The following is a 44,243-nucleotide window of genomic DNA, read 5'->3' on the forward strand; positions in this document are numbered from 1 at the left end:
AAGGGAGGATGATGATGAACTAAACTTCAATAAAAGTACTGTAGAAATTCGGTTCGTATATTAGGACTTGTGATCTTGGCAAAAGTTCACCAGTTTTCAAATTATTTTAAATAAAGCGATGTACTTGATGTTTATAGGTGGCATTTTGTTCGATAAAACAATTTACGCTGATTGAGCCAATCGCCTAGTTATTTTATTTAACTAGGTTTAACAATGTATCACTCTTTAAGTTGTTTCGTTTGGGACGGCATTATCATGGTATTAGTGATGTTCGCCCAAACAAGATCGTAACGTCTTTTTTGCCGTTTTGGGCTTAAGCCAAGTACAATAATTGTTGCAATAAACCTATAACAGCTAACCATAATAAAATACCGAATTAAAACGGATATTCCCTTACAAACATCACCTTTAAAGATGCTATCTTTAGTGGCAATTAGTCAGATGCTTTTTTATAAAATATGAGCCTAGCGAAAGGATATTAACGTGGCCAAAACAATAGAAACTCAGTGGGATCATCAGCATGATTATCATTCTAGTGCGAATGTTGACTCATTAAAAGTGACTCATTTATCACTCGAGCTTAGAGTCGACTTTGAAGCCAAGCAGTTAATCGGTCACGTACAACTTCAGTTTGAATCAAATAATAATCCCAATAATGTTCAACAACTTATTTTAGATTGCCGTGATTTAACCATTTTCAAGGTAACTGATAAACATGGGGGCGTGCTTGATTTTACTCTTAGCGAGGTTGACGATGTGCTGGGGCAAAAGCTGGTTATTGACATTCATCAATCAATGCGTGAGGTCGTGGTTTATTATGCGACTTCCCCTCAAGCACAAGGTTTGCAATGGTTAACGCCAGAGCAAACACTGGGTAAATTAAAACCTTATTTGTTTAGTCAGTCTCAACCCATTAATGCCCGAAGCTGGATACCGCTGCAAGATACCCCAAAAGCTCGGGTGACTTTTGATGCCGTTATTCATGTAAACAATGGCTTGCGGGCTGTGATGAGTGCATTGAATGACCCGAAAATGCCTGAAAATGGTGTTTTTAACTTCGCTATGGATAAACCTATTCCAACGCATTTACTTGCCTTAGCCGTTGGTGATTTAGCGTTTGAAGCCACTGGGCCTCGAAGCGGTATTTACACTGAACCAGGAATGCTCGCGTGTGCAGTTAAAGAGTTTGAAGATACGGAAGCTATGATTCGTGTTTCAGAGTCGTTATTAGGTCCTTATGCTTGGGGTCGTTACGACATGATAGTGTTGCCGCCCAGTTTTCCATTTGGCGGTATGGAAAACCCTATGTTGGCATTTATGACGCCCACTTTGATCGCTGGAGATAAAAGTCTAGTCTCAACGGTTGCCCATGAACTTGCTCATTCCTGGACTGGTAATTTAGTCAGTAATGCTACCTGGCGTGATTTGTGGCTTAATGAAGGGTTTACGACTTATTTTACTAATCGAATCGTTGAAGCGGTATACGGAAAAGAACAAGCGGATTTAGAATGGGTTAATGAGTACACTCGCTTAGTGTCTGAGATGCATTCATCTGACTTGGCAGAGCAAACTTTGCCCGCCAATGTCCAACGTCAAGATCCAAATTTAGCGTTTAATCGTTTTACTTATGATAAAGCCTCTATGTTTGTGCATGAACTAGAGTGGCGTTTTGGTCGTGAAGCATTTGATGCATTCCTGTTTGACTATGTCAGTCATTTTGCTTTTAAAGCGATTACAACAGAGACATTTATCAGTTATATGCAGCAACACGTCTTGCCTACGTTTTCAGATAAGCTGTCGCTAGATGAACTCAATGAATGGGTTTATGGCCAAGGCTTACCAGAATGGTTTGTTGCTCCAACATCTAATAGCCTAGATAAAGTACACCTTGCATTAGCCGATTTTGAACAGCTTAAATCAGCAAGTTCATTAAATGTGACAGGATGGCGAGTACACCATTGGCAGTATTTTTTAAATCAATTACCGCAAGTTATCACGCAAGAGCAATTACTTGATTTAGATGAATCCTTTAATTTTACCCTCAGCCAAAACTCAGAGATTGCATGTGATTGGTTTAGGGTCGCTATTCGTAATCATTATGATCCTGTGCTAGACGCGTTATCAGGTTTTTTGATGACGGTTGGCCGCGCTAAGTTTGTTAAACCCCTGTATATCGAATTACAAGTTGCAGGATATCACCAAGAGGTGCAACAAATTTATCAGCAAGCTAGGGCAGGCTATCACCCTTCATTACAGGTGCAATTAGATAAGATAATTGTCATAAACTCGGCAGGGTAGTTGTTTGTTTCAATATCGTTTTGACGGAAGGTAAGTGCATGAGCTTAATATCAAATTCGTGGAATAACGTGACTAGAGCAAGAACCAAGTGTGAGGGGCCGTTATTATTTCGGTTTTCATTTAATTGTTCATTACAGGTGCGCAATAGTTAGGTTGAGTTTGACCTAGTTTTGTGGCATCTCAATAAAACAGCGCACAAACAGTAACTCACTAAGATTGACTCATTGCTTGTAAGTTACAAGCAAAAAAAAACCTCAGACAATATCTGAGGTTTTTTATTGCCTTACATAATGATAAGGCTAAAACATACTATTAACGTTTAATAGCTTCATGTTCGCCTGTTACGCCAATTTCTTCGGTCAATGCCGCTTCTTCAGTGTCATTGTGCCCTTCAGCACCGTGCATCCAATCGACTAACTTGTCAGCCATGAAGTATAAAATGATACCTGAAACTGCCGCAGTGATTGCGATGCCTGCGAAGATTGACATTGCATTCGCAAGTTGATCTTCAACACTGCCGCCATGACCGATTAATGAGCCGACTAAACCACCCACTTTGTTAGCAATCGCAATAAACAGGAACCATGCGCCCATCATTAATGATGCGATACGCAGTGGTGCAAGTTTAGTGACCATAGATAGACCAATTGGAGATAAACAAAGCTCACCCATAGTGTGGAAGAAATACGCACCGACTAACCACCACATGCTTGATTTGATTGAAGCGTCACCGTCCATCTGTAAAACAGCACCAATCATAAATAAGAAACCAATGCCAAGTAACACTAGACCAAGGGCAAACTTAACGGGTGAGTTGGGTTCATTTTTACCTAAACGTATCCAAATTGATGCTATAACAGGAGCAAAAACAACAATAAAAATAGCATTAAGTGATTGGAAGTAAGTCGTCGGAACTTCCCAGCTACCAATCATACGGTCGGTAAAGTTATTGGTGAATAGGTTCATTAAGCCACCGGCTTGTTCGAAACCAGCCCAGAAAATGATGGTAAATAAACCCATTACCATGATCACTTTAATACGATCACGTTCAATTTTAGTTAAAGGCTCACTACGCACTTGACCTTTTTGGGCATTTTTCTCTCTTTCAAGTTTTGCCGCAGGGACTGTACCAATATCACCCAATAATCTTTGGGCAAAGATGAACTGAATAATTAAAGAGGCAATCATACCTACACCAGCACAGAAGAAACCTGCCTGCCAGTTGTTTACAAATACTTCCTGACCTTCAATGACTGTGCTGTGACCAAAAGAGGTATAAGCCCAAGCTACGATAAAGCCAGATAACGCCGCACCCACGTTGATACCCATATAGAAAATAGTGAATGCACCGTCACGACGGTGATCGCCTTCTTCGTATAAGTCACCAACCATGGTAGAAATATTGGGTTTGAATAAACCGTTACCAAAAATTAGAGTACCTAAACCAATATAGAATAACGTGGTCTCTAAACCTGGGAACCAGCTATGTGGGGCCGCAAGGGTAAATTGTCCGATAGCCATTAATGCGCCACCGATATAAATAGCTTTTCGCTGACCTAGATATGTATCAGCTAACCAACCACCGATAAGTGGTGTTAAGTAAACAAGACCAGTAAACGTACCATATAAAGAAAGCGCTTCGGCTTGTGTCCAACCTAAGCCACTGCCCCCTTCAGATTGTACTTTATCAACCAAATAAAGTACTAAAATAGCGCGCATTGCGTAGTAACTGAATCGTTCCCACAATTCTGTTGTAAAGAGTAGGAACAATCCCTTTGGATGCCCAAGCATCGTTCCTGGTGCTTTTACTTCACTCATTAAGTTTTCCACCTTAAAGCTTGTGATTGGCTGTGACGCAAGTTGCATCACAGAATAGTTGTTTGCAAAGTTAACCTGAGTATCACAAAGACAGCACAATTCAAGAAAATGAAGTGCAACTTAACCAGGAAATCTTGGCTTATTTATTGTTCATTTTTATAATAAATAGTGTTTATTCGATGCTTAATTTGTTTAAAACATCAAAAAACCCACCTTATATACCCTTTTAAGACCGCTAAAGTCAATGTTTGTGCGGGTATGGGGTGTATATTAAGGGTTGCAAAAATGTTAACGCCGCTCTGTGTTTTATCTCTAGCTAAAACGTTTTTTGAAAGTCATTGAGGTTATTCCTACTGGTAGCCATTATTGCGTCATAATCAAGTTTGCCAACAGTTGGTCGATAAAGAGTGGCTTTATCAAAAAAATTTAGATGACGTTATTTTAAGCAAGTAAAGGGTGGTTTTTAACTTGTTTACAGCAATTAAGTGTTACGTGATTGCAAAAATGTAACTAAAAGTTAAAATGTGAAGAAATTACAGTGCTGCAAAATAATGATTATCCAGAATATGTTGCCTAACCGCATCGAGACAACATGATTGAGGACAATATGCGCTTATTATTAAATGCAATATCGCTATCTATTATTTTGCTGAGCACTGCAGCTTCGGCCTGGATAGATACTGATATGGATGGCGTGCCAGATAAAAAAGACGCTTGTGCTGGTACCGCAAAAGGCACAGTGGTTATGGCGAATGGTTGCCAAGACCCAAGCAATATTGCCATTGAAGAAATTGAAGAAATTGAAGAAATTGAACAAGAGTTTGACCTTGAGTCCCCGGTTGAAATATCGGCTATTGAAGAGCCACCATTAACCCCACAAGAGTTGGTTAATAGATGTGAACAGCAAACAGGCCTCAATGACATCTCAGCGTGTTTACAACAAGCAATACAACCTGTGTATTTTGAATTTGCTAAAGCGGATGTACTATTATCGCAGCGTCCATTTTTAGACAGTATTCATCGATTAACTGTTAAAAATGATAATGTGCAGTTGATGTTAGTTGGTCATGCCGACCTACTGGGCACGGATGAATTAAATCAAGCGCTGTCACTTGCTCGAGCAAACAGTGTAAAACAAATTTTAGTGACCGATTATCATTTTAATCCTGACAACATTTCTGTAAAAGGAATGAGTAACAAACAGCCTGCTGCAGATAACGCCACAGTAGAAGGGCGTCAACGGAATCGGCGAGTAGAATTTATCATTTCGGCAGAATAATCTGCCATTTAAAGGAGTAAAACAATGGAAAACCTTGAAGGTTTAGAAGGGTTAATGCAACAAGCACCTGAGTTTATTATGGCTTATGGTCTTAAAGCATTAGCGGCTTTGGTGATATTTATTATTGGTAAATATTTTGCCGGTGTTGCAAAACGTCTAACTGACAAAGTATTAAGCAGTCGTAAAGTTGATCAAACCGTAGTGTCATTTGTAGCTAATTTAGCGTGGGCAATTGTTTTTGTCTTCACTATCATTGCTACATTGGGCCAGATTGGCGTTCAAACTGCATCGCTTGTTGCCGTGATCGGTGCCGCAGGTCTTGCTGTTGGTTTAGCATTACAAGGCTCATTATCTAACTTCGCTTCTGGTGTGTTGATGGTGTTATTCCGTCCATGTCGTGTAGGCGATTTTGTTGAAGCTGCAGGTGTTGCAGGTGTAGTTGATGAAATTACTATTTTCTCAACTAAGCTACGTACTGGTGATAACAAGCTTATCATCGCACCGAACTCAGCCATTATGAATGGGACTATCACGAATTATTCAGCGCTTGAAAAGCGTCGTATCGATTTGGTGATTGGTGTTAGCTATGCGTCTGATATTGCTAAAACTAAGAAAGTGATTGCAGAAGTATTAGATAACAATGCATTTGTTTTAAAAGATCCTGATTATACCATTGGTCTAGCTGAATTAGCAGATTCTTCTATTAACTTTGTGGTTCGCCCATGGGTAAGTACGGATGATTACTGGCCGGCACGTTTTGAAGTTTTAGAGCAAATCAAAAATGCACTTGATGCTGCTGACATTGAAATTCCATTCCCACAAATGGATTTGCATGTAAAAGAGTTAGCTACAACTAAGTAACCTGAACTCTGGATAACAACTTGCTTTCTAGAGGGTATTTTTACTGATAACTGTGTTAAATTTGTTTGCAATAGGCCAGCTATTGACGCACAAATTTGCCTTGTTCTAAGAAAAAATATCTCTCTAGAATACATGGGTTAGATATATATTATTTAATTTCATATGTTTAGCTAATCTCTTATCCAGAGTTCAGGTTAAGTAATCAATTTATCGATTGAGTACGTATCAAAAAACCAGCCAACGGCTGGTTTTTTTAATGAATTTTTAAACGTATTTATTGGAGCTTACAATGACACTTAAACACGCACTTTTTAATTTAGGTTTTTCCTTAGTATTAATGACTACGCCGTTATTGATAACGTCGGCGATAAGCGCAGAAGTCACTATAGGTGGCCATTCTGTGACATTAAAAGGCAAATTACCGCTCAATAACATCACAGCACCAGAATTTAAAGTTGTCGACGATAAGTTTAATCCGGTACACCTAAGTGACTTCAAAGGTAAAACGGTATTAATCAGCGCAGTACCGAGTCTAGACACAGGTGTTTGTGCGCTGCAAACGAAACGTTTTAATAATGAGTTTGCCCATTTTAATGCTGATGTGGTGATGTTGACGATTAGTACCGATTTACCTTTTGCACAAAAACGTTTTTGCCAAACTGAAAGTGTCGATAAAATTAAAGTGTTATCTGATTCAGTTTGGCGCAACTTTGCAGAGCAATATGGCTTATTAATTGAAGATCGTGGTTTGTTAGCCCGTGCGATTTTTATCATAGATCCCGAGGGGAAATTGCAGTATCAAGAACTGGTTAAAGAGGTGAGCCAGCATCCTAACTACGACGCGGCGCTTTCAGCCTTGACAAAAATTGCTGCAGTAAAATCTTAATCCGTTACACTGTCGATTATCGATTGAGATTGAATAGATAATAGAAATGATGATTGATTTTAGAAGCGATACTGTTACTCAGCCAACAGCGGCAATGCGCCGCGCCATGGCAGAGGCTCCTGTTGGTGATGATGTTTATGGCGATGATCCTACCGTTAATCACTTACAGGATATGGCCGCTGAAATGTTCGGTTTTGATGGCGCATTGTTTGTTAGTTCTGGCACACAAGCTAACTTATTAGCATTGATGTCGCATTGTGATCGAGGCGACGAGTATTTATGTGGGCAACAAGCGCATAATTATAAATTTGAAGGCGGCGGAGCTGCGGTATTAGGCAGTATTCAACCTCAGCCGCTCAATAATCAGCTAGATGGCAGTATTTTATTAGCTGACGTTGAAGCCGCCATTAAACCCGACGATATACATTTTGCCCGCACTCGTTTACTCAGCCTTGAAAATACTATTGGCGGCAAAGTTTTACCTCAAGAGTATTTATCACAGGCGCAGGCTTTAGCGTTTAACCGCGGGCTAAAAATCCATTTGGATGGTGCCCGAGTTGCAAATGCTGCAGTCGCTCAAAATATCGATATTGCCGACATTACCCAGTATTTTGATTCAGTTTCAATATGCTTATCTAAAGGCTTATGTGCCCCAATAGGTTCTATTTTGTTAGGGGATGAACGATTAATTGCTAAGGCCACTCGATGGCGAAAAATGTTAGGTGGTGGTATGCGCCAAGCAGGTATTATTGCCGCCGCAGCTAAATTAGCATTAACGGAGCAGGTAGACCGCTTAGCTGAAGATCATCACCATGCAAAACTGCTTGCTGAAGCCTTATACCAATTTGACGAATTTGAAGTAGACATTAAAGCGGTACAAACCAATATGGTTTTTGCACGTCTGTCTAGTCACATCGATCCTCATTATTTATCACAGGCATTACTGCAAAAAGGCATTAAGATTAGCCCTAGTCAGCAACTGCGCCTTGTGACCCATGCGGATATTACCAGCGAAGATATTACGGCTTTCTTAGCATCCTTAAAGCAGGTGTTATCGGCTTAACTTAGAGAGTGCTTATCTGAAACCCCATGAAATATTTAACGCCATTTATGACATGAATGGCGTTAAATAGTGCAAATGTAATTCCGTTATGGGGCAATTTTTATTATTCAAACCTTTAAGTGTTTGATTAATAATATAACTACAATTGGCTTAATCATTGCTACCTCTTTAGTAATACACATGTTTGTTGTAAACAACTAAAGGGGTTTATATGAAATATCTTAGCCGTCATCTTATTTTACCAATTCATCTAAATAACAGTCAGGCGCTTTGCTGTGGACAGCTACTGAGTTGGATTAATGAACAAGCGACAATTTTTGCCAGTTGTCAGATGAAGAGTCAGTGTCATGTCGCCAAACTTATTTCTGAAATCAATTTTATGACACCTGCAGTAGCGGGCGATATGCTTGAATTTGGTTTTGAATGTGTAAGTTTAGGGCAAAGTTCAGTTACCATTCGTTGCAAGGTGCGTAATAAAGTGACTCAATCGCCTATCGCGAGTATTGATAAAATGGTGTTTGTAAACATAAATGCCAATGGCTTGCCTATTCCTCATGGAATGCGAGCCAATGCAGCTTAAAAACAGTATAGATAGGTAAGTCATGCGCGTAACTGACTTACCGATGCTTTTAGTAATCTAATTCAAGGGCAAAACACAAATAGGCCATCAGACTGGTCGTGTGTTGTAATTCCTTTTGGCAGTATTCTACAAAATCTGTCTGGCAAGCCTGTTTTTGCGAAATAGGTTTTATGGCGATAAAGTCTTTTCGTTTGAGTTCATCAAATAAAGGGTGATCTTGAGAAAACCCTCTTGGCGGTCTTATTAGTTGATCCCCTTCCATGTTAAAACCAGCTTTATTTAATCCCTGTATGGTCTTTTGATAGCCATTGGGGTTTTCATCTATGCATTGTCTTATTGCATTGAGACTTTTTGATTCCGGATGCCATATACCTGCAGCGATAAAGCATTCATCGTTAGCCAGATGAATATAAAAACCGGGAGCATGTACATCTTTCCCTTGAAAATGCCGAAATTGGATGCCCACGTTGGTTTTGTAGGGCGCTTTGTTGTGACTGAATCGACTATCTCGTTGAGGACGCATTAAGCTGCCACCGACTTTTTTGGCGACAGCAGTAAAGCGCGGTGAAAGGGCCAATACAGGTCCTTGCATGGCTTCAATAAACTGCAGAGCTGGGCCACGGACGAGCGCTTCATAACGGGGTTGGTTTTGTTTAAACCAATCGCGGTCATTATTTTGAGAGAGTTCCGTTAAAAAACCAAAAGTTTGTGGACTGAACATTGGCATGGCCCCGTATTTAATTCTTTTAATATTAACTGGTTAGTAGTAGTGTGATTGTGAAGATTTACTTAACAATTTATGCGAATTACCTTAACGTAAAAATAGATTTTAAAAAAATATATTTTATTGAAGATGCAGTGTATATTGCGCCGAAATTAGCTGAGACACGCTATGCTTAACAGCTGAGTTAATGAACAGTAATTTTGTTAAATGAGCCATTAACTTGTTTGGCTGTGATTATTTTCAAAAGGTAAGACTTTATTTCCTATTAATCTTAAGGACTGACCATGACGCAACAAACCCTCGATATAGTGGGCTGGAGAGAATGGGGCACGTTTCCTGAAATTGGCAATGAAAAAGTCAAAATTAAGGTGGATACAGGAGCTAAGACCTCTTGTTTACATGCTTTTAAAATTAAACCGTTCCAAAAAGAAAAACAGAAGTGGGTGCGTGTATGGTTGCATCCTGAACAAGAATCTGAACGTGAAGTTATCTGTGAATTCCCCATTTTTGATCGCCGTAATGTTAGCGATTCTGGTGGACACGTGACTAAACGGTATGTAATTAAAACACCAATCATTATCGGTAGAAAGCAGTTCGATATTGAACTGACCTTAACCAATAGAGATAACATGAAATTTCGTATGTTGTTAGGTCGCAGAGCACTGGAAGGACGATTTTTGGTGGATTCAGCAGCATCTTATATCACTGGAGAGTAGAATGCACATTGCAATTATGTCACGGAATAAGAATCTTTATTCCACCAATCGTTTAAAAGAAGCCGCCGAAGCTCGTGGGCATGAAGTTAAAGTTATCGACCCATTAAAGTGTTATATGAACATCAACATGACCTCTCCAAGCATCCACATGAAAGGCGAAGATCTGCCTAAGTTTGATGCCGTCATTCCACGTATTGGTGCATCAGTAACCTTTTACGGAACAGCAGTATTACGTCAGTTCGAAATGATGGGAGTTCACCCATTAAATGAGTCGGTAGCGATTACCCGTTCACGTGACAAGTTGCGTTCATTACAGTTACTCTCTCGTAAAAATATTGGCTTGCCTGTGACTGGTTTTGCAAACAAACCTGCGGATATACCAGACTTATTAGACATGGTTGGTGGCGCACCGTGTGTGATTAAGTTACTTGAAGGTACTCAAGGTATTGGTGTTGTACTTGCCGAGACGCGTAAAGCAGCTGAGTCTGTTATTGAAGCCTTTATGGGCCTTAAAGCCAATATTATGGTGCAGGAATATATCGCTGAAGCGGGTGGGGCTGACATTCGCTGTTTCGTGATTGGCGATAAAGTGATCGCGGCGATGAGGCGTCAAGCATTGCCAGGTGAATTCCGTTCTAACTTACACCGCGGCGGTTCTGCTACCATAGTTAAGTTAACACCTGAAGAGCGCTCAACCGCGCTTCGCGCAGCTAAGACCATGGGTCTTAACGTTGCTGGTGTGGATATTTTACGCTCTAAACATGGTCCATTAGTCATGGAAGTGAACTCATCACCAGGTCTTGAAGGCATTGAAAAAGCTACCGGTATTGATGTCGCTGATAAAATAATTCAGTTCATCGAGAAAAACCTTAAAAAAGGCAGCGCTAAGACCAAAGGTAATGGCTAATGGCTAAAAAACGCGAATCTTTTACTTTAGGTGAAGTGAGCGTTAAAGCTGGCACGCAACAAAGCGTTAAGCTTCCTGCGGCAAGACTTTATAACGACACACCAATGGAACTTCATGTTGAAGTGTTCCATGGTACAAAAGCGGGTCCAACCTTGTTGGTGTGTGCCGCCATTCATGGTGATGAATTAAACGGCATTGAAATTTGTCGACGTTTATTAAGTAAAATAAACGCTAAGTCTTTAGTGGGCACAGTATTAGTTGTGCCCATTATTAACGTATTTGGCTTTATTCAACAATCTCGTTATTTACCTGACCGTCGCGATTTAAACCGTTGTTTTCCAGGTTCTTCAAAAGGCGCTTTGGCGAGTCGTTTAGCTCATCTGGTTTCGCATCAGTTGGTTGACCGTTCAACCCATATTATCGATTTACATACCGGGGCGATTCATCGTGATAATTTGCCTCAGATCCGTTGTGATACCGATGATGAAGTGATGTTTGGGATGGCGAATGCGTTTGGTGCACCGGTTATCATGACATCGAAAAATGTCGTTGGTTCTATGCGAGGTTATGCCAATAGCAAAGGGATTCCGTGTATTTTGTATGAAGCTGGTGAAGCATTACGCTTTAGCGAAATGTCGATAAAATCAGGTCTTAACGGTGTGATGAATGTGATGCGCCATTTAGAAATGATTAAAGGTCGTATTCGCATAAAAGGCAATAGTGTTAACGCTAGCCGCAGTTATTGGGTTCGTAGTGAAGCCGATGGTTTGATTAACATTAAGCTTAAGCTAGGTGAGAGGGTTAATAAAGGTAATATCTTAGCCTATATTGTTAACCCACACGGCGGTGAAACTATCGCACTACGCGCGCCAACAGACGGTATTATTATCGGTAATAGTAATATTCCTGTCACTAATGAAGGTGAAGCATTATTTCATATTGCTCAATTTGAGGGTGATGAAATTGAGATTGTTAATGATAGCCTAGACGATTTCATGGCTGAATACGCATAATTATGTTTGTCAGTTAAAATGCCGCTGAATTCAGCGGCATTTTTGTTTTATCAACCTTCGGTTTGTTAACTAAGGCTTAAAAGTCTGATTCTTCGAATGCAACAATATACTCACTACTGGTTTCTATTTGTTTGCGTAAACTGCGGGTTTGGCTAACCCAGTAACTCATATAAAAGGTACCCGTTTTTAGTTTTGCTTGATAGAAGCTGACTTCATCTGTGCCTTTTTCAAGCGCCGCTAATGAGGTTGCGGCAATACGTGCCCACATCCAAGCTAATGCACTGATACCAAATAACTGCATATAAGCCATAGAAGCGGCCCCTACGATATCGGGGTTAGTCGCTGCGTGTTTGGCAATGTAACCTGTTGCGCGCTCAAGATCGCCTGCGGCGTCCATCAACCCAGCAATAAAAGGCTGCATTTGTTCATTAGCTGAGTGTTGGCCAATAAATTGCTTCACCATTTCGGACCATACTTGTAAGGTTGCACCTTTATCGGCCAGTAATTTACGACCCACTAAATCCAGTGCTTGTACACCGTTTGTACCTTCATAAATCATCGCAATACGAATATCACGAACAAATTGCTCCATACCCCATTCATTGATATAACCATGACCGCCGTATACTTGCTGGGCATCCACGCATGCTTTAAAGCCTTGGTCAGTAACAAATCCTTTCACAATAGGCGTAAACAATGCGGCTAATGCTGAAGCCTGTTTTGCTTTAACGGGGTCCGCTTCACGTTCTGCTTGGTCTAGCCACAAAGCTTGTTGCCCCATCAATGCGCGAGTGCCTTCATTAAATGATTTTTGCGACAGTAACATGCGGCGAACATCGCCATGAACCAAAATTGAATCCGCAGCTTTTTCGGCTTGTTTTACGCCACTTAGTGCACGGCCTTGAATACGATCTTTGGCGTAAACTAATGCATTTTGGTAGGCAATATCTGATACCCCTAAACCTTGAATCCCTACGCCTAAACGAGCCTGATTCATCATAGTGAACATTGCACGTAAACCTTGGTGAGGTGCGCCGACAAGCTCACCGACGGCATTGTCAAATAACATCACACAGGTGGAGTTTCCGTGAATCCCCATTTTATGCTCAAGACCTGTCGCCGCCAGGGTATTCGCTTCGCCAAGGCTACCATCGATATTCACTAAAAATTTAGGCACTGCAAACAGTGAAATGCCTTTTACGCCTTCAGGGGCATCAGGCAGACGTGCTAATACAAGGTGGATGATATTTTCCGCTAGGTCATGATCGCCAGAAGAAATAAAGATTTTTTCACCGCTAATTGCAAATGTATCGTCACCTAAAGGCTTTGCTTTTGTACGTAATAGGGCTAAATCGGTACCCGCATGTGACTCTGTTAGGTTCATGGTGCCAGTCCATTCCCCGCTCACTAGTTTCGAGAGATATTTTTGTTTTAGCGCATCACTGCCGTGTACATGAATGGCTGAATAAGCGCCATGTGTTAGCCCAGGATACATAGCAAATGCCATATTAGTTGCTGTTTTCATTTCAGTGGCAAAGGTACCCACGACTTCAGGTAAGCCTTGCCCGCCATATTCAGGGTCGCAGGTTAATGTTGCCCAGCCATTCTCAACATATTGTTTATAAGCATCTTTAAAGCCATCAGGAGTAATAACTTTACCATCAACTAATTTACAGCCCTGATGGTCGCCGACGCTATTTAAGGGCAGCATTATATCGGTCGTAAAATCGGCAACGCCTTGCAAGATGGCATCAACGAGCTCGGGATCGACTTCTTCAAATCCAGCTAATTCTTGATATTGATAAATGTTCAGTAGTTCAGAAAGAATGAATTGATAATCACGGATAGGTGCTTGATAAATAGGCATAAGAGGTCGTTCCTTGTTGATGCTTGTTATTGAACAATTTATCTCGCGGTATTTTCATCTGTAGGGACGAGGTACGCGATTCATTGTGCATTATGGTTATCTTTTCTACATTAACGTAATTTGAGTAAAAACTCAGTATTTTTATTGGATAAAAACTCAGCAATTTACCTGCTATTTTTACTCATAAAGCCAAGATGTTTTAGATTCTTTTATTGTTCTGCATCGGCGGGCGGAATTATTTTATGTTGTCGCCAAAAATTCACGCAATGCACTAAAACGGCATGCGGATTTTCTATTTGAGGGTAATGCCCTGTTTCAAGTAATGCGATTGTGTCAGCCTGTTCAATAAGTTGTTCGAATCGCATCAGTGTGTCTTGGCCTGAAACCGGGTCACAAATACCATTAATTAACCTGAGTGGTTGCGGGTATTGCTGTAATGCATTTACCCAGCGCTGACGACTTACTTGGCGCTCACGAATATATTGAATGACTTTGTGAATAACATCCACACCCTGATTATGCTGGATAAGTTGCCAATGAATCACAAGATCTGCCACTGGCACTTTTTGATAGCAAATGTGATTAAAGTTGGCGATAAACTTTTTGAATGAGAAAAATTTGGCCACTAAAAAACCAACAGGACTAAGCAATATTTTTTGGGTAAGAATAGGGCGGGTGGTTTCAGGAAATAAACCGCCATTAAGTAAAATGGTACTTTTTATATCAAAGTCGTCATTATTGTTAGGTTGGCCATGGCGAGCCAAAAGTTCCTGAGCAACGGTATCACCATAATCATGCGCCAATATATGAAATTCTTTAATTCCCTGATGCTTCAATACATCTTCAATGATGTCAGCTTGTAAACCAAAAGTGTATGTTACATTGCTGGGTTTATCAGATAACCCATAGCCGAGTAAATCTAGCGTGATTAAATGAAAATGCTTAGCTAATGTTAGCCACAGTGGTTTCCAGTCGTAGCAACTTGTGGGGAATCCGTGAATCAACAACAAGCAAGGTTTGTTACTTTTGACATGGTTAATGTATACCTGACGAGTAATACCATCATGGATATATTGATGGAAAAAACCACTTTGGTGCCATGGCGTCGGCCATATTTGAGAACAAGCATCACTTGAATGGTTGATAAGCATAGCTTCCTTTTTTGCTTCATTATCTGAATAGGCAAATCAAAATAGATATTAGAACATTTATGCTGCAATTATTATTTGTTTTTCTCATTCTACAGGGTAATCAAATCACCTTAGTGTGACCATTATGTTTTAGTTTACGGATAGTTTTGCGAGCAAGATCCCTTTTTGATGTTAAACATACTATTTTTTTAATCTATCGTGTTAAATTAAGAATTATCAGTTTTGAAAATAAGTCAATCTAGGGGTGTTTATGCAACATCGATTTCAAATTGCGATATCAGCAGGTCTTTTAGCCGCATTATGGGCTGGAGTCGCTGACGTATTTCAGTTAGTCACCTGGATTGGATTTCTAGGTTGCAGTACTTTTTTTGCCCAAACTGAAAATGGTTTTAAAGGCATGCTGATGGCAATGACCACTAACTTATCTGGTGTGTTTTGGGGGTGGCTAATTATTGCCGGCAGTACTTTTTTGGGTTCACCGATTATCAGTTATGCGATAACAGGTATCGTGACTTCAATTATGTGTTTACAAGCTAGCCATAAACGACTTGCCTTTATTCCCGGTGCTTTTATTGGTTGTTGCATTACTTTTGCGATGAACGCTGATATTGCAGCGATAGTGCCTCCATTAGTTATTGGTGCCTTGCTGGGTTACAGTATGAGCTTGCTAACGGATCAGTTGATTACATTGACAAAAAACAGACAAAACCTTTCGTCTCAGGTGACCAGTGTCAGTGACAATGCAGCAAAAGAGCTGTAGTCATAGCAAGCGTAATAAATGCAGTCAAACCTTAATTTGGCTGCATTTTACTCGGTAATAAAATGGTAATTTTTAGCATTGAGGTTAGCTAGCGTATAAATCGATTTAATACTCATTCAATTCCTATCGCTTTCCTTGTTCAAAATGAACGATTAAAACCGCTTTCATATTTTTGTTTTCTCAAAATTTTACGTACTGTTGTTTTTTAAGGCGTTCTCTAGGTTGCAGCGAGCCAAGAATTTTCGTCTATACTCTAAGAAAATAACTTGCTTTAGGCGCTAGCTGTTTTGGTGACCTTAAGATAATGTTGCATAAATCATCTAATAAAAATTATAAAGGATGCTTTATGAAGTATAGGAATGCACTTCAAGACTCTACAAAGCTACCTCGAAATGCGTCAATTGCGTTTCATATTGCCGCAATAATCACGTTTCTTGTTTATGGTTTGTATCGGTTACTCCATGATGATGTGTTTTTGTTTATGGTCTTTTTGTTAGCGATACTTCCTTTGTCTATATCTCTTTTATTAGAAATTAAGCACCTTGGAAAAGTGCAGCATAAGCAGTTCACTTTAATCCTAGTTTGTATGGCCATTGCCATTTCAAGCTATTACTTAGGTTATAAATCGCTAATCTATGTATTTCCTACCATCTTTATTTTTTTCTTTATTTTTAATCTGCAACATGCGTCTATTCTGAGTAGTTTTTATGCATTAATTTGCTTAGTCACGGCACTTAAAATTGAAAGCTTTGCCTTAGTTTGGCGCTTTGGTGTGGCAACTTTCGACTGTATTATTTTTGCGGCTATATTTGCTTATATCATTGCAAAACAAAAGGACGCGCTTATATATTTGGCAACCACAGATGAACTCACTGGCGCATTGAATCGAAAAAACTTAGCCGCTAGTTTAAGTCTCAGTATTGAATCGTTTCGGCATACCGGTACAGATTCTAGTCTGTTGTTAATCGACATAGACCATTTTAAAACGGTCAATGACACCTATGGTCATTTAGCGGGTGATAAGCTATTGACACAGTTCAGTGAAGTGATAAAGCAATTGCTACCAGCAGAAGCTAAACTGTTTCGTTTTGGCGGCGAAGAATTTTTAGTTCAATATGAAAATTGTGGTTTGGAAAAAGCCCTTGATATGGCGCACAAATTAAAGCATGCGGTTAATCAAACTCGTTTTGATGGCGTCCCTGTGACAGTGTCATGCAGTATTGGAGTGGCTGAATTACGTGTGAAAGATTCGTTAGAGGAATGGCTAAAACAAAGTGATATTGCACTTTATGCTGCTAAAAAATCAGGTCGAAATCGCGTGGTGTCGCGACTGGATAAATAGCGTTAAGCAATCAGATTGGAGGTAATTTGTCAGCTATTAAAGCAATGCTACAGTACTTTTAAATTATTCTATGCTATTGTATTAAAATGAAAATATAAGTTTATTTCAACAAATCTAAGTCAGGTCAATGATGAATCTTTTGACTACTTGCGAACCGCTTTGTATTGCTGAGTCGAAAACTCCACCATTAGAAACAATTGCCCGTTCGGAGGCTATATTATCTTGATAACAATGAATATGTAGTGGATTGTTACCCATTGAATGGAGCTTCTCAATCGAGCGCTTCATTAACAGAATACCTAAGCCTGTGCCTCTTTTCGATGGTCGAATACTTAAACCAATATGACCGCCACAATGCTTAATTTGATCGTTCAAATAATGCCGTAAATTAGTCACGCCCACGATTTCATTGTGATGAATTAGCCAGAATGTACTGCTAGGTACATAGCCATTGGGCAGGTTTATGCCTTGTGAAAAATCTTTGACTTTAGTTAAATAGGTATCGAAATCTTGATAGTCAAAATCTAATACGAATGGATACCGTTCCTCATTACCCAATTCATTGATATAACTATGATAACTGTACTGATATTCAATGCTAGGTAATACTAAATTCATATCGATATGATGCTCTAAACATTAAATATATTGAGAATACAAATAAAAATGCGCACTTGTGTATCAGTGCGCTGTTAAGTGGGGGATGTCTATCTTACAGACTAAAACACCATTTCAGGCACATGTTCAGGCACAATTAATTTACCCGCAGTTTTAGCGATAATTTCTTCAACCGAAACCCCTGGAGCACGCTCCAGTAAATGGAATGCACCGTCTTTAATTTCAATAAAAGCTAAATCGGTCATCACACGTTTAATGCAACCATAACCTGTTAAAGGTAGCTCACATAAAGGTAATAATTTTGAATTACCATATTTATCGGCATGCATCATGGTAACAATAATGTTATCTGCTCCAGCCACTAAATCCATTGCGCCGCCCATGCCTTTAATGAGCTTCCCGGGGATCATCCAAGAGGCAATTGAGCCATTAACGTCAACTTCAAACGCGCCTAAAACGGTTAAATCAACATGACCACCACGGATCATGGCAAAGCTTTCAGCAGATGAGAAAAATGATGCACCGGCAACGGCTGTAACGGTTTGTTTGCCTGCATTGATTAAATCTGCATCGATAGCATCTTCTGTTGGGAACTCACCCATACCCAATAGACCATTCTCAGATTGCAGCATTACCTGCATTCCATCGGGAATATAGTTTGCCACCAATGTAGGAATACCAATCCCCAGGTTAACATAAAAGCCGTCTTGCATTTCTTTTGCTACGCGTTGAGCAAGTTGTTCTCTTGATAAAGCCATGTGCTTGCTCTCCTTATTTTGCCGCTTTTACGGTGCGTTGTTCGATGCGCTTTTCAAAGCTTGCTTGGATAACGCGATCAACGTAAATGCCAGGGGTATGAATATGGTTAGGGTCTAATTCACCTGGTTGAACAATTTCTTCGGCTTCTACTACGGTAATTTTACCGGCAGTTGCCATCATAGGGTTGAAGTTGGCCGCTGTTTTACGGAACACTAAATTGCCCATAGTGTCGGCTTTCCAGGCTCGCACTAAGGCAAAGTCTGCGGTCAGAGATTCTTCAAGCACATAATGACGGCCTTTGATTTCGCGGGTTTCTTTACCATCGGCAATCGGTGTGCCGTAACCCGTTGCAGTAAAGAACGCTGGAATACCGGCGCCACCTGCACGAATTTTTTCAGCCAGTGTGCCTTGAGGCGTTAAAATGACGTTTAATTCGCCAGATAACATTTGCTGTTCAAATGTTGCATTTTCACCGACATAAGAGGCGATCATGGTGGAGATTTGACGTTGCTTGAGTAATAAGCCTAATCCAAAATCATCCACCCCAGCGTTATTTGAAATTGCGGTTAAACCTGTTACGCCCAATTTAACCATATGGTTGATTAGGCCTTCAGGAATACCACATAAACCGAAACCACCAACCATCAAGGTCATGTTATCTGTTAGTCCAGCCAGCGCTTCATCATAGCTGTGAACGACTTTATTAAAACCTGCCATTGTGCTGTCCTTTTCTCGTTTTTATGTTTAATAGATGCTGATTGTTTTTTGGTTCAGCAGCTTAAAATCAGTTTGTTGCCAGTCTACATTAGGCTAAGGCATTAGCCACTTTAGACGCACTTTTGCGGCCGATAATTTGGCTAATATTATTACCCGCTGTAGCCAGCTTATTTAGGTCAATCCCAGTTTCAATACCCATACCATGGAGCATATAAACTAAATCTTCAGTTGCTAAATTACCTGATGCACCTTTGGCATAAGGACAACCACCCAACCCAGCTACTGAGGCATCAAATGTGGCAATGCCCATATCTAAGCAAGCAAAAATATTGGCTAGAGCTTGTCCGTAGGTATCGTGAAAGTGTAGTGCAAGCTTTTCTACGGGCACAACTTTTGCCACAGCTTCAACCATTCTACGGGCATTTACAGGCGTGCCAACACCTATGGTGTCACCGAGAGAAATCTCATAACAGCCCATTTTGTAAAGAATTTCAGACACACGAGCTACCTCATTGACCTCAATATGACCTTCATAGGGGCAGCCAAGGACACAGGATACGTATCCTCTGACCGGAATACTGTGCTGTTTTGCTATTTGCATCAATGGGATAAAGCGTTCGATAGATTCATCGATTGAGCAATTAATATTTTTTTGACTGAAGCTTTCTGACGCGGCGCCAAATATTGCCACTTCATCAGCACCCGACGCTAACGCCAACTCAAAACCTTTTAGATTTGGGGTTAACGCACTATAGGTTACCCCTTTGACGCGAGGCATTTGGGTAAAAATATCGGCGGAGTCAGCCATTTGTGGCACCCATTTAGGTGATACAAAGCTACCCGCTTCAATACGAGTTAATCCTGATGCGGCCAAATCAGCAATTAACTGAAGTTTAGCCTGAGTAGTCACGGCAACTTCATTTTGTAAGCCATCGCGAGCGCCGACTTCAAAAATACTGACTGTTGTGGGCATCATACGCTGGCTTCCTTTTGTGCTTCTTGTGGGGTTTCTTCCACATGTAAAAGCTGTACGCCATCGGTGACCAACTCACCACTTTGGAAGTAAAACTCGGTTACGACACCGTCAAATGGGGCTTCGATGGTGTATTCCATTTTCATGGCTTCCATAACCAGCAGACCTTGGCCTGCTTTCACATGGGTGCCCACTTCAACTAAATGGGTGACCACAGTGCCATTCATCGGCGCTTTTAATTTGTCTGCGCTGTTAACGGTTTCTTCAGCAACTTGTGCTAATACCGCGGTAAAATGATAACTGCCGCTGGGTAAAAATAAGGTAAAGTCGTCAGCCTCGCGGCTAACAGGGACTTTACTTTTGTGGCCATTAATTTCAGCAAACAACACATCATCTTTAATTTGCCCTGCCAGCTTTAATGCTTGGCCGTTTAAACCTAAATGCAAAGCGCCACCAAGATCGGTCATTATCAGATTTTGCAGTTCATGCTTTTCATCTAAAAGGGCGACATGATGAATGCTGGCACTGTTTAGTCTAAAGCCACTGACTTGTCCCCAAGGTGAATAAGGGTCATTGCTGTTTACTGCGTTGGCTTGTGCTTGTTGTTGGCGTAATAACACCTGATACAAACCTGCTAGTGCGATAGCCGTATCTGATTCGCTGTTCGCGTCACCGATCAAAGTATTGCCGTAACGTTCGATAAAGTCGGTACAGAAATCCGCTTTAGCAAATGCGGGGTGTTCTGCAATGTTAGCTAAAAACTCAATATTATGTTTCAAACCACTGATTTGATAGGATTCTAGTGCATGAATTAGGCGCTGCAGGGCTCTAGGGCGCGTTTCGTCCCAAACAATTAACTTGGCGATCATCGGGTCGTAAAAGTTACTGATCACGTCATTTTCACGTATACCAGAATCTATCCGTACATAGCGGTTCTGTTCCGGTTCTCGCAAGAAATTCAGTTTACCGCTGGCGGGTAAAAATTCATTTTGCGGATCTTCTGCGTAAATGCGAACTTCGAATGAATGTCCATGAATGCGCACTTCGTCTTGTTTTAGCGGTAACTCGCCGCCACTGGCAACCACAAGTTGCCATTTTACTAAGTCTTGACCGGTAACCATTTCGGTAACCGGATGTTCGACTTGTAAGCGAGTGTTCATTTCCATGAAGTAAAAACTGTTGTCGGTATCTAACAAAAACTCTACGGTTCCGGCACCCACATAATCAATGGCCTTTGCTGCAGCAACTGCGGCTTCACCCATTTGGATACGTAATTCATCAGACAAACCTGGCGCGGGTGCTTCTTCAACCACTTTTTGATGACGACGTTGAATAGAGCAATCACGATCAGAGAGGTAAATCGCATTACCATGGCTGTCTGCAAATACCTGAACTTCAACATGGCGAGGTTGACGTAAATAGCGTTCCATCAATAATTTATCATTACCAAATGATGAAGTGGCTTCACGACGAGCTGAGCGAATGGCTTCTAAAATTTCACCGTCATTTTCAACGATGCGCATCCCTTTACCGCCGCCACCATATGCTGCTTTTATTAGCAGTGGGAAGCCCACCTGTTTGGCTTGTGCTACTAAATTGGCGTCGGCTTGATCGTCACCGTGATAACCTGGTACTAAAGGCACGTTTGCTTTGCCCATGATCTCTTTAGCGGCACTTTTACTGCCCATAGCATCAATTGCATCACTGCCAGGGCCCACAAATGCAATGCCATTTTGTTCACACTTACGCGCAAACTCGGCATTTTCGGATAAGAATCCGTATCCTGGGTGGATGGCTTCTGCGCCAGAACGTTTGGCGATATCAATGATCAAATCTGCTTTAAGGTATGAGTCTGCTGGGGCGCTGCCACCTAAATGGAAAGATTCATCGGCCATGGCAACATGACGGGCATCTTTATCGGCATCAGAGTACAAAGCAATGGTACGAACGCCCATTGCTTGGGCAGTTTTAATAATACGACAGGCAATTTCACCGCGGTTGGCTATCAGTAATTTGGTAATCATTATTTGGCTCCTTTAGGGTCCGTGGCATTTTGCCAAGCCGGAGAGCGTTTTTCGAAAAAGGCATTTAGGCCTTCCTGACCTTCATCAGAAACACGAATACGAGCAATTTTTTCACTGGTATAAGCTAACGTGGCATCGTCTATCACGCCATCTTCTAAATGAGACACTAAGGTTTTAACCCAGGCCATGCCCTGAGGGCTATTGGCGTTAAATGCCGAAATAAAAGGCATGGCAGCGGCGTCTAAATCATTATTAATCGCGTGGATCACTTGATGTTGTAGTGCTTCATCTGCGCTAAAACGCTCAGCGGTTAACATGAATCGTCTCGCTTGACGATTTCCCATAGCACGCACCACATATGGGCTTATCACGGCGGGAATTAATCCAAGCTTCACTTCACTTAAACAAAAACTAGCACCTTCATTAGCGATAGCAATATCGCAGCAACAAATCAGTCCTAACGCACCACCGAAAGCGGCTCCATTGACCAATGCGATAGTGGGTTTTGGGAATTTATCTAATACATGCATTAGCTTGGCAAGCTCATGGGCATCAGTCAGATTTTGTTCAAAGTCCATTTGGGCTTGTTTGCGCATCCAATTAAGGTCTGCTCCGGCACTGAAGTTTTTACCCTTAGCCCGCAAAATCAGCATCTTGCATTCGGCTGAATCGGCAAACAGTGCTATTGCTGAAATCATTTCACTGATCATGACTTCATCAAAGGCATTGTGCTTTTCTGCGCGATCTAATATTAACTCTCCAACGCCTTGATTAAGCTGACATTGGATGTGTTGAAAATCATTTTTAAACATGTTTAATGCTCCTATTGATTGAACGCAATTACATGCGGAACACACCAAACTTGGTGTCTTCAATAGGGGCATTTAATGCCGCGGATAATGCTAAACCAACCACATCACGGGTTTGCGCAGGATCAATAATGCCATCGTCCCATAAGCGGGCGCTAGCATGATAAGGATGACCTTCTTTGTCATACTGCTCGACAATCGGTTTTCTAAATGCTTGTTCTTCTTCAGCGGTCCATTCAACGCCTTTACGGGCTAAACCATCGCGACGCACTGTTGCTAGCACACCAGCAGCTTGTTCGCCGCCCATCACCGAAATACGCGCATTGGGCCACATCCACATCATGGTCGGTTCAAATGCTCGGCCACACATGCCATAGTTGCCTGCGCCATAGCTACCGCCAATAATGACCGTGAACTTAGGGACTGTGGCACAAGATACTGCGGTAACCATTTTGGCTCCGTGTTTTGCGATGCCTTCGTGCTCGTATTTTTTACCCACCATGAAGCCAGTAATGTTTTGTAAAAACAGTAAAGGGATTTTTCGTTGGCAACACAGTTCAATAAAATGCGCGCCTTTTTGTGCCGATTCAGAAAACAAAATGCCATTGTTAGCCACAATACCGACAGGGTATCCATGGATGCGGGCAAATCCACAGACTAATGTGGCACCATAATTGGCTTTAAACTCATCAAAATCAGAATCATCGACGATACGGGCAATGACTTCTTTTACATCGAATGGTTTTTTAAGGTCAGTACCGACAATGCCGTAAAGCTCGTGAATATCATATTTAGGTGGTTTAACCGGACTGAGTAAGCTGGCGATGTTTTTTTGATGATTTAGACGTGATACAGCGCGACGAGCAAGCTCAAGCGCATGATCATCATTTTGAGCTAAATGATCGGCAACCCCGGAAATTTTTGTATGTACTTCAGCGCCGCCAAGCTCTTCTGCGGATACTTCTTCACCTGTTGCGGCTTTTACTAATGGCGGCCCTGCTAGAAAGATGGTGCCCTGTTCTTTAACTATGATTGATTCGTCGGCCATGGCTGGAACATAAGCACCACCTGCGGTACATAACCCCATTACCACGGCGATTTGCGGAATGCCTAAAGCAGACATTTGCGCTTGGTTATAGAAGATACGTCCGAAGTGGTCTCGATCTGGAAAGACTTCATCCTGACGGGGTAAATTTGCTCCGCCTGAATCGACGAGGTAAATACAAGGTAAATGACAACGTTTAGCGATGTCCTGAGCGCGCAGATGCTTTTTGACGGTAATAGGGTAGTAGGTTCCGCCTTTTACCGTTGCATCGTTAGCAATGATCATGCATTCAATACCGCTGACTCGGCCTATGCCTGCAATCACCCCCGCAGCTGGAATATCTTCATCATACACTTCATAGGCCGCAAATTGAGCTATTTCTAGAAAAGGTGATCCTGGGTCCAGCAGTTTTTCTACTCGCTGGCGGGGTAATAACTTGCCACGAGATAAATGACGCTCACAGGCCACAGGTCCGCCGCCTTGTTCAATTTTTATGAGCTTTTTTTGAAGGTCATCGACTAACAAAGCCATATCATCAAATTTGGCTTTAAATTCATCGCTACGAGGATTTATCTTGCTGCTCAGGTGCGTCATGTCAATATCCTTTATTGAGCACAAATTAGAGTATCAAGGGGGAGGGCACAGAGGCCTATTAAGCGTACCCCTCGACAGAAACTCACTTGCCTTGCACTAATGATATTAAGCCTAAGACAAGTGTTATTGCGATTATTTAGATTCGTTAAAGAGTTCGCGGCCAATTAGCATACGGCGAATTTCTGAAGTGCCAGCACCAATCTCATATAACTTAGCATCACGTAATAATCGGCCGGTGGCGTATTCATTAACATAGCCGTTACCGCCTAATAATTGAATCGCATCTAATGCCATTTTTGTCGCAAGCTCTGCGCTATAAAGAATCGCTCCAGCGGCATCTTTACGAGTGGTTTCTCCGCGGTCGCAAGATTTTGCAACGTTATAAACATATGATCTTGCCGCATTCATTCCTGTGTACATGTCGGCAATTTTGCCTTGAACAAGTTGGAATTCACCGATTGATTTTCCAAATTGAACACGTTCATGGACATAAGGGACGACTATATCCATACAAGCAGCCATAATGCCTAGTGGGCCGCCAGATAACACCACGCGTTCATAGTCTAGACCACTCATTAACACTTTTACGCCATTATTTAGGCCACCTAAGATGTTTTCTTCTGGAACTTCACAATCTTCAAAAACCAGCTCGCAGGTGTTCGACCCGCGCATGCCTAGCTTGTCGAGTTTCTGTGCCTGGCTAAATCCTTTAAAGCCGCGTTCTACGATGAAAGCGGTAATTCCATGGGCACCTTTTTCTAAATCAGTTTTGGCATAAATCACATAAGTGTGAGCATCTGGACCATTGGTGATCCACATTTTATTACCATTAAGAATATAGCGGTCGCCGTCTTTACGTGCATGCAGCTTCATTGAAACCACATCTGAGCCCGCATTCGGTTCACTCATTGCTAACGCGCCTATATGCTCACCGCTAACGAGTTTTGGTAGGTATTTAGCACGTTGAGCGTCATTACCGTTACGGTTGATTTGATTTACACACAGATTTGAATGGGCGCCATAGCTAAGGCCAATCGATGCCGATGCACGGGAAACTTCTTCCATTGCAACAACATGGGCCAAATAACCCATGTTTGCACCGCCAAACTCTTCCGGTACGGTGACGCCAAGTAATCCCATATCACCTAACTGAGTCCACATATGGTTTGGAAACTCATTATCGTGATCTACTTGGGCGGCGATAGGGGCTATTTCGTTGCTAGCAAAACTGCGAACCGCGTCGCGTAACATATCAATATCTTCGCCTAAACCGAAATTAAGGCTGCTGTATAAATCGCTCATGGCTTGTGTCCTGTTGAATTATTATTTTTAGACTCCACGCTATGTTGCGTTTAGGAGTCGTTTGCTTGTCTTTTAAAACTGCTATTACAGCAGTTATGTAAGTACTCTGACCGATTATTCGGCTCTTTATTGCTGTGCTTACTGGTTGTAAAAATTACAAAAATGCATGAGATGAGAGTCAATCAATCTTGTTTACGCTTTATTGCTTTCTAACGCGGCTTTGCATTGCTGCTCTGCTGAGTTGAGTTCCATTAACACCACTTTAATGTCATCCATTTGTTGCTGCAGTGCCGCTTTCTTGTCGTTAACTAATTCAAGCATGGTATTTAATTGTGATGTGCTTGACTTGTCCGCATCGTAAAGTTCGAACAACCGACGAGTTTCAGCTAATGAAAATCCTAAGCGTTTGCCTCTAAGTATCAGTTTGAGTCTGACACGGTCTTTTAGGCTGTAAATGCGAGTTTGACCGCGACGCTTAGGTTTAATTAAGCCCTGGTCTTCGTAAAAACGAATACTGCGGGTGGTGATATCAAATTCTTTTGATAAGTCACTGATGGAATATGTAGATTGGGTGCTGACTGTAGCGTTCATCATCTCACCAAATAGGTTTCTTTTGTTGCAAGATATATGAAGTTTACGTAAAGGTAAAGTTTGCGGTAAAAATTCTATTTGGCGACTGTTAATTTGAGTTGCCATTGAATTACCTGGAGTTGGTTATCTATATGATAAATATGGTTTTGTATTTAGGCTGCATGGTGGAGTCTTGACGCGGATCATTAAATGCGTGCCGTGGCAGTATAGATTCTTATCCGTTTGTCTAATAGGGACATTGAATGAATTCTGCTCATAATCAGGTTGGGAGAGCTAAAGGAGAAATCACATGACGGGTGTAGGAAAGTCATTGCACAACCAATCAATTGCAGATCCAAGGACCTTTTGGGCAAATGCTGCAAAGATGATTACTTGGGACAAAGAACCTGAGAACATCTTAGATGAAACAAACAAGCCATTTTACCAGTGGTTTGCCGACGGCAAGATGAATACTTGCTATAACGCCGTTGACCGGCACGTGGCCGCGGGCAGAGGCGATCGTATCGCCATTAATTACATTAGTCCTGTGACACAAAATCAGTATCAGATAACTTATAACGAGTTGCTTGCTCAAGTGAGTCGTTTGGCCGGATATATGCAATCAATTGGCATTGAAAAAGGCGACAGAGTGGTTATTTATATGCCAATGATCCCTGAAACCGCGTTTGCAATGCTAGCCTGTGCTCGAATAGGCGCTATTCACTCAGTGGTATTTGGTGGCTTTGCTGCGAATGAATTGGCAACCCGCATTAATGATGCCAAACCCAAGTTAATGTTGTCGGCTTCGTGTGGCATAGAACCATCAGGAGTAGTGCCTTATAAGCCGTTATTAGATGATGCTCTTAAGCAAGCCACGCATAAGGTTGATCACTGCTTAATTTTGGCAAGACATCAATACCAAGCAGATTTGACAGTGCCAAGGGATGTTGATTGGCAAAGCGCCCTTCAAGATGCTCCGAGTGTAGCGTGTGTATCCCTGAATGCCACCGATCCACTTTATGTACTTTATACCTCAGGCACCACAGGTAAACCTAAAGGGGTTGTGCGTGATAATGGTGGCCATGCGGTGGCTTTATGCTGGTCAATGAAAAATATTTATGACATCGAGAGTGACGATGTTTTTTGGGCTGCATCAGATGTGGGGTGGGTGGTGGGGCACTCCTATATTGTATATGGACCATTACTCGTCGGCTCCACCACTGTCATGTATGAAGGTAAACCCATAGGCACGCCCGATGCTGCCGCATTTTGGCAAATTATTGCCAATAATAATGTTAAAAGCTTTTTTACCGCACCTACCGCTATTCGCGCCATTAAGCGTGAAGACCCAGAAGGTAAGTTAATCCAAGATTTTGATTTGTCCTGTTTAAAGCAAATGTTTTTAGCCGGTGAGCGCTGCGATCCTGACACCTTAAATTGGAGTCAGACCATGCTAGGTAAACCCGTTATTGACCATTGGTGGCAGACTGAAACGGGTTGGCCTGTTGCATCAAATTTAATGGGTGTTGAGCCTATAGCTATTAAACCAGGATCGCCCGCAAGACCCGTTCCCGGATATCAAGTGGAAGTGTTGGATGCAATGGGTGAGCAAGTTGCAGCAAATGAAAGCGGCAATGTGGTGATTAAACAACCCTTACCGCCAGGCACCTTAACAACCTTGTGGCAAAATGATGATCGTTATGTTGACAGTTATTTATCGATGTATCCAGGATATTACCTAACGGGTGACGCAGGCTACATAGATGAAGATGGATATTTGTATATTATGAGTCGAATTGACGACATCATTAATGTTGCGGGGCATCGTTTATCAACCGGACGTTTTGAAGAGGTGCTGTGTCAACACCCTGCAGTGGCTGAAGCTGCTGTTATAGGTGTACAGGACAAACTAAAAGGTCAAGTTCCCTTAGGTATGGTCGTGCTTAAAAACGGCGTTGAATTAACTGATGAAGAGTTACATAGCCAATTATTAGCCTTAGTTAGGCAAGAAATTGGTCCTGTGGCATCTTTTCGATTAGTGAGCGCTGTGCCTAAATTACCCAAAACGCGCTCGGGTAAAATTTTACGGGCGACGATGCGTAAAATTGCTGATAACCAGGAATACACAGTGCCCGCAACCATTGAAGATCCCCAAACCTTAGACATTGTTCGCAATACGTTAACCCGAATGGGCTATGCCAATGCATTAACTAAAGCCTTAGGTGAGTAATTTTTTTGCCAAATGTAAACGTCAATGTTAGCTAAGTTAACGGTTTTTATACTTGATAACATTGACGTTTTTAAAGACACATCCTTTACAAACGCGGCTTTACGGTAATAGTAAAAACACATTTTGATTACTGTACGCCATAGAATCTAGGTTTTAACTGGTAATTTAGTTACAAAAATCGCTATAATATTTGTCCATATGGGTTCGCGAATCGCGATAAATCTCTGTGACCTTGTGGAATATAAATCTAATGACTCACCACACAAACTTGTCAAACATCGGCGTTATTGGCCTTGGTGTTATGGGCAAAAACCTCGCTTTAAATATTGCTGATAACGGTTACCACGTTGCTGTTTTTGATCTTGACACCGCAAAAGTTAATGCGGCATTAGAACAGGAGCATCAAGAGCGTAAAGCTGGCTTAGCCCCTCGAATGCAAGCCTGTAATAATCTTTCAGAAATGCTTGATAAACTTGTCTCACCTAAGGTGATAGTGTTATCTGTACCTGCAGGTAGTATCGTTGACGGCATTTGTAATACCCTTATTGAAAGTGGTATCAACAGTGAAGACATCGTCATAGATACAGGCAATAGCTTGTGGACGGATACTGTAGAGCGAGAAGCTCACTATCAAGGCAAGTTTAAGTTTTTCAGTTCAGCCGTTTCTGGTGGTGAAGTTGGCGCACGTTTTGGGCCATCTTTAATGCCTAGTGGTGATGAGTCAGCATGGCAATATGTTGCGCCAATTTGGAATGCAATTGCCGCTAAAGTGGACAGTAAAACCGGTTTGCCGATAGAGCGTTTTGAACCGGGTAACCCTGTGACTGAAGGCGAGCCATGTACGACTTACATCGGTCCTGCGGGTTCTGGTCATTATGTTAAAATGGTTCACAATGGTATTGAATATGCTGATATGCAGCTGATTTGCGAAGCTTATCAATTACTGCATGACGGCATTGGCTTATCGACATACGACATTGGTGATATTTTCAAACGCTGGAACCAAGGTAGCTTAAACAGTTACTTAATGGGGATCAGTGCGGAAGTGTTACAGCAAAAAGATCCATTAACCGATAAACCGTTAGTGGAAATGATTTTAGATAAAGCGGGCCAGAAGGGCACTGGGTTATGGACTGCTGTAAGTAGTTTGCAGATTGGTTGTCCAGCACCAACAATTGCTGAAGCGGTATATGCCCGCGCTATCAGCACGCAAAAGTCACTGCGTGTTAGTTTAAGCAACACCCTGATGGGGCCACAAAAAGCCACACTCACAGAGGCTGAAAAAACAGACTTTATTAACGCATTAGAAGATGCGCTTTATTGCGCTAAAGTATGTTGTTATGCTCAGGGTTTTCAACTTATGGCGATGGAAGCCAAAGAGCAAAACTGGACACTAAACTTTGCTGAAATCGCCAAAATTTGGCGTGCAGGCTGTATTATTCGCGCCACGTTTTTACAATCGATTACACAAGCCTATGTTGAAAATCCGCAATTGGCGAATTTGCTTATGGCAGAAAGCTTCAGCAGCGCACTTGCGGCTAAACAATTAAATTGGCGTAAAACCGTTGCAGCATCAGTGATGCAAGGAATACCAGCCCCCTGTATTGCTTCTGCCGTGGCTTATTACGATAGCTATCGTTGCGAAACCCTACCAGCCAACCTGTTGCAAGGTCAGCGTGACTTTTTTGGCGCGCATACCTTTGAACGTACAGATAAGCCAGCTGGTGAGAAGTATCATTTAGATTGGAGTGCCAAGGTTCGTACTTTAGTTAAAATGTAGTTTGTGGTCATTGTTAAAAAAGGCTTCTTATCAGAAGCCTTTTTATTGCTTGAAGCAAGCATCATTGCGATTGTGTATTAATGCAGATGTAATATATGGCTTAGGCTATATCTGACTGAGATTAATCATCAAACCTGCGCTAAACAACACACTGAATATCATTGTCAGTTTAGCGGTTTTACCGAGTATAGGGTTAAGATCTTCGCCTGAATTGTCTCTAAAATCTCGACTCAGCTTTCTGGCTAATATTAAGGATACACCAGCTAATAGCACTGGCCATCCTTCAAGTGCCCCTAATAAAAAACCAGCAATAATGATCCCAAAAGGCAGGTATAAAAAGCTCTGGTAGAGTACCTTTGCTTGCGGTTCACCAATTCTAACTGCAAGGGTGTTTTTGCCCGCTTTGGTATCTGTTGTGATGTCACGGGTGTTATTCACTAACATAATTGCGGCGTTGAAAAAACCAATTGCGCAGCCCAATAACCAGGCTGTTAATGTTGTCTCTCCTGCCTGTAAATAATAACTTCCCACAACAGCGACAAGGCCAAAAAACACGAATGCGGCAACTTCGCCCAAGCCATGAGATGCCAAAGGGTAAGGGCCGCCACTGTAACAAATTGCCCCTAGAATAGAAGCTGCAGCTAATATCGCGATAGGCCAGCCACCGTGCCAAATTAGGTATGAGCCAACCAGTAATGCGGCTAACAAGCATGCTATCATTGCATTACGCACTGTGGTGGGGGCGATCATGCCACTTTGGGTGACGCGAACCGGTCCCAGTCTTTCTTCAGTATCTATGCCATTTTTATAGTCAAAATAGTCATTGGCTAGATTGACCGAAATTTGCAGTAAAATAGCACATAGCATTGAAATTACAGCAATTAACCAACTGAATTGCATAAGTTCGATTGCCAACATATTGCCAATGAGTAAAGGGCCAATAGCCGCTGGCAGTGTTCTTGGGCGTATCGCCAAAATCCAAGATTGCATAAACACCAAAATAACAAGATTAGTAATCTTGATAGTTTATCAAACATTACTGACTACTGCTGTTGATATTGTTTGCAGCAAATCACTAATTTAGTAATTTTGTATTCAAAAACGGTGTTTAACAACTAAACCCCTAAAAAGACACTAGCCCTTGTTGAAGATTATAGGTTAGGCTAAATGATATTTTTGTGGTTTCTGAGAGTGTTAAATGAGTCAGGTGTTAAACGATTTATTATCATTATTGTCCTTAGAGCAAATAGAACTCGGGTTGTTTAGAGGGCAAAGTCAAGATTTAGGCTTTGGCCATGTTTTTGGTGGTCAGGTGATGGGGCAGGCTTTGAGCGCAGCAAAACAAACCGTGAGTGAAGACCGTCACGCTCACTCTTTGCATTCTTATTTCTTGCGAGCTGGCGATGAGAAATTACCAATCGTTTATGATGTAGAAAGCATGCGTGATGGTGGCAGTTTTAGCGCCAGACGGGTAAAAGCGATTCAAAAAGGTCGACCGATTTTTTATATGACTTGCTCATTTCAAACCCATGAAGAAGGTTATGAGCATCAAGCGACAATGCCGGTTGTTCCGGGGCCTGAAGGTTTGATGAACCAGCAAGAGCTTGCTATGACCATGCGTGATAAAGTGCCTGCCAAAATGCTTGAAAAATTTATGGCCGATGCGCCGATTGAAATGCGTCTGGTCGATCCTTTTAATCCACTAGCGCCATTGACCAGAGAGCCCGTTCGTCATGTGTGGTTAAGGGCTAATGGTGATATTCCCAATGATCATAGTATTCAAGAGTATCTGTTGGCGTATGCGTCAGATTTTAACTTTTTAGTGACAGCCGCTCAGCCCCATGGCGTCTCATTTTTAACCCCCGGCATACGCATGGCGACCATAGACCACTCAATGTGGTTTCATCGCAGTTTTGATATGAGCCAATGGATTTTATACAGCATCGAGAGCCCAAATGCTGGTGGCGGACGTGGTTTTGTTAAGGGGCAGTTTTTTGATCAACAAGGGCGTTTAGTGGCATCTGCAACCCAAGAAGGGTTGTTACGAATGACTAAGCCCTAATGTGTGACGTTTAGTTGTTAAACATTATTACCAGCAAAGGATGAATAGGTTGAGCAGTATGCGTAAATTAAAGAGTATTTGGGTCAGTTTTTTTGCAGGGTTATTGTTGCTTACAGGCTGCGTCACCGTTGTGCCAGATGCGCCGGTTGTCGTGAACGGATATGCAGGGTACCTTGAAAAAATAGCCTTACCGCAGGGGAGTAAAATTTACATCGCGATAATTGACATCAATACGCCCGGAGCGATTATTTCGCAAAAGTCTTTTGATATCGCGCGAGCGCCCGTGCCGTTTAAGTTTATTTTCCCCGCAGAGGCTATCGATAAGAGTGTGGATTATGGTGTCGTTGCGATGATCACCTATCAAGGTAAGGTGATTTTTCAAACTTACGATAAATTCGAGGTGATTAATAATGATAAATTCACCACTGAAGTACTCATGAAACAAGTCAACTAAGCTTTTAAAAGCCAATTAAGTCACCCAGTTCACATTCCACTGCGTTCGCCATTGATTTATCTTAATGGCGAACGATAATGTTTTTTCGTTGTCATCATTCTTTGGCCATGTTGTGATCCACAAAGACGTATCTGTGACCCATTCTGGGCGAATATCAGACCATGAAATAATACCGCCAGAATACGGAAAGCAAAGCCGATTAATTTGGGCGCTTTGCCTTGCATCAGTGGTTATTTATATCAATCTTTATACGGTTCAGGGCATGTTGCCGCTGATTGCCGAGCACTTTGATGTTACTGGCGCACATTCCACTCTTGTGTTATCAGTTACCAGTTTCACACTCGCTTTTTCACTCCTTTTTTATGCGGTGATTTCCGATCGCGTTGGCCGCTTAAAGCCGATTGTGATCAGCTTGTGGTTATTAGCATGCTCTAATTTATTACTGATTTTTGTCACTGATTTCGACTCATTGGTATGGGTAAGGCTGTTGCAGGGCGTACTGTTAGCAGCAGTGCCTGCCATTGCCATGGCCTATTTTAAAGAACAACTTGCCCCTGAGTTTATGCTAAAAGCGGCGGCAACTTATATTACCGCTAATAGCCTAGGTGGGATTTTTGGACGATTATTTGGTGGCTTAATGTCACAGCATTTATCGTGGCAACAATCAATGGGCTTAGTGTTTATCGTTACGCTAATTGGGGTAGCAATAGTCACTTTTCTATTGCCTCGGCGTGAAATTAAGCCACACCTAGTAAATTTATCTGTTAAACCAGCAAAACTCGCAAAACTACAACAGGATTTACAAGGCTTTTGGGGGCACATCACCGACCGAAAAATGAGTTTAGTGTTCATCATCGGCGGGCTGGCATTTATGATGATGGTAAATCAATTTAGTTTTATTCAGCTGCATTTAATGGCATTACCGTATGAGCTGAGTCGATTCAATGCCACGCTAATCTTTTTGTGTTATCTCAGCGGCACCTTTGCCTCATATTTATCGGCGAAGTGGATTGTACGCTTTGGGTCGATAATCTTATTTAAAGCGGCTTTTTTGTTGATGGTTCTAGGGACCTTGCTGACCTTAGTCGATACCTTATGGGCCATTGTATTGGGCTTTTTGATCACCGCGAGTGGGTTCTTCTTGACCCACAGTTGCTGTAACTCGTTTGTGGCTATTCGGGCGGTAAATCATAGAGCTAAAGCGACGTCTTTATACCTGTGTTGTTATTACTTAGGCGCGGCGTTAGGCGGACCCTATTTAATGGTCTTTTGGCAACATTCACTGTGGCAGGGGGTTGTGGTCGGTTCGCTAACCTTGTTAGCGATGTTGGCGCTAGCAATATGCTTATTGAGCAGAGGGCCGCTAGAAAAGCCGGCCTAATTTAAGTGAGTGTATTATTAGATTCGAGTCTAATTATCCGTAAATTGCTTGCGGTCTATGCCAAATTTTTTCATTTTGTCATATAAGGTTTTACGGGGCAGTTCAAGTTGCTCCATAGTGAGCTTGATACTGCCTTTATTATAATTTAGTGACTCTTCGATAAGTAAGCGTTCAAAAAAATCGACGCGTTGTTGTAATGACATATTGGAGTGCATAGTTGGGTGGTTATCCATATTACCCGCTGCAAACGCAGCTTCAGCACCCAATAGCACGTACCGTTCTGCTAAATTGCGTAACTCACGTACATTTCCTGGCCAATCATGGGATGTCAGCATTGCTTGTTGTTCAGGATTTAATGCGATAAGCGCCTTGTGATAGCGTGTTGAGGCTATCCTGGCAAAATGCAGGAAGAGTAAAGGGATATCTTCTCTTCGCTCCCTCAGCGCAGGGATAGGCACTGTCACTAAATTCAGGCGATAGAGTAAATCCTGACGAAACTCACCGGTTTCACATAATTGTTGTAAATTCACTTTTGTGGCTGCAATTACCCGAATATCAAGGTCAATTGATTGGTTTGAACCTAAGCGTTCTACTTTCCGGTCTTCTAAGACCCTTAAGAGTTTGACCTGCAAACTCAGTGGTGTGCTTTCAATTTCATCTAAAAATAACGTACCTTGATTAGCGTATTCAAACTTACCAATTCGAGTTTTATCGTTGCCTGTATAGGCACCAGCCTGAGCTCCAAATAGCTCACTTTCGATGAGGTTTTCTGGAATTGCACCACAGTTAATAGCAACAAAATTGTGTTTACTGCGATGACTATGATCATGAAGGTATCGGGCGACTAATTCTTTACCTGTACCTGTTTCACCTTCAATCATAATGTCGGCAGGGGCGTTTATCACCTGGTTGAGGATATTACGCATTTTGACTATGCCAGGGCTGTGACCAAGTATTCTTGGCCCAGGGGCAATATGTGATTCTAACTCTTTTTTTAATTTACGGTTTTCCAGGGTTAATTGACGCTTTTCTAAGGCACGTTTTGCTACATCAACGACATGCTCATTGTTAAACGGTTTTTCAAGAAAATCGTAAGCGCCTTTTTTTACCGCATCAACAGCCATGGCGATATCACCAAATCCCGTGATCAGCACAACCGGTAAATCTGGGTCTTTTTGCATTAATTGCTGCAATAAACTAAGGCCATCCAGTTGGGGCATATTAACATCAGAAAATACCACGCCAGGCCAATCTCGATGGATTTGTTCTGCAACCAGCGCTGGTTGGGTGGTTGATGCCGCTGCGATGCCTTCTAGTTTAAATAACTGACTAAGAACACTGCCGATATGGGGTTCATCATCGACAATAATGACTTGTAGCGGGTTAATATCACCTAGTGGACTCAAGTTCGGGCATCCTCATATAAATAAATGGGTAAATGAATTTTAAAAATAGCGCCACCTTCAACATCATTTTCAACGGTTATTTTACCTTGCATTGATTCAATAATTCGCTGTGAAATAGATAACCCTAAGCCTAATCCTTGTCGTTCATTGGTCGTGAAGTAGGGCTCAAATATTTTGCTCATTTGGCCTTCTCTGACTCCGGGACCAGTATCTTGGATGCTAATGATTAGCTTATTACTGGTTGTGGCTTTGCTTGCCGTAATATTGAGTCTTTTCATTGGACTTTGCTGCATTGCTACAATCGCATTACTTATTACATTTACCAATACTTGCTGTAATCTAACGGTATCGCCCCAAATCTGGCACTTACCTTTAAGCATTGTTTTACAGAGTTTTACCCCTTGTTTGTCTATTTCAGGTTGAACGATAGTCAGCGCTTGTTCGATAGCTTGCTCGATTTCTATTGCGTTGTCTTTACCTTGCGATTTACGGGTAAAACTTTTGAACTGAGCAATAATGTCGGCTAATCTGTCGGTCAATTCAATCATGATTTTTAAGTTATTTTTGGCATCGTCAAACATATTTCTTCCCAGAAATGTTTGGGTATTTTGCGCATAACTTCTTAGCGCTGCCAAAGGCTGATTCAGTTCATGATTAATACTGGCGGATAAGCTGCCTATGACGGTCAACTTAGCCGCTTGTATCAATTCATCTTGGGTATCCTTTAGTTTAGTGTTGGCTTGTTCAAGCTCAAGGGTACGCTCTTTCACTCTTTGTTCGAGTAAATTATGAGCATGTAACATACGGCGTAAATTTTTACGCCGTTCAATGGCATAAAGAATCAGTAATACCAGCAATAGATATAAACTTGCCGTTAATAACATGATGGTAGGCAACGACTTATATAAAGGCTTCAGTGGCGCTAATACATGCAGCGTCCAATTAGCCTTTGGCATCAATTTATTTTTTTCTAAAAAAGTTTCACTGCCATTGGCTGAAGTGATTTGGTATGTATGTAGTTCTGCTTCAGCTAAAGCATTATAGGGTGGCTTTATGGCTAATTCGCTGATAGGGCGGGTTGCATAGCGCTTGGATGTATTCAAGGCAAAGCGTTTAGCCTGTGATAAAGGCGCCAAAGAGCGAAAGCGCCAATGGTTTATGCTGGATAAAAAGATAATGTCATCGGGGTCGCTAATCATGAACTCATATTGCCCTGCGATGGCAATACCTGTGCTTTGTTGTTCAATAACGCCAATATCCACTTTCACTACAATGACACCTAATACTACGCCATTATGCAATACCGGATTAGAAAAATAGAAGCCGCGTTTATCGGATGATGTACCTACAGCATAGTAGCGCCCAGCACGGCCTGATAACGCTTCAATAAAATATGGACGAAATGAATAATCTTGATTGATAAAAGTATTAGGTTGCTGCCAATTACTGGCAGCAATAGCGACTCCAAGAGCGTCGGTTAAATAAATATCTGATGACTCTGTCACTTCTTGTAGCTCGGATAAATAGGCATTTAATTGGGCAATTTTTTGAGGATCTTTTTGGGCTAATAAGCCTTCTTGTAAAATGGGATTAGTGGCAATAACTTCTGGAATAATTTCAAATTGTGCCAGTTGTTGATCAATGAACAGCACGAGTTCATTGATCTGTTTTTCAGATTGAGCAGCGATGTCATTTTTGCCCTTATTAAGCCAATACCATTGGCTGGTAAATAGGGTAAGTAACAGTCCAGCGATAAGAATGATACTTAATAAAATTTTGTATTGTATTTTTGTGGTAGCAATAACCATATTTACTCTTAATTGGACATTAAAAAAGTGACAAAACAAATGAGAAAATATCCGTTGTCAGTTAGATTAACAACGGATATTCAATTTTAAGGCTCGTTCATTTTGTTCAATAAATCAAGTTAATAGCCATTCAACTTATCAATGTATTCAGGCAAAAACAGTGATATTTGTGGAATATAAGTAATTAACATTAAGAAACCAAGTAATAAGACTAACCAAGGTAAACATGATTGGATCACCCAGCCCATGCTTTTACCGGTAATTCCCGCGGTAACAAATAAATTGAGCCCCACCGGTGGTGTTAGCATACCGATCTCCATGTTGACAACCATGATAATCCCTAAGTGGATAGGGTCGATGCCTAATTGCGTGGCGATAGGAAACAAAATAGGCGCCATAATCAACAGAATAGCGGAGGGCTCCATAAAGTTACCCGCTGCTAGCAACAACAAATTGACTATGATTAAGAAGCCCCAAGCGGGCAAACCAAAGCCCACAATCGTTTCCGCAATAATATGTGGGATACGTTCAGTGGTAAGAACATGGGCAAAAAGCATAGCATTGGCAATAATGAATAACAGCATGATACTGACTTTTGCGCCATCGCGAACCACATGACGAATCTCTTTATCTGTGGGGGTTTTTATCACCGCCAGCAACATTTGCAGAATATTACGTATTCCAGCACCAACAATAGATTCCTGCTGATTACGCCAAGCCACATTTTTCAATGGACCAATATCACGATAACCAAAGACCGCAATAAAATAGGCATAAACACAGGCTACTGCCGCTGCTTCGGTAGGACTTGCTACGCCGCCATAAATAGAACCCAGCACAATAATAATTAAGGCAAGACCACCCAAAGCTTTCGCGCTTGAAATGGATAGGGCTTTAACCCCAGGGAAGGGACGTGATGGTAAGTTTTTGATTCTGGCTACAATGTAAATTGCCAGCATCAAGATAAAACCCATCATTAAGCCTGGGATTAACCCTGCCATAAACATTCTAGCAGCCGACACTTCAGTTGCGGCAGCATAAACTAGCATCACTATCGATGGCGGGATTAAGATACCTAAGGTGCCGGATGTGGTAATCACCCCTGCAGCGAATTTTTCAGGGTAGCCTGCGCGCACCATACCAACGATAACAATTGATCCGATAGCTGCAACTGTGGCAGGTGACGAACCTGATACCGCAGCGAATAGCATACATGCCATTACCGAGGCCATGGCTAAACCACCGCGAATATGGCCGACACTGTCCATTGCGAAATCAATAATTCTGCGAGCCACGCCGCCCGTGGACAAGAATGCCGATGAAAGAATAAAAAACGGAATCGCCAGTAAGGTGTAATGCTCAGAAGTGGATTCATAAAGCTTCAATGCGATTGAAGCAAGAGAGTCGTTTGAAAATAATAAAATAGTTAGAACGCTTGAAAAACCTAACGCAATAGCGATAGGCATACCAATTAACATACAAACAAGAAGTGTGATAAATAAGGTTGCGATAGTCATTATTTTTCGTCCTTATTTTTTTCTGTTGCTGTGGTTGAATTAATCGCACTTGCTAGTGCTGCTTCATCAATTAAATGCATGCTGTCTTTCGCTTCATCTGCTAATGCAAAGCCATCAGCTTTACCAGTCAAAATGGCGATAAACAATTGTACAAACCGCCAAGCCAACATAGAAAAACCTATGATTAAAATACTTTGAGACATCCAAACGGGTACCGCTCCCTCATCTTCAAGATCGATCTTTAATACATCCCATGCAAAATCAGGATCGAGTTGATGAACAAGAAATGCTGGAAAATCGATATCCTCCATTGGCAGTCCAATTTGGTACATTTGGCTTAAATAATCCCAGCTACCTTTAAGAAATAAACCACAATAGATAACGCATAACGAACAGGCTAATAGCGCAACCCACTTTTTAGGTGCGGGTGATAGTTTACTGACAAAGGCATCAACACCAATGTGCGCGCCGACCTTGACGCCATAAGACATGCCGAATAATACAAACCATCCACACAGAGTCAGGGTCAGTTCTTGTATCCACAGAAAACCGGTATTAAAGAAAAAACGTGCGATAACTTCGCCAAAAACCAATAAGGTCATCAGTGATATCAATAGGTTTAAAAACCCTTCTTCGAATTTATTGAGCAGATTTGAAATCACTTTGTTCTCCTAAATGTTAATGAAAAGAGGGTTGTTATCCTGTTATGACTTTCGATAACAACCCAAGAGAACCCTATTGCGTGTTTGCGGCTTGTGCGGCGTCAATAACGTCTTTACCAATTTGAGACTCAAATTTAGTCCACACAGGTTTCATCGAATCAACCCATTGTTGGCGTTGTACTGCGGTTAATGAAACTAATTCAGAACGTTTTGAATCTAAAATCGCCTGTCTATCTTCACCTTCTTTAGCGGCAGCAATTTGATTGCCTAATACAATGGCTTCATCGAGAGATTTTTTGATAATTTCACGCTTGTCTTTAGGTAGGCTTTTCCAGAAAGTGTTTGACGTTACTAGCATGTAATCTAATACACCGTGGTTACTTTCTGTAATGTGGCTTTGCACCTCATAAAACTTCATTGAATAAATATTTGACCAAGTATTTTCTTGACCATCAATGGCGCGAGTTTGCAAAAGGGTGAACACTTCGGAGAAAGGTTTTTTAACTGGAATTGCTTTTACTGCATCAAATTGAGCGGCAATAACATCAGACGCCATAATACGGAATTTTTTACCGCTGGCATCAGCCGGTGTTGAAAGTGGCGCATGGGCTGAAAATTGTTTCATACCATTATGCAAATAACCTAAACCGACAATGCCTTTGCGATTCATCGAGTTTAACAGCTTTTGACCTTCCTCAGATTGCTGAAAACGGTCAACTGCTGCCATGTCTTCAAATAAGAATGGTAAATCGAATACCTGCAGTTTTTTGGTGTATCGTTCGAATTTTGACAAAGAGGGAGCAACAATTTGTACATCGTTCAAAAGCAATGCCGCTAGCTCATTGTTGTCGCCGAATAGTTGTGAGCTTGGGAAGACACTTACCGTGTATTCACCAGGTAAACGTTGTTCAACTAATTCTTTAAACTTTAATGCCATTTGTCCTTTAGGGGTATTTTCAGCCACAACATGTGAAAACTTAATTTCAACAGGCTCTGCAAACGCGCTAAAACTTGAAACTAACATTGAAGCGATAGCGGTCAGTTTTACCGTTGCTTTGATTGATTTCCACACAGGTTTAATTGCAATAGATGGGTACATGTTTGGGCTTCCTTTCTTGATTATTCATTGTTGTTTTTCCTCTATTTGCACTCGAACAATGCATTTGGGATATTGCTGGGTTCCCTAGAGGGGTACAACATAGGTAGCAAGGTCAGTGCCAACTTGGAAATAATATTTATCTATATGTTTTTTATAGCTAAATATTTACTATTTAATGATGTGTAGCTTATTCTTGGGTCAGAAGAGGAACAGAAGATAAGCTGCTATGGGTGGGAAGTCACACATTGATAACATTCGATCATATTATTAACAAAATGCCATTTTCTAAGGCCATTTTTGAAAGAAATATTCATAAATTGAATGTGCTTAAAAAATAGAGGAGGGCGAAACGGTTATTTTTGTGGTTAACAGAGACTGTTATGCAGTAGATTATCAAAAACCAATGAAAGATTTAGAATGTTTTATTGCCGAATAAGACAAAAATGTGATGTTTAGGATTTTAGTACGTTTTAGAAGAGTTTATGGTGGTCGCTACTGGGCTCGAACCAGTGACCCCCTCCTTGTAAGGGAGGTGCTCTCCCAGCTGAGCTAAGCGACCTGGGATAAAGTAAAGCTTGATGAAGATATGGTGGTCGCTACTGGGCTCGAACCAGTGACCCCCTCCTTGTAAGGGAGGTGCTCTCCCAGCTGAGCTAAGCGACCTGGGATATCTTGCTACATTTGGTACATTATGGTGGTCGCTACTGGGCTCGAACCAGTGACCCCCTCCTTGTAAGGGAGGTGCTCTCCCAGCTGAGCTAAGCGACCTGGGATAATGTAGCTAATGTTAAAACGATGAGTCCAAATAAATGGTGGTCGCTACTGGGCTCGAACCAGTGACCCCCTCCTTGTAAGGGAGGTGCTCTCCCAGCTGAGCTAAGCGACCTGGGAACTCTACACTTGTTAATTATATGGTGGTCGCTACTGGGCTCGAACCAGTGACCCCCTCCTTGTAAGGGAGGTGCTCTCCCAGCTGAGCTAAGCGACCTGGGAATATAATCAACAACAATTAATAATTTCTTCAATGAAATTATGGTGGTCGCTACTGGGCTCGAACCAGTGACCCCCTCCTTGTAAGGGAGGTGCTCTCCCAGCTGAGCTAAGCGACCTCATGCTGTGTGGGTCGGTATTATAGGGAGCAAGGAAAAGCTGTCAACGATTTTTCGCTAAAAATATTACGATAGTGCTATTTTTGTGCCGTTTGGCGTTTTGTTAAACAGACTGGTTTTTATTTTTAACGAAAAACGCAGCATGATTCGGCAATCGCCCATTTCAACCTAGCGCGTTGGCTGTTAGAATATCGGCCACATTTTTATCCTCGTCTGTTTGTGGTTTAGGCCAGCATGCTTATACAGACTTCTTTATATAGGTTAGTGTCCGATTATGACGACTAAGACTCGCTTTGCTCCAAGCCCTACAGGTTTTTTACACGTTGGTGGTGCACGTACAGCACTTTATTCATGGTTACATGCAAAAGCAAACAACGGTGAATTTGTTTTACGTATTGAAGACACTGATATTGAACGTTCAACGCAAGAAGCCTGTGATGCTATTTTAGATGGCATGAACTGGTTAGGCTTAACCTGGAACGAAGGTCCTTATTATCAAACTAAGCGTTTTGATCGTTATAACGAGATCATTGCGCAAATGTTAGAGAAAGGCACTGCATATAAATGTTATTGCTCGCGTGAACGTATAGAGTCTTTACGTGAAGAACAAGCTGCCAACGGTGAACAACAAAAATATGATGGATGTTGTCGTGATTTAGCGCCACGTGACACTGATGAGCCATTTGTTGTGCGTTTTAAAAACCCAACAGAAGGTAGCGTTATTTTTGATGATCATGTACGTGGTCGAATTGAAATTGCTAATAGTATGCTTGATGATTTAATCATTAAACGTACCGATGGTGTACCTACTTATAACTTCTGTGTTGTGGTTGACGATTGGGATATGGGGATCACGTGCGTTGTACGTGGTGAAGACCATATTAACAACACACCTCGTCAAATTAACATTTTGCAAGCATTAGGTGCGCCAATTCCTGAGTATGCACATGTTTCGATGATTTTAGGTGACGACGGTGCTAAATTATCAAAACGTCATGGGGCAGTGGGTGTCATGCAATACCGTGACGATGGCTATTTACCTGAAGCCCTATTGAACTACCTTGTGCGTTTAGGTTGGTCTCATGGTGATCAAGAAGTGTTTTCAATGGATGAAATGATCAGCCTATTTAAATTGGATGATATTAATAAAGCCGCTTCTGCTTTTAATACCGACAAGTTGAATTGGTTAAATCAGCATTATATTAAATCATTAGCGCCAGAATATGTTGCCTCTCATTTAGCATGGCACATGGATGACCAGAAAATTGATACCAGTAATGGGCCTGCACTTACTGAAGTTGTGACTGCACTTTCTGAACGTGCAAAAACATTAAAAGAGCTGGCGGCTTCTAGTCGTTACTTCTTTGAAGATTTTGCTGAGTTTGATGAAGGCCAGGCGAAAAAACACCTTCGTGGTGTTGCCTTAGAGCCATTAACGCTAGTAAAAGCAAAGTTGGAAGCTTTATCTGATTGGACTGTAGAATCATTACATGCAGTTATTGAAGCGACAGCCGCGGAATTAGATGTTGGTATGGGTAAGGTGGGTATGCCGTTACGTGTTGCGGTAACGGGTGCCGGACAATCTCCTGCTTTAGATTTAACCTTGTTTTTGATTGGCAAAGACAGATCTGTTGAAAGAATATCCAAAGCGATTGATTTTGTAGCAGATAGAATAAATTCCTAAAAAACGAGTTGACACATTAAGGTATGCTGCATAGAATGCGCCTCGCAGTTGAGACACAGCTCAGAAATTCTGGCAGCGTATCTAAATTGTTATTTAAGTAAGACGGGGTTATAGCTCAGCTGGGAGAGCGCTTCGCTGGCAGTGAAGAGGTCCACGGTTCGATCCCGTGTAGCTCCACCACTTACTTAATCACTTCTTGATGGAAGTTAGCATTGATGTTTAGTCTACAGGCATCGATGAGTATTCACTCGATACAGAGTATAAGGTATCAACAGTGTCCCATTCGTCTAGAAAGAGCGCTTAGGACACAGCCCACTTTGGTTTATAAAGAGTCGGCGGTAACAGGGGGATAGAATCCTTGTTGTTATGTGGCAA

36 protein-coding genes and 7 tRNA genes are annotated in these 44,243 nt (G+C 41.7%); 18 read left to right on the forward strand and 25 right to left on the reverse strand.

Annotated elements, in window-relative coordinates; translation table 11 throughout:
• The first annotated feature begins 483 nt into the window (after nucleotides 1–483).
• The gene (locus tag NE535_RS16685; protein ID WP_261299732.1) at nucleotides 484–2,298 is read left to right on the forward strand and encodes a M1 family metallopeptidase; all 1,815 of its coding nucleotides are present in this window, start codon (nucleotides 484–486) and stop codon (nucleotides 2,296–2,298) included.
• A gap of 312 nt (nucleotides 2,299–2,610) precedes the next feature.
• Here NE535_RS16685 and NE535_RS16690 read toward each other — a convergent pair whose 3' ends face one another.
• On the reverse strand, nucleotides 2,611–4,116 hold the full coding sequence (locus NE535_RS16690; protein WP_261299733.1) for a peptide MFS transporter: 1,506 nt from the start codon (nucleotides 4,114–4,116) through the stop codon (nucleotides 2,611–2,613).
• Nucleotides 4,117–4,723: 607 nt separating this feature from the next.
• Here NE535_RS16690 and NE535_RS16695 point away from each other — a divergent pair.
• From NE535_RS16695 to NE535_RS16715, 5 genes are all read left to right on the forward strand, one after another.
• Nucleotides 4,724–5,395, forward strand: a complete 672-nt coding sequence (locus tag NE535_RS16695) for an OmpA family protein (RefSeq protein ID WP_261299734.1) — start codon at nucleotides 4,724–4,726, stop codon at nucleotides 5,393–5,395.
• 24 nt (nucleotides 5,396–5,419) lie between these two features.
• On the forward strand, nucleotides 5,420–6,256 hold the full coding sequence (locus NE535_RS16700; protein WP_261299735.1) for a mechanosensitive ion channel family protein: 837 nt from the start codon (nucleotides 5,420–5,422) through the stop codon (nucleotides 6,254–6,256).
• Nucleotides 6,257–6,545: 289 nt separating this feature from the next.
• Nucleotides 6,546–7,142, forward strand: a complete 597-nt coding sequence (gene tpx, locus NE535_RS16705) for a thiol peroxidase (protein WP_261299736.1) — start codon at nucleotides 6,546–6,548, stop codon at nucleotides 7,140–7,142.
• A gap of 49 nt (nucleotides 7,143–7,191) precedes the next feature.
• Nucleotides 7,192–8,205 carry a low-specificity L-threonine aldolase gene (ltaE, locus tag NE535_RS16710; protein ID WP_261299765.1) on the forward strand — a complete coding sequence of 338 codons (1,014 nt, stop codon included), beginning with the start codon at nucleotides 7,192–7,194 and terminating at the stop codon, nucleotides 8,203–8,205.
• Nucleotides 8,206–8,416: 211 nt separating this feature from the next.
• Nucleotides 8,417–8,785 carry an acyl-CoA thioesterase gene (locus NE535_RS16715; protein WP_261299737.1) on the forward strand — a complete coding sequence of 123 codons (369 nt, stop codon included), beginning with the start codon at nucleotides 8,417–8,419 and terminating at the stop codon, nucleotides 8,783–8,785.
• A 49-nt stretch (nucleotides 8,786–8,834) separates the two neighbouring features.
• On the opposite strand, the gene NE535_RS16720 is transcribed toward NE535_RS16715, so the two are convergent.
• Nucleotides 8,835–9,506: a DUF2461 domain-containing protein gene (locus NE535_RS16720; RefSeq protein WP_261299738.1), complete on the reverse strand. Its 672-nt coding sequence runs from the start codon at nucleotides 9,504–9,506 to the stop codon at nucleotides 8,835–8,837.
• Between the two features lie 287 nt (nucleotides 9,507–9,793).
• On the opposite strand from NE535_RS16720, the gene NE535_RS16725 reads away from it, so the two are divergent.
• The 3 genes from NE535_RS16725 to NE535_RS16735 are packed head-to-tail and all read left to right on the forward strand — an operon-like array spanning nucleotide 9,794 to nucleotide 12,145.
• The gene (locus NE535_RS16725; protein ID WP_261299739.1) at nucleotides 9,794–10,225 is read left to right on the forward strand and encodes an ATP-dependent zinc protease family protein; all 432 of its coding nucleotides are present in this window, start codon (nucleotides 9,794–9,796) and stop codon (nucleotides 10,223–10,225) included.
• Nucleotide 10,226: 1 nt separating this feature from the next.
• Nucleotides 10,227–11,132 carry a 30S ribosomal protein S6--L-glutamate ligase gene (rimK, locus tag NE535_RS16730; protein ID WP_261299740.1) on the forward strand — a complete coding sequence of 302 codons (906 nt, stop codon included), beginning with the start codon at nucleotides 10,227–10,229 and terminating at the stop codon, nucleotides 11,130–11,132.
• Nucleotides 11,132–12,145, forward strand: a complete 1,014-nt coding sequence (locus NE535_RS16735) for a succinylglutamate desuccinylase/aspartoacylase family protein (RefSeq protein WP_261299741.1) — start codon at nucleotides 11,132–11,134, stop codon at nucleotides 12,143–12,145. The genes rimK and NE535_RS16735 overlap by 1 nt, the downstream gene beginning before the upstream one ends.
• A gap of 76 nt (nucleotides 12,146–12,221) precedes the next feature.
• Here the strand turns inward: NE535_RS16735 and NE535_RS16740 are convergent, their stop codons facing one another.
• Both NE535_RS16740 and NE535_RS16745 read right to left on the reverse strand, forming a co-directional pair.
• Nucleotides 12,222–14,012: an acyl-CoA dehydrogenase C-terminal domain-containing protein gene (locus tag NE535_RS16740; protein ID WP_261299742.1), complete on the reverse strand. Its 1,791-nt coding sequence runs from the start codon at nucleotides 14,010–14,012 to the stop codon at nucleotides 12,222–12,224.
• 209 nt (nucleotides 14,013–14,221) lie between these two features.
• Nucleotides 14,222–15,163: an alpha/beta fold hydrolase gene (locus tag NE535_RS16745; protein WP_261299743.1), complete on the reverse strand. Its 942-nt coding sequence runs from the start codon at nucleotides 15,161–15,163 to the stop codon at nucleotides 14,222–14,224.
• A 250-nt stretch (nucleotides 15,164–15,413) separates the two neighbouring features.
• Here NE535_RS16745 and NE535_RS16750 point away from each other — a divergent pair, with 250 nt between their 5' ends.
• Nucleotides 15,414–15,923, forward strand: a complete 510-nt coding sequence (locus NE535_RS16750; protein ID WP_261299744.1) for a DUF1097 domain-containing protein — start codon at nucleotides 15,414–15,416, stop codon at nucleotides 15,921–15,923.
• 346 nt (nucleotides 15,924–16,269) lie between these two features.
• On the forward strand, nucleotides 16,270–17,265 hold the full coding sequence (locus tag NE535_RS16755; protein WP_261299745.1) for a GGDEF domain-containing protein: 996 nt from the start codon (nucleotides 16,270–16,272) through the stop codon (nucleotides 17,263–17,265).
• Nucleotides 17,266–17,379: 114 nt separating this feature from the next.
• Here the strand turns inward: NE535_RS16755 and NE535_RS16760 are convergent, their stop codons facing one another.
• The 9 genes from NE535_RS16760 to NE535_RS16800 all read right to left on the reverse strand — a co-directional run bounded on the left by NE535_RS16760 (nucleotide 17,380) and on the right by NE535_RS16800 (nucleotide 26,697).
• Nucleotides 17,380–17,883 (reverse strand): GNAT family N-acetyltransferase, encoded by a 504-nt coding sequence (locus NE535_RS16760; RefSeq protein WP_261299746.1) that lies wholly within the window; start codon nucleotides 17,881–17,883, stop codon nucleotides 17,380–17,382.
• A 101-nt stretch (nucleotides 17,884–17,984) separates the two neighbouring features.
• Entirely contained in the window at nucleotides 17,985–18,641 is a 657-nt protein-coding gene (locus NE535_RS16765) for a 3-oxoacid CoA-transferase subunit B (RefSeq protein ID WP_261299747.1), read from the reverse strand.
• 13 nt (nucleotides 18,642–18,654) lie between these two features.
• Nucleotides 18,655–19,359: a CoA transferase subunit A gene (locus NE535_RS16770; RefSeq protein ID WP_261299748.1), complete on the reverse strand. Its 705-nt coding sequence runs from the start codon at nucleotides 19,357–19,359 to the stop codon at nucleotides 18,655–18,657.
• 88 nt (nucleotides 19,360–19,447) lie between these two features.
• A complete protein-coding gene (locus NE535_RS16775) occupies nucleotides 19,448–20,335 on the reverse strand; it encodes a hydroxymethylglutaryl-CoA lyase (protein ID WP_261299749.1) in 888 nt (295 codons plus the stop codon).
• The gene (locus tag NE535_RS16780; protein WP_261299750.1) at nucleotides 20,332–22,356 is read right to left on the reverse strand and encodes an acetyl/propionyl/methylcrotonyl-CoA carboxylase subunit alpha; all 2,025 of its coding nucleotides are present in this window, start codon (nucleotides 22,354–22,356) and stop codon (nucleotides 20,332–20,334) included. Before NE535_RS16780 ends, NE535_RS16775 begins: the two co-directional genes overlap by 4 nt.
• Nucleotides 22,356–23,168 (reverse strand): enoyl-CoA hydratase-related protein, encoded by an 813-nt coding sequence (locus tag NE535_RS16785; RefSeq protein ID WP_261299751.1) that lies wholly within the window; start codon nucleotides 23,166–23,168, stop codon nucleotides 22,356–22,358. Before NE535_RS16785 ends, NE535_RS16780 begins: the two co-directional genes overlap by 1 nt.
• A 28-nt stretch (nucleotides 23,169–23,196) precedes the next feature.
• Nucleotides 23,197–24,804 carry a carboxyl transferase domain-containing protein gene (locus NE535_RS16790; protein WP_261299752.1) on the reverse strand — a complete coding sequence of 536 codons (1,608 nt, stop codon included), beginning with the start codon at nucleotides 24,802–24,804 and terminating at the stop codon, nucleotides 23,197–23,199.
• 132 nt (nucleotides 24,805–24,936) lie between these two features.
• A complete protein-coding gene (locus NE535_RS16795) occupies nucleotides 24,937–26,106 on the reverse strand; it encodes an isovaleryl-CoA dehydrogenase (RefSeq protein ID WP_261299753.1) in 1,170 nt (389 codons plus the stop codon).
• Between the two features lie 192 nt (nucleotides 26,107–26,298).
• Nucleotides 26,299–26,697 carry a MerR family transcriptional regulator gene (locus NE535_RS16800; protein WP_261299766.1) on the reverse strand — a complete coding sequence of 133 codons (399 nt, stop codon included), beginning with the start codon at nucleotides 26,695–26,697 and terminating at the stop codon, nucleotides 26,299–26,301.
• A gap of 289 nt (nucleotides 26,698–26,986) precedes the next feature.
• Here NE535_RS16800 and NE535_RS16805 point away from each other — a divergent pair, with 289 nt between their 5' ends.
• Entirely contained in the window at nucleotides 26,987–28,906 is a 1,920-nt protein-coding gene (locus tag NE535_RS16805) for a propionyl-CoA synthetase (protein WP_261299754.1), read from the forward strand.
• 250 nt (nucleotides 28,907–29,156) lie between these two features.
• Nucleotides 29,157–30,686 (forward strand): NADP-dependent phosphogluconate dehydrogenase, encoded by a 1,530-nt coding sequence (gndA, locus tag NE535_RS16810; protein ID WP_261299755.1) that lies wholly within the window; start codon nucleotides 29,157–29,159, stop codon nucleotides 30,684–30,686.
• 105 nt (nucleotides 30,687–30,791) lie between these two features.
• Here the strand turns inward: gndA and NE535_RS16815 are convergent, their stop codons facing one another.
• Nucleotides 30,792–31,676, reverse strand: a complete 885-nt coding sequence (locus NE535_RS16815; protein ID WP_261299756.1) for a 1,4-dihydroxy-2-naphthoate polyprenyltransferase — start codon at nucleotides 31,674–31,676, stop codon at nucleotides 30,792–30,794.
• 208 nt (nucleotides 31,677–31,884) lie between these two features.
• On the opposite strand from NE535_RS16815, the gene tesB reads away from it, so the two are divergent.
• From tesB to NE535_RS16830, 3 genes are all read left to right on the forward strand, one after another.
• Nucleotides 31,885–32,748: an acyl-CoA thioesterase II gene (gene tesB / locus NE535_RS16820; RefSeq protein ID WP_261299757.1), complete on the forward strand. Its 864-nt coding sequence runs from the start codon at nucleotides 31,885–31,887 to the stop codon at nucleotides 32,746–32,748.
• A gap of 58 nt (nucleotides 32,749–32,806) precedes the next feature.
• Nucleotides 32,807–33,202 carry a YbaY family lipoprotein gene (locus tag NE535_RS16825; RefSeq protein WP_261299758.1) on the forward strand — a complete coding sequence of 132 codons (396 nt, stop codon included), beginning with the start codon at nucleotides 32,807–32,809 and terminating at the stop codon, nucleotides 33,200–33,202.
• 64 nt (nucleotides 33,203–33,266) lie between these two features.
• On the forward strand, nucleotides 33,267–34,583 hold the full coding sequence (locus NE535_RS16830; RefSeq protein ID WP_261299759.1) for an MFS transporter: 1,317 nt from the start codon (nucleotides 33,267–33,269) through the stop codon (nucleotides 34,581–34,583).
• A gap of 29 nt (nucleotides 34,584–34,612) precedes the next feature.
• On the opposite strand, the gene NE535_RS16835 is transcribed toward NE535_RS16830, so the two are convergent.
• From NE535_RS16835 to NE535_RS16885, 11 genes are all read right to left on the reverse strand, one after another.
• Nucleotides 34,613–35,989: a sigma-54-dependent transcriptional regulator gene (locus NE535_RS16835; protein ID WP_261299760.1), complete on the reverse strand. Its 1,377-nt coding sequence runs from the start codon at nucleotides 35,987–35,989 to the stop codon at nucleotides 34,613–34,615.
• A complete protein-coding gene (locus NE535_RS16840) occupies nucleotides 35,986–37,797 on the reverse strand; it encodes an ATP-binding protein (protein WP_261299761.1) in 1,812 nt (603 codons plus the stop codon). Before NE535_RS16840 ends, NE535_RS16835 begins: the two co-directional genes overlap by 4 nt.
• 119 nt (nucleotides 37,798–37,916) lie before the next feature.
• Entirely contained in the window at nucleotides 37,917–39,314 is a 1,398-nt protein-coding gene (locus tag NE535_RS16845) for a TRAP transporter large permease (protein WP_261299762.1), read from the reverse strand.
• On the reverse strand, nucleotides 39,314–39,976 hold the full coding sequence (locus tag NE535_RS16850) for a TRAP transporter small permease (protein ID WP_371931097.1): 663 nt from the start codon (nucleotides 39,974–39,976) through the stop codon (nucleotides 39,314–39,316). The genes NE535_RS16845 and NE535_RS16850 overlap by 1 nt, the downstream gene beginning before the upstream one ends.
• Before the next feature lie 73 nt (nucleotides 39,977–40,049).
• Nucleotides 40,050–41,000: a TRAP transporter substrate-binding protein gene (locus NE535_RS16855; RefSeq protein WP_425347470.1), complete on the reverse strand. Its 951-nt coding sequence runs from the start codon at nucleotides 40,998–41,000 to the stop codon at nucleotides 40,050–40,052.
• 558 nt (nucleotides 41,001–41,558) lie between these two features.
• Nucleotides 41,559–41,634, reverse strand: a tRNA-Val gene (locus NE535_RS16860).
• Between the two features lie 28 nt (nucleotides 41,635–41,662).
• Nucleotides 41,663–41,738, reverse strand: a tRNA-Val gene (locus NE535_RS16865).
• Nucleotides 41,739–41,767: 29 nt separating this feature from the next.
• A tRNA-Val gene (locus tag NE535_RS16870) sits at nucleotides 41,768–41,843 on the reverse strand.
• Between the two features lie 42 nt (nucleotides 41,844–41,885).
• Nucleotides 41,886–41,961 (reverse strand) — tRNA-Val (locus NE535_RS16875).
• Between the two features lie 26 nt (nucleotides 41,962–41,987).
• Nucleotides 41,988–42,063 (reverse strand) — tRNA-Val (locus NE535_RS16880).
• Between the two features lie 45 nt (nucleotides 42,064–42,108).
• Nucleotides 42,109–42,184, reverse strand: a tRNA-Val gene (locus tag NE535_RS16885).
• A gap of 274 nt (nucleotides 42,185–42,458) precedes the next feature.
• On the opposite strand from NE535_RS16885, the gene gltX reads away from it, so the two are divergent.
• Both gltX and NE535_RS16895 read left to right on the forward strand, forming a co-directional pair.
• Nucleotides 42,459–43,868, forward strand: coding sequence for a glutamate--tRNA ligase (gene gltX, locus NE535_RS16890; RefSeq protein ID WP_261299764.1), 1,410 nt, complete (start codon nucleotides 42,459–42,461; stop codon nucleotides 43,866–43,868).
• Between the two features lie 104 nt (nucleotides 43,869–43,972).
• A tRNA-Ala gene (locus NE535_RS16895) sits at nucleotides 43,973–44,048 on the forward strand.
• Nucleotides 44,049–44,243 lie beyond the last annotated feature (195 nt).

The organism is Shewanella holmiensis (assembly GCF_025370255.1).
Lineage (GTDB): Bacteria > Pseudomonadota > Gammaproteobacteria > Enterobacterales > Shewanellaceae > Shewanella > Shewanella holmiensis.

Bases quoted from the DNA above. Each gene is read 5' to 3' on its own strand.
- NE535_RS16690 (WP_261299733.1), bottom strand. From the start codon at position 4,116: ATGAGTGAAGTAAAAGCACCAGGAACGATGCTTGGGCATCCAAAGGGA.
- NE535_RS16695 (WP_261299734.1), top strand. From the start codon at position 4,724: ATGCGCTTATTATTAAATGCAATATCGCTATCTATTATTTTGCTGAGC.
- NE535_RS16700 (WP_261299735.1), top strand. From the start codon at position 5,420: ATGGAAAACCTTGAAGGTTTAGAAGGGTTAATGCAACAAGCACCTGAG.
- tpx (WP_261299736.1), top strand. From the start codon at position 6,546: ATGACACTTAAACACGCACTTTTTAATTTAGGTTTTTCCTTAGTATTA.
- ltaE (WP_261299765.1), top strand. From the start codon at position 7,192: ATGATTGATTTTAGAAGCGATACTGTTACTCAGCCAACAGCGGCAATG.
- NE535_RS16715 (WP_261299737.1), top strand. From the start codon at position 8,417: ATGAAATATCTTAGCCGTCATCTTATTTTACCAATTCATCTAAATAAC.
- NE535_RS16720 (WP_261299738.1), bottom strand. From the start codon at position 9,506: ATGTTCAGTCCACAAACTTTTGGTTTTTTAACGGAACTCTCTCAAAAT.
- NE535_RS16725 (WP_261299739.1), top strand. From the start codon at position 9,794: ATGACGCAACAAACCCTCGATATAGTGGGCTGGAGAGAATGGGGCACG.
- rimK (WP_261299740.1), top strand. From the start codon at position 10,227: ATGCACATTGCAATTATGTCACGGAATAAGAATCTTTATTCCACCAAT.
- NE535_RS16735 (WP_261299741.1), top strand. From the start codon at position 11,132: ATGGCTAAAAAACGCGAATCTTTTACTTTAGGTGAAGTGAGCGTTAAA.
- NE535_RS16740 (WP_261299742.1), bottom strand. From the start codon at position 14,012: ATGCCTATTTATCAAGCACCTATCCGTGATTATCAATTCATTCTTTCT.
- NE535_RS16745 (WP_261299743.1), bottom strand. From the start codon at position 15,163: ATGCTTATCAACCATTCAAGTGATGCTTGTTCTCAAATATGGCCGACG.
- NE535_RS16750 (WP_261299744.1), top strand. From the start codon at position 15,414: ATGCAACATCGATTTCAAATTGCGATATCAGCAGGTCTTTTAGCCGCA.
- NE535_RS16755 (WP_261299745.1), top strand. From the start codon at position 16,270: ATGAAGTATAGGAATGCACTTCAAGACTCTACAAAGCTACCTCGAAAT.
- NE535_RS16760 (WP_261299746.1), bottom strand. From the start codon at position 17,883: ATGAATTTAGTATTACCTAGCATTGAATATCAGTACAGTTATCATAGT.
- NE535_RS16765 (WP_261299747.1), bottom strand. From the start codon at position 18,641: ATGGCTTTATCAAGAGAACAACTTGCTCAACGCGTAGCAAAAGAAATG.
- NE535_RS16770 (WP_261299748.1), bottom strand. From the start codon at position 19,359: ATGGCAGGTTTTAATAAAGTCGTTCACAGCTATGATGAAGCGCTGGCT.
- NE535_RS16775 (WP_261299749.1), bottom strand. From the start codon at position 20,335: ATGATGCCCACAACAGTCAGTATTTTTGAAGTCGGCGCTCGCGATGGC.
- NE535_RS16780 (WP_261299750.1), bottom strand. From the start codon at position 22,356: ATGATTACCAAATTACTGATAGCCAACCGCGGTGAAATTGCCTGTCGT.
- NE535_RS16785 (WP_261299751.1), bottom strand. From the start codon at position 23,168: ATGTTTAAAAATGATTTTCAACACATCCAATGTCAGCTTAATCAAGGC.
- NE535_RS16790 (WP_261299752.1), bottom strand. From the start codon at position 24,804: ATGACGCACCTGAGCAGCAAGATAAATCCTCGTAGCGATGAATTTAAA.
- NE535_RS16795 (WP_261299753.1), bottom strand. From the start codon at position 26,106: ATGAGCGATTTATACAGCAGCCTTAATTTCGGTTTAGGCGAAGATATT.
- NE535_RS16800 (WP_261299766.1), bottom strand. From the start codon at position 26,697: ATGAACGCTACAGTCAGCACCCAATCTACATATTCCATCAGTGACTTA.
- NE535_RS16805 (WP_261299754.1), top strand. From the start codon at position 26,987: ATGACGGGTGTAGGAAAGTCATTGCACAACCAATCAATTGCAGATCCA.
- gndA (WP_261299755.1), top strand. From the start codon at position 29,157: ATGACTCACCACACAAACTTGTCAAACATCGGCGTTATTGGCCTTGGT.
- NE535_RS16815 (WP_261299756.1), bottom strand. From the start codon at position 31,676: ATGCAATCTTGGATTTTGGCGATACGCCCAAGAACACTGCCAGCGGCT.
- tesB (WP_261299757.1), top strand. From the start codon at position 31,885: ATGAGTCAGGTGTTAAACGATTTATTATCATTATTGTCCTTAGAGCAA.
- NE535_RS16825 (WP_261299758.1), top strand. From the start codon at position 32,807: ATGCGTAAATTAAAGAGTATTTGGGTCAGTTTTTTTGCAGGGTTATTG.
- NE535_RS16830 (WP_261299759.1), top strand. From the start codon at position 33,267: ATGGCGAACGATAATGTTTTTTCGTTGTCATCATTCTTTGGCCATGTT.
- NE535_RS16840 (WP_261299761.1), bottom strand. From the start codon at position 37,797: ATGGTTATTGCTACCACAAAAATACAATACAAAATTTTATTAAGTATC.
- NE535_RS16845 (WP_261299762.1), bottom strand. From the start codon at position 39,314: ATGACTATCGCAACCTTATTTATCACACTTCTTGTTTGTATGTTAATT.
- NE535_RS16855 (WP_425347470.1), bottom strand. From the start codon at position 41,000: ATGTTAGTTTCAAGTTTTAGCGCGTTTGCAGAGCCTGTTGAAATTAAG.
- gltX (WP_261299764.1), top strand. From the start codon at position 42,459: ATGACGACTAAGACTCGCTTTGCTCCAAGCCCTACAGGTTTTTTACAC.